The sequence below is a fragment of the Idiomarina loihiensis L2TR genome, assembly GCF_000008465.1.
Taxonomy (GTDB): Bacteria; Pseudomonadota; Gammaproteobacteria; order Enterobacterales; family Alteromonadaceae; genus Idiomarina; species Idiomarina loihiensis.
The window spans coordinates 632,890-690,560 of sequence record NC_006512.1; the positions used below are offsets into that span (position 1 = coordinate 632,890).

Annotated in this window: 46 protein-coding genes (2 of these 46 only partly in view); 27 read left to right on the top strand and 19 right to left on the bottom strand. The window is 48.7% G+C overall.

Annotation, left to right across the window (positions count from 1 at the left end; translation table 11 throughout):
- Window positions 1–289: the 5' portion of a transcriptional activator RfaH gene (locus tag IL_RS02990; RefSeq protein ID WP_011233846.1), read on the bottom strand. 209 nt of this gene lie to the left of the window's left edge; 289 of the gene's 498 nt are visible here — the first part of the coding sequence; the start codon lies at window positions 287–289; its stop codon lies beyond the left edge, outside the window.
- Window positions 290–439: 150 nt separating this feature from the next.
- On the opposite strand from IL_RS02990, the gene IL_RS13735 reads away from it, so the two are divergent.
- Both IL_RS13735 and purL read left to right on the top strand, forming a co-directional pair.
- Complete coding sequence (locus IL_RS13735; RefSeq protein ID WP_155826283.1) at window positions 440–577, top strand: hypothetical protein; 138 nt, start codon at window positions 440–442, stop codon at window positions 575–577.
- Between the two features lie 98 nt (window positions 578–675).
- Complete coding sequence (purL, locus tag IL_RS02995; protein WP_011233847.1) at window positions 676–4,563, top strand: phosphoribosylformylglycinamidine synthase; 3,888 nt, start codon at window positions 676–678, stop codon at window positions 4,561–4,563.
- 232 nt (window positions 4,564–4,795) lie between these two features.
- On the opposite strand, the gene IL_RS03000 is transcribed toward purL, so the two are convergent.
- The 3 genes from IL_RS03000 to IL_RS03010 all read right to left on the bottom strand — a co-directional run bounded on the left by IL_RS03000 (window position 4,796) and on the right by IL_RS03010 (window position 6,332).
- Window positions 4,796–5,077, bottom strand: a complete 282-nt coding sequence (locus tag IL_RS03000) for an addiction module antidote protein (protein WP_011233848.1) — start codon at window positions 5,075–5,077, stop codon at window positions 4,796–4,798.
- Entirely contained in the window at window positions 5,052–5,378 is a 327-nt protein-coding gene (locus IL_RS13850; RefSeq protein WP_016341279.1) for a type II toxin-antitoxin system RelE/ParE family toxin, read from the bottom strand. Before IL_RS13850 ends, IL_RS03000 begins: the two co-directional genes overlap by 26 nt.
- A gap of 204 nt (window positions 5,379–5,582) precedes the next feature.
- The gene (locus tag IL_RS03010; protein ID WP_016341280.1) at window positions 5,583–6,332 is read right to left on the bottom strand and encodes a 3',5'-cyclic-nucleotide phosphodiesterase; all 750 of its coding nucleotides are present in this window, start codon (window positions 6,330–6,332) and stop codon (window positions 5,583–5,585) included.
- A 67-nt stretch (window positions 6,333–6,399) separates the two neighbouring features.
- Between IL_RS03010 and IL_RS03015 the strand changes: the two genes are divergently transcribed.
- From IL_RS03015 to IL_RS03030, 4 genes are all read left to right on the top strand, one after another.
- Window positions 6,400–7,032 carry a DUF998 domain-containing protein gene (locus IL_RS03015; RefSeq protein ID WP_011233851.1) on the top strand — a complete coding sequence of 211 codons (633 nt, stop codon included), beginning with the start codon at window positions 6,400–6,402 and terminating at the stop codon, window positions 7,030–7,032.
- Entirely contained in the window at window positions 7,025–9,274 is a 2,250-nt protein-coding gene (locus tag IL_RS03020; RefSeq protein ID WP_011233852.1) for a heavy metal translocating P-type ATPase, read from the top strand. The genes IL_RS03015 and IL_RS03020 overlap by 8 nt, the downstream gene beginning before the upstream one ends.
- 20 nt (window positions 9,275–9,294) lie before the next feature.
- On the top strand, window positions 9,295–10,041 hold the full coding sequence (gene murI / locus IL_RS03025; RefSeq protein WP_011233853.1) for a glutamate racemase: 747 nt from the start codon (window positions 9,295–9,297) through the stop codon (window positions 10,039–10,041).
- 337 nt (window positions 10,042–10,378) lie between these two features.
- A complete protein-coding gene (locus IL_RS03030) occupies window positions 10,379–12,067 on the top strand; it encodes an NAD-dependent malic enzyme (RefSeq protein WP_011233854.1) in 1,689 nt (562 codons plus the stop codon).
- Here IL_RS03030 and IL_RS03035 read toward each other — a convergent pair.
- The gene (locus tag IL_RS03035; protein ID WP_011233855.1) at window positions 12,064–13,215 is read right to left on the bottom strand and encodes a trans-sulfuration enzyme family protein; all 1,152 of its coding nucleotides are present in this window, start codon (window positions 13,213–13,215) and stop codon (window positions 12,064–12,066) included. The two genes, IL_RS03030 and IL_RS03035, sit on opposite strands and share 4 nt — an antisense overlap.
- An 85-nt stretch (window positions 13,216–13,300) precedes the next feature.
- On the opposite strand from IL_RS03035, the gene azu reads away from it, so the two are divergent.
- The 3 genes from azu to IL_RS03050 all read left to right on the top strand — a co-directional run bounded on the left by azu (window position 13,301) and on the right by IL_RS03050 (window position 17,988).
- Entirely contained in the window at window positions 13,301–13,750 is a 450-nt protein-coding gene (gene azu / locus IL_RS03040) for an azurin (RefSeq protein WP_011233856.1), read from the top strand.
- An 87-nt stretch (window positions 13,751–13,837) separates the two neighbouring features.
- Entirely contained in the window at window positions 13,838–14,881 is a 1,044-nt protein-coding gene (locus IL_RS03045; protein WP_011233857.1) for an efflux RND transporter periplasmic adaptor subunit, read from the top strand.
- Window positions 14,881–17,988 carry an efflux RND transporter permease subunit gene (locus IL_RS03050; RefSeq protein ID WP_011233858.1) on the top strand — a complete coding sequence of 1,036 codons (3,108 nt, stop codon included), beginning with the start codon at window positions 14,881–14,883 and terminating at the stop codon, window positions 17,986–17,988. The genes IL_RS03045 and IL_RS03050 overlap by 1 nt, the downstream gene beginning before the upstream one ends.
- Before the next feature lie 33 nt (window positions 17,989–18,021).
- On the opposite strand, the gene IL_RS03055 is transcribed toward IL_RS03050, so the two are convergent.
- Window positions 18,022–18,477 carry a TerB family tellurite resistance protein gene (locus IL_RS03055; protein ID WP_011233859.1) on the bottom strand — a complete coding sequence of 152 codons (456 nt, stop codon included), beginning with the start codon at window positions 18,475–18,477 and terminating at the stop codon, window positions 18,022–18,024.
- A gap of 8 nt (window positions 18,478–18,485) precedes the next feature.
- On the bottom strand, window positions 18,486–19,853 hold the full coding sequence (locus IL_RS03060; RefSeq protein ID WP_011233860.1) for a GAF domain-containing sensor histidine kinase: 1,368 nt from the start codon (window positions 19,851–19,853) through the stop codon (window positions 18,486–18,488).
- A gap of 149 nt (window positions 19,854–20,002) precedes the next feature.
- Between IL_RS03060 and IL_RS03065 the strand changes: the two genes are divergently transcribed.
- Entirely contained in the window at window positions 20,003–23,179 is a 3,177-nt protein-coding gene (locus tag IL_RS03065) for an amidohydrolase family protein (RefSeq protein WP_011233861.1), read from the top strand.
- Window positions 23,180–23,195: 16 nt separating this feature from the next.
- On the opposite strand, the gene IL_RS03070 is transcribed toward IL_RS03065, so the two are convergent.
- Window positions 23,196–24,131, bottom strand: a complete 936-nt coding sequence (locus IL_RS03070) for a LysR family transcriptional regulator (protein ID WP_011233862.1) — start codon at window positions 24,129–24,131, stop codon at window positions 23,196–23,198.
- Window positions 24,132–24,277: 146 nt separating this feature from the next.
- Here IL_RS03070 and aceK point away from each other — a divergent pair, with 146 nt between their 5' ends.
- Entirely contained in the window at window positions 24,278–25,972 is a 1,695-nt protein-coding gene (gene aceK / locus IL_RS03075) for a bifunctional isocitrate dehydrogenase kinase/phosphatase (protein ID WP_011233863.1), read from the top strand.
- Here the strand turns inward: aceK and aceA are convergent.
- From aceA to argE, 4 genes are all read right to left on the bottom strand, one after another.
- Complete coding sequence (gene aceA / locus IL_RS03080; protein ID WP_011233864.1) at window positions 25,956–27,293, bottom strand: isocitrate lyase; 1,338 nt, start codon at window positions 27,291–27,293, stop codon at window positions 25,956–25,958. The two genes, aceK and aceA, sit on opposite strands and share 17 nt — an antisense overlap.
- A gap of 30 nt (window positions 27,294–27,323) precedes the next feature.
- The gene (gene aceB / locus IL_RS03085; RefSeq protein ID WP_011233865.1) at window positions 27,324–28,907 is read right to left on the bottom strand and encodes a malate synthase A; all 1,584 of its coding nucleotides are present in this window, start codon (window positions 28,905–28,907) and stop codon (window positions 27,324–27,326) included.
- 245 nt (window positions 28,908–29,152) lie between these two features.
- Window positions 29,153–30,778 carry a methyl-accepting chemotaxis protein gene (locus IL_RS03090; protein WP_011233866.1) on the bottom strand — a complete coding sequence of 542 codons (1,626 nt, stop codon included), beginning with the start codon at window positions 30,776–30,778 and terminating at the stop codon, window positions 29,153–29,155.
- A gap of 89 nt (window positions 30,779–30,867) precedes the next feature.
- Window positions 30,868–32,028, bottom strand: coding sequence for an acetylornithine deacetylase (argE, locus tag IL_RS03095; RefSeq protein ID WP_011233867.1), 1,161 nt, complete (start codon window positions 32,026–32,028; stop codon window positions 30,868–30,870).
- 99 nt (window positions 32,029–32,127) lie between these two features.
- Here argE and argC point away from each other — a divergent pair, with 99 nt between their 5' ends.
- From argC to argH, 5 genes are read left to right on the top strand one after another with little or no spacing between them, the layout of a single operon-like run.
- Window positions 32,128–33,153, top strand: coding sequence for an N-acetyl-gamma-glutamyl-phosphate reductase (gene argC, locus IL_RS03100; protein ID WP_011233868.1), 1,026 nt, complete (start codon window positions 32,128–32,130; stop codon window positions 33,151–33,153).
- Window positions 33,150–33,881: an acetylglutamate kinase gene (gene argB, locus IL_RS03105; protein ID WP_011233869.1), complete on the top strand. Its 732-nt coding sequence runs from the start codon at window positions 33,150–33,152 to the stop codon at window positions 33,879–33,881. Before argC ends, argB begins: the two co-directional genes overlap by 4 nt.
- 2 nt (window positions 33,882–33,883) lie before the next feature.
- Window positions 33,884–34,834, top strand: a complete 951-nt coding sequence (locus IL_RS03110; RefSeq protein ID WP_011233870.1) for an ornithine carbamoyltransferase — start codon at window positions 33,884–33,886, stop codon at window positions 34,832–34,834.
- Window positions 34,831–36,042 carry an argininosuccinate synthase gene (locus IL_RS03115; protein ID WP_011233871.1) on the top strand — a complete coding sequence of 404 codons (1,212 nt, stop codon included), beginning with the start codon at window positions 34,831–34,833 and terminating at the stop codon, window positions 36,040–36,042. The genes IL_RS03110 and IL_RS03115 overlap by 4 nt, the downstream gene beginning before the upstream one ends.
- A 3-nt stretch (window positions 36,043–36,045) precedes the next feature.
- Window positions 36,046–37,908 (top strand): argininosuccinate lyase, encoded by a 1,863-nt coding sequence (gene argH / locus IL_RS03120; protein WP_011233872.1) that lies wholly within the window; start codon window positions 36,046–36,048, stop codon window positions 37,906–37,908.
- Here the strand turns inward: argH and IL_RS03125 are convergent.
- Window positions 37,892–38,743 carry an MBL fold metallo-hydrolase gene (locus IL_RS03125; protein ID WP_011233873.1) on the bottom strand — a complete coding sequence of 284 codons (852 nt, stop codon included), beginning with the start codon at window positions 38,741–38,743 and terminating at the stop codon, window positions 37,892–37,894. The genes argH and IL_RS03125 overlap by 17 nt on opposite strands.
- A 199-nt stretch (window positions 38,744–38,942) precedes the next feature.
- On the opposite strand from IL_RS03125, the gene IL_RS03130 reads away from it, so the two are divergent.
- The gene (locus tag IL_RS03130) at window positions 38,943–40,514 is read left to right on the top strand and encodes a hypothetical protein (protein ID WP_011233874.1); all 1,572 of its coding nucleotides are present in this window, start codon (window positions 38,943–38,945) and stop codon (window positions 40,512–40,514) included.
- A gap of 73 nt (window positions 40,515–40,587) precedes the next feature.
- Window positions 40,588–43,293: a TonB-dependent receptor domain-containing protein gene (locus IL_RS03135; RefSeq protein WP_011233875.1), complete on the top strand. Its 2,706-nt coding sequence runs from the start codon at window positions 40,588–40,590 to the stop codon at window positions 43,291–43,293.
- A gap of 27 nt (window positions 43,294–43,320) precedes the next feature.
- Here IL_RS03135 and IL_RS03140 read toward each other — a convergent pair whose 3' ends face one another.
- Together IL_RS03140 and IL_RS03145 are read right to left on the bottom strand one after the other, a co-directional pair.
- Window positions 43,321–44,334 carry an IS110 family transposase gene (locus IL_RS03140; RefSeq protein ID WP_011233769.1) on the bottom strand — a complete coding sequence of 338 codons (1,014 nt, stop codon included), beginning with the start codon at window positions 44,332–44,334 and terminating at the stop codon, window positions 43,321–43,323.
- A 430-nt stretch (window positions 44,335–44,764) separates the two neighbouring features.
- Window positions 44,765–45,652 carry a mechanosensitive ion channel family protein gene (locus IL_RS03145; RefSeq protein WP_011233876.1) on the bottom strand — a complete coding sequence of 296 codons (888 nt, stop codon included), beginning with the start codon at window positions 45,650–45,652 and terminating at the stop codon, window positions 44,765–44,767.
- Between the two features lie 101 nt (window positions 45,653–45,753).
- Here IL_RS03145 and IL_RS03150 point away from each other — a divergent pair, with 101 nt between their 5' ends.
- Window positions 45,754–47,346, top strand: coding sequence for an ABC-F family ATPase (locus IL_RS03150; protein WP_016341283.1), 1,593 nt, complete (start codon window positions 45,754–45,756; stop codon window positions 47,344–47,346).
- On the opposite strand, the gene IL_RS03155 is transcribed toward IL_RS03150, so the two are convergent.
- On the bottom strand, window positions 47,343–48,008 hold the full coding sequence (locus IL_RS03155; RefSeq protein ID WP_011233878.1) for a glutathione S-transferase family protein: 666 nt from the start codon (window positions 48,006–48,008) through the stop codon (window positions 47,343–47,345). The two genes, IL_RS03150 and IL_RS03155, sit on opposite strands and share 4 nt — an antisense overlap.
- 108 nt (window positions 48,009–48,116) lie before the next feature.
- A complete protein-coding gene (locus tag IL_RS03160; RefSeq protein WP_011233879.1) occupies window positions 48,117–48,767 on the bottom strand; it encodes a DUF1707 SHOCT-like domain-containing protein in 651 nt (216 codons plus the stop codon).
- Window positions 48,768–48,998: 231 nt separating this feature from the next.
- Between IL_RS03160 and IL_RS03165 the strand changes: the two genes are divergently transcribed.
- Window positions 48,999–50,579, top strand: coding sequence for an amidohydrolase family protein (locus IL_RS03165; protein ID WP_011233880.1), 1,581 nt, complete (start codon window positions 48,999–49,001; stop codon window positions 50,577–50,579).
- Between the two features lie 68 nt (window positions 50,580–50,647).
- Here IL_RS03165 and IL_RS03170 read toward each other — a convergent pair whose 3' ends face one another.
- Window positions 50,648–51,643: a YeiH family protein gene (locus IL_RS03170; protein ID WP_011233881.1), complete on the bottom strand. Its 996-nt coding sequence runs from the start codon at window positions 51,641–51,643 to the stop codon at window positions 50,648–50,650.
- Between the two features lie 97 nt (window positions 51,644–51,740).
- Between IL_RS03170 and IL_RS03175 the strand changes: the two genes are divergently transcribed.
- The 4 genes from IL_RS03175 (at window position 51,741) to IL_RS03190 (ending at window position 55,160) form a co-directional block, all read left to right on the top strand.
- On the top strand, window positions 51,741–52,613 hold the full coding sequence (locus IL_RS03175) for a LysR family transcriptional regulator (protein ID WP_011233882.1): 873 nt from the start codon (window positions 51,741–51,743) through the stop codon (window positions 52,611–52,613).
- A 218-nt stretch (window positions 52,614–52,831) separates the two neighbouring features.
- Entirely contained in the window at window positions 52,832–53,236 is a 405-nt protein-coding gene (locus IL_RS03180) for a GreA/GreB family elongation factor (protein WP_158511966.1), read from the top strand.
- Between the two features lie 219 nt (window positions 53,237–53,455).
- The gene (locus IL_RS03185; RefSeq protein WP_324186825.1) at window positions 53,456–53,833 is read left to right on the top strand and encodes a GreA/GreB family elongation factor; all 378 of its coding nucleotides are present in this window, start codon (window positions 53,456–53,458) and stop codon (window positions 53,831–53,833) included.
- Between the two features lie 115 nt (window positions 53,834–53,948).
- Window positions 53,949–55,160 (top strand): M24 family metallopeptidase, encoded by a 1,212-nt coding sequence (locus tag IL_RS03190; protein ID WP_011233885.1) that lies wholly within the window; start codon window positions 53,949–53,951, stop codon window positions 55,158–55,160.
- A gap of 456 nt (window positions 55,161–55,616) precedes the next feature.
- On the opposite strand, the gene cadR is transcribed toward IL_RS03190, so the two are convergent.
- Entirely contained in the window at window positions 55,617–56,024 is a 408-nt protein-coding gene (gene cadR / locus IL_RS03195) for a Cd(II)/Pb(II)-responsive transcriptional regulator (RefSeq protein ID WP_004364961.1), read from the bottom strand.
- A gap of 95 nt (window positions 56,025–56,119) precedes the next feature.
- Here cadR and IL_RS03200 point away from each other — a divergent pair, with 95 nt between their 5' ends.
- The 3 genes in view from IL_RS03200 to IL_RS03210 are tightly spaced (at most 21 nt apart) and all read left to right on the top strand, a layout consistent with a single transcriptional unit that may run on beyond the window.
- Window positions 56,120–57,016 carry a cation transporter gene (locus IL_RS03200; protein ID WP_011233886.1) on the top strand — a complete coding sequence of 299 codons (897 nt, stop codon included), beginning with the start codon at window positions 56,120–56,122 and terminating at the stop codon, window positions 57,014–57,016.
- 3 nt (window positions 57,017–57,019) lie between these two features.
- Complete coding sequence (lspA, locus tag IL_RS03205; RefSeq protein ID WP_011233887.1) at window positions 57,020–57,532, top strand: signal peptidase II; 513 nt, start codon at window positions 57,020–57,022, stop codon at window positions 57,530–57,532.
- A gap of 21 nt (window positions 57,533–57,553) precedes the next feature.
- On the top strand, window positions 57,554–57,671 hold the 5' end (the start) of the coding sequence (locus IL_RS03210; RefSeq protein ID WP_004574636.1) for an ISL3-like element ISPpu12 family transposase. Its footprint extends 1,172 nt past the window's final position; the window shows 118 of its 1,290 coding nt (coding positions 1–118); it begins with the start codon at window positions 57,554–57,556; its stop codon lies beyond the right edge, outside the window.

Sequence of the window (57,671 nt, forward strand, 5' to 3'; positions counted from 1 at the left end):
AGCGTTGTGGAACCTTCGGAATGTTGTCGCCAAAACGCAGAACACCAGCGACACCATAAGTACTACGAAGTTTGTAGAACTGTTCAATAATGTCATCGGGTTTTACGAACACATAGCCCGGAAACATACGCTCAACGACTGAGGTACGCACACCCCGACGAACCTTTTTTACGGTTAACTCGGGCGCGAAAACACCGAACCCCTGGTTCTCCAGATTCAGTATGGCGCGTTCTTCCTGCTTAGGCTTGGTTCGTACTATGTACCAAACGTCAGATTCGAGCTCATTCATAACAGGTCCTTTTGTGCGTCGGCCGCTGATCTTTCCACATTAGCCAAAGTTACGCAAATTAGGCTGGTAAGCTAGCATAAAGTCGTTGCAAAAAATGGGTATGGCACGGTAAGCTAATTATGCACTTCAACGCAATAAAGGCCAAAGTCTATGCGAGCCAACCGCCTCAGACGTGAAAATAATTCCCGCCGCCGCGCTGTTATCCGTAAGCGCAGACAACGTATCATCGATAGACGCGAAAAGTGGTTTCGCATAGTGAACCGCGAAGGTACAGCCAAAGTCGAGTAGCCTGATGTTCACGTCAGGTTCGATATTCCACCTGACATAAATGTCAGGCTACTGTATAATCTGCCAGCAAAAATCGCCCAGCTTTGGAGACCTTGCTTGTGGAAATCTACCGCGGTGCACCTGCCTTATCAGCCTTCAAAACAACGAAGCAACTTGAACAACTGAAACAGGCAGGAATTCCTGTCAAAGAGCTTTATGCCGAGTATCAGCACTTTGTTGATTTGCATAATGAACTGAGCGACGAACACCGTTCCGTACTGGTTCAATTACTGAAGTACGGCCCTGAAATGCCGGCACACGAGCCTCAAGGTGCTCTGGTATTGGTTACTCCCCGCATTGGTACTATTTCCCCTTGGGCTTCAAAGGCCACTGACATTGCCCACAACTGTGGCTTGAAAAGTATTCATCGTGTTGAGCGTGGCGTGGCTTTCTATTTGCAGGGCGACTTGTCGGCTGAAGAGCTGAAGCAAGCGGCGTTACTGTTGCATGATCGTATGACCGAAAGTGTATTGTACGATATGAACGACGCGCAGCAGCTATTCCGCTCGCAGGAACCGCAGCCTTTGTCTTCGGTGGACATTCTGGCAGGCGGCCGTGAAGCATTGGCACAGGCCAATATCAGCTTAGGTCTGGCTCTGGCCGATGACGAAATTGATTATCTGGTAGAAAATTTCCGCAAGCTGGATCGTAACCCTAACGACATTGAGCTTTATATGTTTGCCCAGGCAAACTCTGAGCACTGTCGTCACAAGATTTTTAACGCCGACTGGACCATAGACGGCGCGGAACAGCCTAAGTCGCTGTTCAAAATGATTAAAAACACCTTTGAAACCACACCTGACTACGTATTGTCGGCCTACAAAGACAACGCGGCCGTTATGGAAGGCCATGAAGCCGGACGTTTCTATCCTCAACCGGACAGCATGAGCTATGGCTACAGCCACGAGCCGGTGCATATTCTGATGAAAGTGGAAACTCATAACCACCCAACCGCTATTTCTCCTTACCCGGGTGCGGCAACCGGCTCCGGCGGCGAAATTCGCGATGAAGGCGCTACGGGTGTTGGTTCTAAACCTAAAGCTGGCCTGGTGGGCTTCAGCGTTTCTAACCTGAACATTCCGGGCTTTAAGCAGCCGTGGGAAGAGAACTACGGCAAACCAGCGCGTATTGTTTCGGCACTGGATATTATGCTGGAAGGCCCATTAGGCGGTGCCGCCTTTAATAATGAATTTGGTCGTCCGGCGCTGACCGGTTATTTCCGTACCTACGAACAAACGGTCGACAGCCACAATGGACGCGAGACTCGCGGTTACCATAAGCCAATTATGATTGCCGGTGGTTTGGGTAATATTCGTGAAGCCCATGTACAAAAAGGTGATATTCCGGTTGGCGCTAAGCTAGTTGTACTAGGTGGCCCGGCTATGAACATTGGGTTAGGTGGCGGCGCAGCATCGTCTATGGCGTCGGGCGAGTCGACCGAAGATTTAGATTTTGCTTCAGTGCAACGCGAAAACCCGGAAATGGAACGCCGTTGTCAGGAAGTGATTGACCGCTGCTGGCAGCTAGGTGCCGATAACCCTATTGCCTTTATTCACGACGTAGGCGCTGGTGGCCTGTCGAATGCGATGCCGGAACTGGTTAGTGATGGTGGTCGTGGTGGTCGCTTTGAACTGCGCGAAATACCAAACGATGAACCGGGTATGACACCGCTGGAAATTTGGTGCAACGAGTCGCAGGAACGTTACGTTATTGCCATTGCACCGGAAAACCTGGCGCGTTTTGAAGCCTTGTGTGAGCGCGAGCGTGCGGAGTACGCGGTTATTGGTGAAGCGACTGAAGAGCTTACTATTTTACTGAACGACGCCAAGTTCTCGAATCAGCCAATTGATTTGTCGTTGGACGTGCTGTTAGGCAAGCCGCCGAAGATGCACCGCGACGTGGCTCGCTTACAGACTGAGGGTACGCCACTACACCTGGAAGCCGCTGATTTGAATGACGCCGCTGACCGTTTATTGCGCTTACCGGCCATTGCTGAGAAAACCTTCTTAATTACCATTGGTGATCGCAGTGTGACAGGCCTGGTTGCCCGTGACCAGATGGTGGGTCCGTGGCAGATACCGGTGGCGGACGTTGCGGTAACCGCGTCCAGTTATGATAGCTACCACGGTGAAGCGATGGCTATGGGTGAGCGCACACCGCTGGCGTTACTGAACTTTGGTGCTTCGGCCCGCATGGCAGTAGCAGAGTCTTTGACTAATATTGCCGCTGCGGACATTGGCGATTTGAAACGCATTAAATTATCCGCCAACTGGATGTGCGCAGCTGGTCATCCGGGTGAAGACGCAGGTCTGTATGAGGCCGTTAAAGCCGTCGGTGAAGAGCTGTGTCCTGAACTGGGTATTACTATTCCGGTAGGTAAAGATTCGATGTCGATGAAAACTCAGTGGCAGCAAGACGGCGAAGACAAAGCTGTGACCGCGCCAATGAGTCTGGTTATTACGGCGTTTGGCAGGGTGAATGACATTCGCTCGACGTTGACACCGCAGTTGCGCACCGACAAAGGTCAGTCGCATCTGGTGCTGATTGATTTAGGTAAAGGCCAGAACCGTTTAGGCGGCTCTGCACTGGCGCAGGTGTACCAGCAACTGGGGCAACACACGCCAGACTTAGACGACACTGAAACCTTTAAAGCCTTCTTTAACACCACACAGCAATTGGTGACCGAAGGGCGTTTACTGGCCTACCACGACCGTTCGGACGGTGGTTTATTCACTACTGTTGCGGAAATGGCCTTTGCCGGTAACTGTGGTGCTAAAGTGGCACTGGACGAATTAGGCGAGGATAACTTAGCGACTCTGTTCAACGAAGAGCTGGGTGCTGTTATTCAGGTTAGTGACGAGCAGTACCAAAAAGTCATGGACGCCTATAAAACCGCTGGTTTGGGCGACTGTGTGAAACGCATTGGTGAGCCAACGCATGAAGATGCCATTGTCTTTACCCGTGACGAACAGAATGTATTAGCCCAGAGCCGTACGCACTGGCGTACGGTATGGGCAGAAACGACGCACCACATGCAGCGCCTGCGTGACAACCCAGTGTGTGCTGACGAAGAATTCCGTCTGAAACAACGTGCCGATAACCCGGGTTTACTGGCCGACTTAACTTTTGATCCTTCTGAGGATATTGCTGCGCCTTATATTGCTAAAGGTGTTGCGCCGAAAGTGGCGATTCTGCGTGAGCAGGGTGTGAATTCGCATTATGAAATGGCAGCCGCCTTTGACCGTGCTGGTTTTGAAGCTGTTGATGTTCATATGAGCGATATTCTGGCGGGTCGTGTCTCGCTGGAAGACATGCAGGCACTGGCGGCTTGTGGTGGCTTCTCTTACGGTGACGTTTTAGGTGCCGGTGAGGGCTGGGCTAAATCGATTTTATTCAACGACCGTGCGCGCGAGCAGTTTGAAGCTTTCTTTAAGCGCAACGATACGTTGGCTCTGGGTGTGTGTAATGGCTGTCAGATGCTGTCGACACTGAAGCAGTTAATTCCGGGAACCGAGCATTGGCCGCGTTTTGTAACCAACCGCAGTGAGCGTTTTGAAGCGCGCTTTAGCCTGGTGGAAGTGCAGGAGTCTAAGTCGATTTTCCTAGGTGACATGGCGGGTTCGCGTATGCCAATTGCCGTGTCTCACGGCGAAGGCCGTGCTGAATTTGCTAACCCTCAGCAGCAATCGCAGCTGGAGCAAAATAGTCAGGTGGCTCTGCGTTACATTGATAACTGGGGCGAAGTGGCGGAGCAGTACCCGGCCAACCCGAATGGTTCACCCAAAGGCATTACCGCAGTGACCAGTGACGATGGTCGTGTGACTGCAATGATGCCACACCCTGAGCGTGTGTTCCGTACCGTAGCCAACAGCTGGCATCCGGACGAATGGGGCGAAGACAGCCCATGGATGCGCATGTTCCGCAACGCCCGTAAGCACCTCGGTTAGCTGGGCGGCGCTTACGGAGACGCTACGAGTTCATCCCTGAAGGCTTGACGAAGGCCATCCATGGCCTTCGACACTCCTGCAGCAGAAAGCCCACGGGTTTGATGCCTCTTGCAGCTCGCGCTGCACACCTCCTCAATAGTCCCTGCAACCGTTGGGCGCTCGCTATCCTGCTATCCATGGTATCTCACCTGATGTGAACATCTGGTTCGCGACGTGTAGCCAGGCGTTTATGTCAGGTGCTGGCTGTTATTTTTATGCCTAGAGCTTTAGTAACAGCCAGTACACTTTTAAGGGTTGGGTTGCCTTTTTCACTGAATGAACGGTATAGCTGCTCTCTGGATAGCCCAGTTTTTTGGGCTAATTCTGTCATACCTTTTGTTCTTGCCGCTATGCCAATAGCATTGGCAATGTAGCCTGCGTCTTCTGTTTCCAAAGCATCGGCAACGAATGCCGCTACAGACTCGGCGTCGTTCAAATAAGAGGCCGCATCAAACCTTCTGAAAGTCGTTGCCATTGTTGTTGCTCCAATATTCGTAAAGTAAGTGTGCTCTTTTAATGTCCCTGCTTTGGCTTTTTTTATCGCCTCCGGCGAGTAACAAAATGAGCACACCCTGATCTTCATAAAAATAAACTCGGTAGCCGGAACCAAAGTGCATTCTTAATTCGCTTAGCCCATGACCAATAGGCTTCACGTCACAGGAGCTTCCTTCTATTAATCGATTAATATGCGAAATAATTCGGCCTTTGATTGTTTGATCTTTTATACCTGACAACCATTGGTGAAATTTATTTGATTCATATATTGATAAGCTCATTGTAGTTTTTAAAATACACTTTAGCAAATAAGATGGGTAAATTAGCAGAGCGGCGGAAGCTGGTATGTAAGCTGAGGATTTGAAGTAACGTAGGTGTTTAATGTTTCTGTAGCCTGACGTTTACGTCAGGAACGATATCTCACCAGACATAAATGTCAGGCTACGAAATCGCATAGGTCCGGTGACGAAACCGCAAGTATCCGATTACAACACCACCGTATTTTTATGCGGTGGGTTGGCTGCTAAGGTTGCGCGCAGGGCTTTTTCGTTACTGGGTTTTAAGTGGGTAACCCAAAGCTCGGCGGGTTGTTGTTCCAGACTATTCAGGGCGCTTTGTAGTAGGGCCGGGGTCATGTGTTTGGTTTTCTCTGCAACATGCAGTAACTCGTCGGGAAAGGCGCATTCCAGCATGAGAGTATCAATATGGCCTAAGCGGTTAAGCTGTTCGGTCAGCTGCTTGCCGGCAATGGTATCGGCGGCAAAAACAAAGTGTTTGCCCTGATTTTTTACACTGTACCCCACGGTTGGCACGCTATGCTCTACGGCAAAAGCTTTAATTTCCAGACCTTCAAGCTCTATGCACTCACCCGGGTGGATTTTTCTAAATTTTAGTATCGGCTCAGGGCCTTCGGTCATGCTGCTGAGCTCAGGCCAGATATCGCCGTTAAAAATATTGTTTTGCAGCTTTTCCAGAGTGTGAGCCTGTGCGTAAACCGTAACAGGTAAGTGCTCACTTCCGTATTGGTTGCTTAAAAACGTCGGCAAAGCGGCAATGTGATCCATATGCGAATGGGTCAGAAACACATGTCGAACCTGGTGCATTTGCGCCAGGCTGAGTTGATTCAGACCGGTGCCGGCGTCAATCAGAATGTTATGATTGAGCTGGATGCAGGTGGAGCCGCCTTTATTGTCGCCACTGAGTCCGCCGCTGCAGCCAAGCACTTGAATATTCACAATCTGTTCCCATCTTGGTTTACACTGTAGTGAAAGATTATCACATTAATACAGCCGAGGAGGCTACATGGAAAACACACCGACGAAAAGCTCTCCCGTTATGCCGCAACTCATTATTCTGACCTTATTTTGGGTTGGTCTGCAATTGGTTGCCACCTGGGTAAAAGACGACTTTTCTCATGTAAGCCAGTATATAAGCGAAATTAATGCCACTGGCAGTACTGCCGCTGGCGCGTTTGGCTGGGTCGGTTTTATTCCACTGGCGATGGTTTCTTTCGGTGTACTACTAACTGCGCGTCCGCATTTACGCGTTAAAGGCATTAGCCATATTGGCTGGAGTCTTCTATTTTTCTACCCTGTGGCTTACCTCGGTGCGGCACTGGCACCTTGCGATTTAGGCTGTCCGACGGATGGTTCCAGTTCACAGGCATTACATAATGTTATTAGCATGGTCAGTTACTTCGGTTTTGCTCTGGGTGCTCTTTTACTGACTTTTACGCCGAAAACCACCTGGCCGGTGCGCTGTGCTTTTGTTCTTTTGTCGGTGATTATCGCCTTAGGTTTTGTGCTAATGATTAACCCCGAATTGGCAGAAGTACGCGGCGCGATACAGCGTTATATTGGCGTGGCACAACTGGTGGTTTTCTGGCTGCTGTTGTGGCTTAAACCGGCAGAAGCCGACGGAGGCAGTAATGAGTAAATCTGTTCGTTTAAGTGTGGAAGGCATGAGCTGTGGCTCATGCGCGAGTCGTGTCGACAAGGCATTAAATGGCTTAGACGGCGTTGAAGATGCTTCGGTTAACCTGGCGTCGGACAGTGCTGAAGTAACTTATTCTGAAAAGCTGTCGGTGGATGACTTAGTTCAGGCGGTGAAAAATGCGGGCTACGAGGCGCATGAGGTTGTTGATCGCGACAAGCAAATGCGTGAGCAGCGTGAGCAACAGGCAAAGGAAATGCGTACGTTAAAAGGCCAGTTATGGCTTTCGACTTTGCTGACGTTGCCGGTGTTCATACTGGCCATGGGTAACCATATGGTGCCGGTGTTTTCCGAGTGGGTACATAACTCACTGGGTTTACAAACCAGCTGGTGGATACAGTTAGTGCTTACTACCCTGGTATTGGCGGTTCCCGGCGCTCGCTTTTATAAATTGGGAGTTCCTGCGCTATTCCGGGGCGCACCGGATATGAACTCTTTGGTTGCACTGGGCGCTACGGCGGCCTGGGGCTATTCGGTGGTGGCAACGGTTTTCCCAACCTGGTTACCAAGTGAGTCAGTGAACGTTTACTTTGAAGCTTCAGCCGTTATTGTCACGCTGATTCTGGCTGGACGTTTCATGGAAGCACGGGCTAAAAGCCACACCTCGGACGCGATTCAGCGACTGATGAGTCTGCAAAGCAAAACCGCACGTGTGGTGCGGGACGGTGATGTGACCGAAGTCGATATTGCTGAACTGGGTAAAGGCGATGAAATTGAAGTACGTCCGGGTGAACGTATTGCCCTGGATGGCGAAGTGTCTTCCGGCGACAGTTATGTCAATGAGGCTATGATAACCGGCGAAGCCGAGTCGGTGCATAAGCAAAAAGAAGACAAAGTTGTTGGAGGAACGCTGAACGAAAAAGGCACTCTGCGTTTTAAAGTGACGGCAACCGGCGAGGGAACCGTGCTGGCGCAGATCATCCGTATGGTTGAGCAGGCGCAGGGCAGTAAGTTACCGATTCAGGACACGGTGAACCGCATTACCTTGTGGTTTGTTCCTGCAGTTATGCTGGTGGCCTTGCTGACCTTTGTGGTGTGGTACTTTGCGGCGAGTGAGTCAGCACTTACTTTTGCGTTGGTTAATGCCGTCGCGGTTTTGATTATTGCCTGCCCTTGTGCCATGGGACTGGCGACGCCAACCTCAATTATGGTGGGTACCGGCCGCGGTGCGGAAATGGGCGTGTTATTCCGTCAGGGCAGTGCTTTGCAGGCGTTACAGCAGTCTAAAGGCGTTATCTTTGATAAAACAGGTACGCTGACCGAAGGCAAACCGACTATTACCGAGTGGATGACCCTAAGCGAGTTTGACGAAAAAGAGGTGCTGACATTAGCGGCTTCGATTGAAGCTAAATCCGAGCATCCTACAGCAGAAGCTTTGGTGAATTACGCCAAAGAACAGGACATTAAAGTCAGCGAGCCTGAGAGCTTTGAGGCTATTTCAGGTTTGGGTGCCACGGGTAAAGTAGACAGTAAAACACTATACATTGGTACTAGCGAGCTAATGCGGGACAACGATATTGGACTGGATGCTGAGCCTGCGGATGCTAAAACATGGTCAGAGGGTGGACGCACCCCGATTTATGTCGCAATCGACGGTAAGCTGGCGGCTGTATTTACTCAGGATGACCCGATAAAAGCCAGTGCCAAAGAATTGATTAAGCGCCTGCACGCCGACGGCCTCAAAACCGCCATGGTAACCGGTGACGCTGAGTCTACCGCAAAACGCATTGCCAAGGAGTTGGGTATTGACGAAGTGGTTGCCAATGTAAAACCCGATGGCAAAGTGGATGCCGTTAAGCGCCTGAAAAAACAATGGGGGCAGGTCATATTTGTGGGTGACGGTATAAACGACGCACCGGCACTGGCCTCTGCAGACGTAGGTTTTGCTATTGGCACCGGTACGGATGTGGCTATTGAATCTGCCGATGTGGTGCTGATGTCGGACAACCTGACTGTTGTGCAACAGGCTTTTGCGTTGTCTGAAGCCACCATGCGCAACATTCGCCAGAATTTATTCTGGGCTTTTGCTTATAATACCGCGCTAATTCCTGTTGCCGCAGGCGTACTGTATCCGTTTTTCGGTATTTTGCTGTCGCCAATGCTGGCCGCGGGTGCCATGGCATTGTCCAGTGTGTTCGTGATAACTAACGCGCTGCGCCTTAAAACTGTAAATTTGGAAAAGTAAACTGCAAGGAATAGACGGGCATGAAAGTCGGAGTTTTTGATAGCGGTGTCGGTGGTTTAACTGTGGCGCGGTCACTACAACAAAGTGGTTGTTTCAGCGAGCTGCTGTATTACGGAGACACAGCCCGGGTGCCTTACGGTAGCAAGGACAGCAATACCGTTACGCGCTATGCGCTGGAGGCGGTAGAGTTTTTTAACGGTGCCGATGTGGATTGTCTGGTAGTGGCCTGCAATACCGTCAGTGTGACCGCTCTGGAGCAAATGCAGAAGTTTTCCAATAAACCGGTGTACGGCGTGCTGGAACCCGGTGTCATGGCGTTGGAACAACTGCAGGGTATTGATACCAGCGCCCAGGTGTTAGTTATAGCCACTCGCTCGACGATAAACTCCGGTGCTTATCAGCAGCAGATACAGGCTTTAGGTTACAACCAGGTAAACGCTATGGCCACGCCGTTGTTTGTGCCTATTGTCGAAGAAGAGTTGTACGACGGCCCGATACTGCAGGAAACCTTTAAGCATTATTTTGGCAAGCTTGAAAAGCCCGACGTGGTGCTGCTGGGTTGTACGCATTTTCCGCTAATTGCCGAGAGCATTTCTGCGTATTTCAATGGTGCAAAAACCATTCATTCCGGCGAAGCCATGCTGGCCTGGCTAAAACAACATCTGGACTTAAGCGCCCAGTTTGACCGCACACCACTGCACATCATAGCCACCGAAAATGTCGACGCCGTCAAACGCACCGCCACCCGCTGGGGCCTGAAGCTCTAGCGTCACCGAACGAGTGCTGAGGTTACTAAGGCTCTTACGGAGGCCGCCCGCAAGTACGTCCCTGTAGGGCTTGAGCAGCGCCATCCATGGCGCTGCACACCTCCGTAAGAGCCTTAGTAACCGTCGGTGCACTCATCCGGCGAGTTTTATCAGTTCCATGGCCTTCGTCAAGCGTTCATGGATGAACTTGCAGCGTCTCCTGAAGCCCGGGTTCTGTTATCTCAGCCGAATTACCTACCAGCCCTGCTTCCCCTGCTCTGAGCCAGCTGGAATAGCAACTAGCGTGATGTTGATGTTATGATATTCGTATTACTTTTGCTTTCAGGAGTTTGTACTTATGCCGCAGACGCAGCGTCCGCTTTATATTCCGTATTCTGGCCCTAATTTGTTGGAAACCCCTTTATTGAATAAGGGCAGTGCCTTCAGTAAGGAAGAGCGTGCCGCGTTTAACCTGACGGGTTTGTTGCCGCCTCGTTATGAGAGCATTGAAGAGCAGGCAGAACGGGCTTACATGCAATACCGGAGCTTTGAAACGCCCATTAACAAGCATATTTATCTGCGCGCTATTCAGGACAACAACGAAACTCTGTTCTATCGCTTGCTGACGGATCATCTGGAAGAGATGATGCCGATTATCTACACCCCGACTGTGGGTGATGCCTGTGAGAAATTCTCAGACATTTACCGCAGCTCACGTGGTTTGTTTATTTCCTATTCTGAACGTGATCAGATAGACGATATTCTGCGCAATGCCACTAAGCAAAAAGTGAAAGTGATTGTCGTGACCGACGGCGAACGTATTCTGGGCTTGGGTGATCAGGGTATTGGTGGCATGGGTATTCCTATCGGAAAACTGTCGCTGTACACCGCTTGCGGCGGCATTAGTCCTGCCTATACGCTGCCAGTAATGCTGGATGTTGGTACCAATAACGAAAAGCTTCTGGAAGACCCAATGTATATGGGAGCTCGCCATAAGCGCATTGAGCAGGACGAGTATGATGAATTCCTCGACAAATTTATAAAAGCGGTGACCAGACGCTGGCCGGGCGTGATGCTGCAGTTTGAGGACTTTGCTCAACCTAACGCCATGCCTTTATTGCGTCGTTACCGTGATGAAGTTTGCTGTTTTAATGACGACATTCAGGGCACCGCGTCTGTGACGGTGGGCACCTTACTGGCAGCTTGTCGCCAGAAAGGCAAAAAGCTTAGTGAACAGAAGGTGGTGTTTGTTGGTGCTGGGTCTGCGGGCTGCGGTATTGCAGAACAGATTATGATTCAGATGACCGCCGAAGGTTTAACGGAAGAGCAGGCGAAGAGACAAATCTTTATGGTCGATCGCTTTGGTCTGGTTATGGATACCATGGATGGCCTGCGTGACTTCCAGCAGGCGCTGGCGCAGAAAACCAGCGATTTAAACGCCTGGGAATACAGTGGTGAGTACCCGTCGCTGCTGGATGTGATGCATTGTGCTGAGCCTGACATTTTAATTGGTGTGTCTGGTCAGGCGGGGCTCTTTACCGAGCAAGTTATTTCGACCATGGCAAAAAATGTCGAGCGTCCCATTATTTTCCCATTGAGTAACCCCTCTAAACATGTGGAAGCGCACCCAGCGGATGTACTGAAGTGGAGTGAAGGTAAAGCCATTGTCGCAACCGGAAGCCCTTTTGGTGAAGTAGAATATGATGGTCGTATATACCCAATAGCGCAGTGTAACAACAGTTATATCTTCCCGGGCATTGGTCTTGGGGTGTTATCGGTTAAATCCGAACGCGTTAGTGATGAAATGCTGCGTGTAGCAAGTAAGACACTGGCGAATGCGTCACCCAGCGCTAATGGTAAAGGTGAAGCCTTGTTGCCAGCCTTTAATGACTTAACTCAGTTAAGCAAAGATATTGCTTTTGCTGTGGGCAAAGTGGCTCAACAGGAAGGTTTAGCACTGGAAATTGATGACGACACGCTGCGTGAGCGCATCGACAACAATTTCTGGAAACCCGAATACCGCTTCTACAAACGCGTAAGTATTTAAGAATGCGCTAAATCGATGGCCTGCTGTAAATCGTTCAGCAGGTCATCGGCGTTTTCAATGCCTACCGATAAACGCAATAAATCCAACGGTACCGGTGTGTCTGGTCCTTCAATGCTGGCGCGATGCTCAATCAGACTTTCTACGCCGCCTAATGATGTAGCGCGGTGCCAGAGCTGAGTTTTTGCGGCAACGGCAATTGCAGCTTTTTCGCCACCGGCTAAGCGAATAGACAGCATACCGCCGAAACCGCCCTGCATTTGCTTAACGGCTATCTCGTGGCCGACAAAACTTTTCAGGCCGGGATACAATACTTCAATAACCTGTGGGTGCTGCTCCAGTTGCTCGGCAATATATAAGGCACTTTGGCAACTTTCCCGTACCCTTAAAAATAACGTGCGCATGCCACGCAAGAGTTGTGCTGCGTCTTGTGGCCCCGGTACGGCTCCGGACTGGGCTCGAATAGCCACTAAGCGTTGCCAGAACGCGTTATCTTCACGAGCCGCCAGTGCGCCTGAAATGACATCGGAGTGGCCGTTAAGGTATTTGGTGGCGGAGTGCATAACAATATCGGCGCCAAGATCCAGTGGCTTGGTCAGCAGGGGGGTTGCCACTGTGGAATCTATTGCAAGCAGAGATCCGCAATTGCGAGCCATATCAGCTACGGCGGCAATATCAGTTACTGTCCACAGAGGGTTACCCGGCGTTTCCAGCCAAATAAGCGTAGGTTGTCTTTCAGCAATAGCGTCGCGTAATTCATTTAAATTGGTGGTATCCACAAACCGAACATCCAGCCCGCTATCGACGCCAAAAGTTTGCAGCCATTTGCGCAAAGCCCAGTACATCACTTTTGGCGCAATGACCTTATCGCCGGGTTTTAATGCCTGAAAAACGGCGGTAGCGGCAGCCATGCCCGAGGCGAACAGGCGTGCATCTGCCGCATTTTCTAACTCTGCTAATAGCTTTTCGGCAGGACGATAAGTGGGATTGTCAGCCCTTGAATACACCCGTCCGCTGCGATATTGATTGTCGTCATCACGCAGATAAGTCGTTGATGTGTATACTGGAGGGATAATTACTCCATTTTCGTTGTCAGAGTGACTACCACCCTGAGCAAGGAGTGATTGCGGCGAAAAAGGACGTTTCGTCATATAAATTCTCGTTAAAGTAATCTCAATGCGAGATATCACGTATATAAGAAAGGAATCATTTCATACTAACCGAAGAGGTATTGCAATGCGTTACATAATTTCCGCACTACTAGGCTCTATGTTGTTTGTCGCAAACGCCGCGCAGGCTAACGAATGTGAGCTATCCATAGATGGCAATGACAACATGAGATTTGATACAAAAGAGATGTCCGTACCGGCTAGCTGTGACGAAGTAACAGTAACCTTACATCACACAGGTAAACTGGATAAAAAAGTCATGGGTCACAACTGGGTACTGAGTGAAGCTGGTGATATGCAGTCTGTTGTACAACAAGGTATGTCAGCGGGTATGGATAACAACTATGTACCAGATTCTGATGCTGTAATTGCTGCAACTGACGTTATTGGTGGTGGTGAAGAAACGTCAGTGACGTTTTCTACAGAAGGCATGAGTGCAGATACAGATTATAAATTCTTCTGCACCTTCCCTGGCCACTCAGCAATTATGCAAGGCAGCTTTGCGATTAAAGAGTAATTTTCGCAACATTGCTTAACCGCAAATTGACTAGTAATAACTGCAGCCTACGTGGCTGCAGTTTTTTTGGAGCTCCATTTGACCGTTATGAAGTTTTTACTCATTACCTTAGTGTTTTTGTTCTCGCTACAAAGTGAAACGAGCCGGGCACAACAATTTGGCTCACGCGAAGCGCTGGTTTTAGCGCAACAAGTGACTTTTGAGCGTGAACGTAACCGGGTAGAAGCAGTTGGTACGGCCGAAGCTGTGCGCTCCATTACCATTTACCCTGCTGTTGGCGACAGAGTCGTCGCGGTAAATTTTAATCCTGGCGACAAAGTTGAGAAAGACGAACTATTGGTCGAGCTGGATGCCCGTCGTCAGCAAGTGGCAGTAGAACAGGCACAAATTAACTTACGCGATGCAGAACGTACGGTAGAACGTTTACGGACTAGTCGCGAACAGGGGGCTGTGCCCCAGTCTGAGCTAGACAACGCTATTTTATTAAGAGATTTAGCACGAGTAGAACTGGATAACGCCAAAATTGAACTGGAAGACCGTTTTATCCGTGCGCCTTTTACCGGAATTATTGGTATTACTGACGTTGAAGTTGGTGACCGAATTGATCAACAAACCGCGATTGCGACCTTAGATGATCGCTCTACTTTATTAATTGATTTTCGTATTCCTGAAGCGGCCGTTTCTTTGCTGCAAGACGGTGCTGAATTAAAAGTACAACCCTGGCGGTATTCCGGGAAACCAGTTATTGCTGAAATTATTGAACTCGATTCACGAATTAATGCCACCAGCCGCATGTACCGGGCGCGCGCTAAAATTAATAACGACAGCGACGACTTTTTGCCTGGAACCAGCTTTAGAACGGCTATAGAGCTTGCCGGTGAAGAGTTCGCTTCAATACCCGAAGCGGCATTGTCCTGGGGGGTTAATAATCCTTTCGTCTGGGTTGTTGAAGACGGCAAAGCACACCGTATTGATGTCCAGATAGAGCAGCGCTTAGCAGGCCGTGTTTTAGTTTCAGGAGACATTCAACGCGATGATTTACTGATAGTTGAAGGGGTACAAAGTTTGCGTGAGGGTCAGCCTGTGACTTTTGATCGGGCAACGCTCGATACGCAAGAGGCCGTTGAATAATGTCAGATCAACAACTGAATAATCATCCGGATTCTAACGATTTACCTTCGGTATCAATTCGCCGCCCGGTACTGATTGTTGTCCTGAATGTTCTTATCGCCATTGCCGGTTTGGCCGCGTTAATGGGCGTAGAAGTACGGGAGTTACCGGATGTCGACCGGCCTGTTGTCGGCGTTAGCGCAACACTTCCAGGCGGTGCACCAGAAACGGTGGACGCAGAAGTAACCAGTATTCTGGAAGGTGCGGCGGCTCGTGTTTCTGGCGTGGAATCTATCCAGTCTTCGAGTGAAGAAAATAGCGCGCGTATTTCAATTGAATTCCGTCCCGGAGTTGACTTAGATGTGGTGGCCGCGGAGGTTCGTGAGGCGGTTAATCAGGTGCGTCGGGAATTACCCGATGACGTCGAACAAATTAACGTGCAAAAAGCTGACAGCGATGCGCGTTCGGTGTTGGATATTGCCGTTAGCAGCGACAGTTTGACTCAGGAAGAGCTGACTCGCCGACTGGAAACTGATTTGTCGCCTGAATTTCTGGCAATTAACGGAGTAGCGGATGTCCGGTTAAATGGTGACCGGGAACGAGTATTACGCGTTGACCTGGACCCTCTTAAATTGGTGAGCTTTGGCTTATCTGTAACGGACGTAGCTGACGCGCTGCGTTTAGCGCCTTTTGATGTGCCTGCCGGTAGTTTGCGTTCAACCGATCAGCGGCTAATTGTCCGGGCCGATGCCACTGCGATTACCGAAGATCAGGTTGAGAATATTATAGTCAGTGGCGATACCCGTATTGGAGATGTTGCACAAGCTTATTTTGCGCCTGCAGACGCAAACAGCTTTGTTCGCCTGGACGGCAAACCGGTTGTTGGTCTTGGTGTTATACGCCAGGCTGGTTCCAATACTATAGAGATTTCTGATCAGGCGTTAGCGGTACTTGAACGCCTGCGTGAGCGTTTTCCTGATATGGAAATGCGTATTACCAATGACGATGCGCAGTTTATTCGCAAGTCAGTAGCTGAAGTGGTGACGACCCTTGCCATTACCATTGTTTTGGTTGTCGCAACCTTGTGGGTATTCATTGGTTCATTCCGTGCGACTATTATTCCGGCATTCTCTATTCCTGTTGCATTGTTCGGTGCTATTGCTGCTATTTGGTTGATGGGCTTTTCCATTAATATTCTGACCTTGCTGGCTCTGGTGTTGGCAACAGGCCTGATAGTTGATGATGCCATTGTGGTTACCGAGAATATTCAACGACGCCGTAGCATGGGGCTTGGTAGCCGTGCTGCTGCCGTATTAGCCACCCGCGAAGTGTTTTTTGCGGTAGTGGCAACGACGGCCGTGTTGGTTGCAGTGTTTGTACCAATTGCGTTTTTACCTTCAACAGCCGGGCGTTTATTCCGCGAGTTTGGCGGTGTGCTTGCGGCTGCAGTGGTCATTTCTTCTTTTGTTGCTTTGTCTCTGGTACCGGCTTTTACTGCTCGTCTGCCGAAATCAGCCGGGCAGAATAACCGATTTGCGGGAATCGGCAACGCCTTTAAGCGGTTCTATAAACGAACGTTGCACAAAGCCCTCGATTTTAGCTGGGTTGTGGTGGTTTTGTCTTTGTTATCTGCTGGCGGCGGCGCGCTGCTTTACAATGAAATTGACAGCGAGCTTATGCCCAATGAAGACCGTGGGGCGGTCCGGGTATTTTCGCGCGGGCCTGACGGGGTTGGCCTTAAATTTATGGATCGTCAGGCTCGTAAGCTTGAAGAAGTGCTGCTGGAGTATAAAGAAAGCGGTGACATAGAGTCGATTTATACTGTTGTTGGTCAGTGGGACCCGAACCTGGTTTTCATTACGGCAAACCTCAAACCCTGGGAAGAACGAGATATTAGCCAACAGGAAATTATTAATAATATTCGGGAACCGTTGAGTCAGGTTCCAGGCGCACCGGGACAGGCCTTTGGTGACAACAGCCTGAACTTGCGAGGCCAGGGGGGCGGCCTGGAAATGGCTATTACCGGCGAAAATTATGACGAGATCTTTAAGGTTGCTCGTGAATTTACCGCCATTATTAAAGAACGTATGCCTGATTTGGGTAACATTAATGTCTCCTATCAACCGACGCAGCCGCAGTTGAGGGTCAAAATTGACCGTCGTCGAGCCGCGGAGCTGGGGGTATCATTAAATGATATATCCGCAACTTTACGTGCTGCCATTAACGGCGATGACGTAGCCGACTTAAACGTGGGAGACCAGCAAATTCCGGTTATGCTGCGCACCCGTAATAATTTAATTCAGTCGCCGCAGGACATGCAGAACCTTTATGTATCGTCAAGCAGCGGTGATCTGGTTCCTATTTCCAGTGTTTCCGAAATTATTGAAGAAGGCGTGTCAGCAGAGCTTGAGCGTCAAGCACAGCGGCGAGCGATAGAAGTAGATGTACAATTGCCTGATGACATGCCTATGTCAGACGTTGTTGACCAGTTGCGTACTATAGCCGGAGAAGTTTTGCCTGATAGTATGGGGTTGGTCTTTTTAGGGGAAGCCGCAACATTTGAAGACACCTCGCAGGAAATTGCTATGACTTATATTCTGGCGTTCCTGATTGTTCTGCTGGTCCTCGCCGCTCAGTTTGAGTCATTAAACAGTGCAGTGGTCGTTATGCTGACCGTGCCTTTTGGCATTGCCGCAGCTATTTACGCCTTATTCCTGACCGGCACTTCACTGAACATTTATTCTCAAATTGGATTGGTGATGCTGATAGGTCTGCTGGCGAAAAACTCTGTATTGCTGGTTGAATTTGCTGACCAGTTGCGGGACCGGGGATTAGAGGTTCGTGAGGCGATAGAAGAGGCGTCATTGATACGTTTACGGCCTATTATGATGACACTGGTATCCACGGTTCTGGGTGGCTTACCGCTTATTCTGTCTTCTGGTGCGGGCGCTGAAGCACGTAATTCAATTGGTTGGGTTGTATTTGGTGGTCTAGGACTGGCAACTCTGTTTACGCTTTACCTGACCCCAGTACTCTATTTGTGGTTAGCGCGTTTCACCAAGCCGCGTGCCGATGAAGCCGCTCGTCTTGAAAGTGAAATGGAAGCGGCGAGAGAAAGCGGCCATTAAAATGGCCGCTGACCGAGCTTTTAATCGTCGACCTTAGGAATCCATGACTTTTAATTTGGTTCGAATATAGTCAGCGTGACTAATGTAGAGTAAGTCTGCCAGCTTGCGCAACATGCTTTCCTCATAAGGGTCAAGCTCGCCATCAGCGTAGGCAACTACCCATAAACTTTCCAATAGCTCAACGCGCTTTTCGTAAGCGAGAGCTTTTAGCTGAGCGGTAAACTCGTACAGCGAAGCGGCTTCTTTTACTGTTTTTACGGCTTTTCTAATAGCGTTTTCTGCTTGTTCATCCGTAATGTCATATTCGTGCTCAAGCTCATGTAAGAGGTGCTGGCGTTCCTCGTCCGACAACGTACCGTCGGCAAGACTTATTTCAGTCATTAATACCAGTGAAAGGAATGCATCGTCTGTCATACCTTCTGCCTTATTCAGGCTGGCCTGTTCAGCGGCAGTATTGTTTTGAAAAAAGTTTTGCAGAGCTTTAAGCATACAACATCCTATTTAGGTAAATTAGGTAAGAAAAAAGAAAATTCAGTGCCTTCGCCAGGCGTTGATTGGACAGATATCTGACCTTTGAGTTTCCGTGTTACTAAATTATAAACAATGGATAAGCCCAGTCCGGACCCGCCAGTCTGGCGAGATGTGGTGAAAAAGGGTTCAAAAATATCTTTTATGGTTTCGCTGTCCATACCTTTGCCGTTGTCACGAAAAGAAAAACGTACACCGCTATCTTCTTCTGTGGCTATAATTTCAATTTGATGATTTTCGTCGGGTTCGGCAAAGGCGTGGTCGTTGGTGTTACTGACCAGATTAGTCACAATTTGTGCTAGTGCGCCCTGGTAGGTTTTCAAGACAATATCTTCATTGCAGTGAATAGTAATGGTGACTTTTTTCTTTTTCACCATAGGGTTGAGGCTTAAGACTAATGCGTGTAAATAGTCGTTGAGCTGGCATTTCACCAGCTCAAAACTGGACTGATCGACCGCCGTTTTCTTAAAGTTCTGAATCAGTGTTGCGGCGCGTTCAAGGTTGCTGCTTAGTAGCTGGTAAGCTTCAAACGTATTGTCGATAAAGGTCTGCAGATGTTTTCGTGAAATGGAACCATCAGTAAAACTCTGATTCAGTTTTTTCAGGCGATGTTCGCAATGAGTTACGGCGGTTACTGAAACGCCCAGCGGGGTATTCACTTCGTGAGCAACACCGGCAACTAACTTACCCAATGCGGCCATTTTTTCCGTTTCAATTAACCTCTCCTGAGCTTGTTTAAAGTTATCCAGTGCCTTGGTCAGAGATTGAGTACGTTCCTCTACCATGCTTTCCAATTGCTCATTTTGTTGAATGAGCAGGGCCTCAAACCGTTCTCGTTCAGCGGCACTAACAGCACGACCGTAAATGTCCGCCAGCATACCGACAAAAGCAACTTCAGCCGGTGTCCAGATGCGGTTTTCCCTTCGACTTTCGCTGCACATAACGCCTATCATCTCGCCTTTATGGCGTAAGGGAACGTCAAGTAAGCCGTAAACGCCGGTTTCCTCAAGATAGCCGTTAGTTAGCTCTATAGTTGCAGGATGACAGCGGGCATCGTTGGCAATAATGGTGCGTTCGGATTCTAACGCCTGAAAGTAAGAAGGTAACTGGTTTTTGTAAAGTACCGGGACTTCAGCGTTTGGCGATTTCTCGTCAATGAGTTTAGCCGCTCTCATGGCTTGTTTGTCCGATTGCAGTAACCAGATACTAACCCTGGTAATATCCAACCCCTTCAGAGCAGAGGCTAATATAAGCTCGGACGCTTTCTCTAAGTCGCCACCGTCAATATCTGGCGATTTAGATACGTCGAGGAGGATGTTCTCTAAAGCATCGTTCATATTCAATCCGGTTGTCTGAATATTTTCTCACTATAACTTACTGACCTCTAAAGTCCATTAATCGACCTTTCCTCACCATTTAACGTTAGCTACTGGACATTTGGATCTTAACTCCTTACAAAGGTAAGACATTTTTAAGAGGCTATACCATGAAAAGAACAACACTAACCCTAGCGGTTGCATCGCTTTTAAGCTTTGCGCCGGTGAGCATGGCACAGGAGCAAACCCAGGGCTGGGATGTGAGCGACCCCCAAGGGGAGTTTAAAACCATTGATATATCGGTCAACTCCGGCACCTGGATGAATGTGGATGTCAGCCCGGACGGTGAATACATTGTGTTTGATTTATTGGGGGACATTTACCGTATGCCGTTTGGCGGCGGTGAAGCTGAAAAACTGATAGGCGGTATTGCGTGGCATATGCAGCCGGTTTATTCACCAAATGGCCGCTACATTGCTTTTACCTCTGATCAGGGCGGTGGCGATAACATTTGGGTAATGGATGCCGATGGCAACAACGTGCGCGCCGTTACCGAAGAAACTTTCCGATTACTGAACAGCCCGGCCTGGAGTCCGGACAGCGAGTTTTTGGTTGCTCGTAAACACTTCACTGCCAGCCGTTCATTAGGCGCGGGGGAAGTGTGGATGTACCACCGCAGCGGCGGCTCGGGTGTGCAACTGACCGAACGCCCCAATGATCAGAAGGATTTAGGCGAGCCGGCGTTTTCGCCGGACGGCAAATACATCTATTTTTCCCAGGATGACACGCCGGGCAAAACCTTTCACTACAGTAAAGATTCGCTGGAAGGTATTTACGACATAAAACGTTTTGAGCGTGAAACTGGTGAGATTGAAACGCTGATAAGCGGTGCCGGCGGGGCTATTCGCCCAACACCGTCACCCGACGGACGTTACCTGGCTTACATTAAGCGTGAAGACTTTGACAGCGTGCTGTACGTGCTGGATCTGAAAACCGGTGAACACAAGCGGGTTTACGGGAAAATGGAACGCGACATGCAGGAAACCTGGGCCATTCATGGGGTTTACCCCACTATGGACTGGACACCAGATTCGAAGCAATTAGTGTTCTGGGCCGGTGGTCATATTCAGAAGCTGAACATTGATGACGGCAGCGCCCGTATTATTCCGTTTAAAGTTGAAACCGAGAAGAAAGTACAGCATGCGTTGGGCTTTAAACAAAACGTTGAAGCTGACCAGTTTGACGTGAAAATGTTGCGTATGGCGCAAGTATCTCCTCAGGGTGATGCGGTGATTTACGAAGCTTTGGGCAGCTTATATCAACGTTCGTTGCCAGATGGTGAGCCGCAGCGTTTAACCAATAGCGAAGATTTTGAACTCTATCCGCAGTATTCACGTGACGGCGAAAAAGTCGTATTCGTCCGCTGGAATGACGAAGCGCAGGCAAAGGTTATTGTTCGCGATATCAGTTCTGGTGATGAGCAAGTGCTGAATACTGGACAGGGCAACTTTGTTGAACCCACATTCTCTCCAAACGGCAAGCATGTGGTTTACCGCAAGGTGCGTGGAGGTTATTTAATTTCCGATAAGTTTGGTCTGGAAAACGGTATTTATCGCGTAGCGGTGTCTGCCAATGCAGAACCGGAGCAAATTGCTGAAAGTGGGCATTTACCGCAATATGGCGCACGTAACGACCGGGTTTATTTGATGACACCGGGAGATAAACCAACCTTAAGTGCTATTGATTTACGCACGCTGGAGCAGCGCGACTTGTATCAGTCGGAACTAGCAACTGAGTTCCGTGTGTCTCCGGACGGCAAGCAATTGGCTTTTGCTGAACGTTTTAAAGTATTTGTGACGCCTTTAGTCGAGCGTGGCAGTGTTATTAATGTTGGTCCGGGTGATAAACAAATGCCGGTGCATCAGTTGTCCGTTCGCGCTGGTGAAAACTTATCCTGGACGGCAAACAGTGACCAGCTTTACTGGACATTAGGGCCGGAGCTTTACCATACATCGGTGGCTGAAGCCTTTAATGCTGACACTGAAAGCGACACCCTGAAAGTAGAAAATGGCCAGAACATTGGTTTTGAACATGACGCTATGATACCGGATACGACGGTTGCTTTTGTTGGTGGTCAGGTTATTACCATGAACGGCGACACAGTTTACAAGCAGGGTACTGTGGTGGTGCGCAATAATAAAATTGTGGCGGTTGGCCCTGAAGCTGAAGTTAATGTGCCTTCCGGCGCTGAAGTTATTGATACCAGCGGCAAGACTGTTATGCCGGGTTTATTTGACGCACATGCGCACGGTAGTCAGGGGCAGGCGGAAATTATCCCGCAGCAGAACTGGGGACAGTACGCGAACCTGGCATTTGGTGTGACCTCAATTCACGATCCGTCTAACGACACAACCGAATTCTTTGCGGCTTCAGAGCTGCAGAAAGCGGGAAGAATTGCCGCGCCAAGACTGTTTTCAACCGGCACCATTTTATACGGTGCTAATGGCCCGGGTTACACCTCGCATGTGGATAGCCTGGAAGACGCGAAGTTTCATTTAGAGCGTCTGAAGAAAGTGGGCGCGTTTTCTGTCAAGAGTTACAACCAGCCACGCCGTAACCAGCGTCAGCAAGTGGTTGAAGCCGGGCGAGAGCTGGAAATGATGGTGGTGCCGGAAGGAGGCTCTTTGTTGCAGCACAACTTAACCATGATCATGGACGGGCACACCACGGTTGAGCACTCGCTACCAGTTGCCAATATCTATGATGATATTCGTCAGTTATGGCAGCAAAGCGACGTAGCTTATACACCAACCCTGGGTGTGGCTTATGGTGGTATTTGGGGTGAGAACTATTGGTATGCGGAAACCGATGTGTGGAAGCATCCCAAGCTGACTCAGTATGTACCCATGGAATTTTTAGTGGGTAAGGCAATGCGTCGTGAAAAAGCACCTCATAACCACTACAACCACTTTAATAATGCCGAAGTGGCAACTGAGTTGCAGGACCTGGGGGTTGAAGTACTTGCCGGTGCCCATGGTCAGCGTGAAGGTTTAGCGCAGCACTGGGAAATCTGGATGATGGCTCAGGGCGGCATGGAACCTTTGGAAGCCTTACGTACGGCGACCATTGATCCGGCGCGGGTTTTCGGTATGGACCACGCGTTAGGCTCACTGCAAGAAGGTAAACTGGCGGATATTATCGTTATTGATGGCAACCCGCTGGAGAACATCCGTGATACCGATAAAGTGACTCACACCATGGTTAATGGCGTACTCTATGACGCGACCACCATGGATCGCTTGTTGCCGGAGCCACTCAAACGTAAGGACTTTTTCTGGGAAGAATAAGCCCTTATTAAGGAAGCTAGGAAGCTGCCGCTGTTTCGGCGACGACTTGTCGGAACCAGCGGTGGCCTGCATCGTGCTGCAGTAGCGGTGACCAGATCATGGTCAGAGTTAAACCCGGTATCTCAAACGGCGGAGCTTTCATAACTAACTGACTGTCTTGTGAATACAGTTCCGCTGCTCGGGTTGGCAAGGTAGCAACCAGCCCCTGACGTGCCAGATACATAGCCACATGATAATTACGGGTAAACACTTTAATTTTCCGGCGTTTGCCCAGTTTATCTAAAGCGTCATCTACCCAGCCGAGTTTTTGTACGTCGTGCGGGTCCATCCCTACGCCCACTCCAAAACCGGTTTTACTCACCCACACATGCTGAGCTTTTAAGTAGTTGTCTAAGGTGTAGTCCTGCAACAACGGATGATCTTTGCGGATTAGGCAGGAAAACTCGTCGCTCCATAAATTCTTTTGATGAAACGACTGTGGTAACTGTTCAAAGCGGTTAATGGCTAAATCCACCTTGCCGTTCTCAACGTCGTGAAAGCTGATATCGCTGGGAGTCATAATATCCAGTGATACGTGAGGTGCCTGCTCATCGAGTTTTTCCAGCAGCTTTGGCATGAGTGTCGAGGCGGCATAGTCGGACGCCATAATACGAAAGACCTGGTCACTGGTGGGCGCATCAAACTCACGCACCGGCTGAATCATCTCCTCAACCGAATATAATACGCCGCGCAGGGCTTCCTGCATGTCTAACGCGCGTTGAGTTGGTACCATACCTTCGCTGGTGCGAACTAAAATAGGGTCATTCAGCAGGTTGCGTAGACGCTTTAGACCGTTACTCATGGCCGGCTGGGTAATATTAAGCTGAGCTGCGGCACGGGTTACGTTCTTCTCCCGCAGCAGCACATCTAAGTAAACCAGCAGGTTCAGATCAATGTCTTTGATGGTGTTCATAACTATCCAGAATAAGTGGAATATAAAAAATCTATCGGGATTATAAATAGGGTGAATGTATAACGCCAGTCTTGTTTCTGTCATTATTGATGATTAACTTGATTCAAGTAGAGAGTCGTTGTGACCGGTTTAGCGGATGAAAGACCATGACAATTAGCCCCGAGACCCTGGCAAAAAGTATTCTGGATGGCTTCCATAGTCATTACCGGCGTTTTCAGGTGCTGACTCAGGGCGCGCGTGAACGTTTCTTAAAGCGCGACTGGACCGCGGTTGTGTCGGCAGCTTCAGAGCGTATTCATTATTACGACCATCAGGTGGGTACAACGGCTAAGAAAGTCGAGCGCCGCGTCGGTACAGAACTGGATGAAGGCCTCTGGCTAGCTACCCGGCAGCGTTACCAACAACTGCTGAAGTTTCACCCTCAGGCGGAGCTTGCCGAAACCTTTTACAACTCGGTGTTTTGTCGGGTGTTCGACCGGGCCTACTTTAATAACGACTATATTTTTGTGGAAACCGTGCTGGCGAACCACATTCCGGTGCCGGTAGAGAACGAATGCCACTCTTATTTCCCGGTGGTTGACGGGCTGGAGGGAACACTGACCCGGGTGTTTGAGGATATTGGCTTAGGTGGTGAGTTTGAAAACTTTGAAAATGATATTGAACAGCTGCGCGATAAGTTCTTTGAACGCGCAACAGAAACCGATATTGAAGCCCACAACCTGCGCATAGATGTTTTGAAGTCGCCGTTTTATCGCAACAAAGCCGCGTATATTGTCGGGCGAGTGGTGACTGAAAATAACCATTACCCTTTTATTGTACCGGTGCTGATTAATTCGCAGGGCAAGCTTTATGTGGATGCTTTTATTACCCGGTCGGACCGCATGGCGACCATTTTTGGCTTTGCCCGTTCGTATTTTATGGTCGAAACAGAGGCGCCTTCTGCCTTGGTGCGGTTTTTAAAGGATTTAATGCCGCACAAAACTCTGGCAGAGCTTTACTCTTCAGTGGGGTTTCATAAACAGGGAAAAACTGAGTTCTACCGGGAGTTTTTGCATCATTTGCGCCGTACAGACGACCAGCTGTCTGCTGCCCCCGGTGTTAAAGGCATGGTTATGACGGTGTTTACGCTGCCGTCCTTTCCTTATGTGTTTAAAGTCATTAAAGACCGGTTGGGCGGTACTAAGGAGTTTGGTCGGCAGACGGTTATCGACCGTTACCGCATGGTTAAGCGGCACGACCGGGTTGGGCGTATGGCCGATACGTTAGAGTTTGTCGACGTGGCACTGCCGCTGAAACGTATCTCTGCCGACTTACTGGACGAATTTAAGCAAACCATTGCCAACTCTATTTCGATAGAGGGTGATACTTTGGTTATTCACCAGTTGTTTGTTGAGCGCCGAATGACGCCACTGAATTTGTACTTAGAATACGCCAATGACGAAGAAGTGGATGCGGCGATGGACGACTACGGCCGGGCGTTAAAAGAAATGATGGCGGCGAATATTTTCCCCGGCGACATGCTGCTGAAAAACTTTGGTGTCACCCGGCATAAAAGGGTGGTGTTCTACGATTACGACGAAGTGCGCTACTTAACGGATATGAGTTTCAGACGTTTGCCGGAAAACGACTGGGAGGTTTCCTACGCACCGGACGATGTATTTCCGCAGCAGTTGGCGCAATTTGCGGTGCCACAAGCAAAATATCGCAACAAGCTATTGAAGCGTCACCCAGAGTTAATTGATTCGGCTTACTGGTGCCGCGTACAAAAAAACATCCGCAAGGGTGAGCTTACGGATGTCTTTCCTTATGATGCCGACTTGCGCTTTACGCGGAGGTTTTAAACTGGTCTTCCTCGGTCGAGCCTTTCAGTGCAGTGACTGAGGATAGCCCGCCCTGAATGACGTTGGTCAGCTCGTCGAAGTAGCCTGTGCCGACTTCCTGCTGGTGCGCGACAAAGGTGTATCCTTTGTCTGCCGCTTCAAACTCTTGTTGCTGAAGTTTAACGTAGGCTGACATGTCGTTGCGGGCATAGTCATGTGCCAGTTCAAACATGTGGTACCACATGTTGTGCACACCGGCCAAGGTAATAAACTGGAATTTGTAGCCCATTGCGGCAAGCTCGCGCTGGAACTTAGCAATGGTGTCGTCGTCCAGGTTGCGTTTCCAGTTAAACGACGGTGAACAGTTATAGGCCAGCAGTTTGCCGGGGTATTTGGCATGAACGGCTTCAGCAAACTGACGCGCTTCGTCTAAGTCTGGTTTGGCGGTTTCACACCAGATAAGATCCGCAAACGGAGCATATGCTAAGCCGCGTGAAATGGCTTGTTCAATGCCCGGCTTCACGCGATAGAAACCTTCGGCAGTGCGTTCACCAGTAATGAACGGCTTGTCGTTCGGGTCAAAGTCAGAAGTTAGTAGATCGGCGGCGTTAGCGTCAGTACGGGCGACAATCAGTGTCGGTGTACCGGCAACATCGGCAGCTAAACGTGCGGCTGAAAGTTTCTGCACCGCTTCTTGTGTGGGTACCAGTACTTTACCGCCCATGTGTCCGCATTTTTTCACTGAAGCCAGTTGATCCTCAAAATGCACTCCGGCAGCACCGGACTGGATCATGCGCTTCATCAGCTCGTAGGCATTGAGAACGCCACCAAAACCGGCTTCCGCGTCGGCAACAATAGGTGCGAAGTAGTCTACGTAATTGTCGTCTTCCGGCGTAACGCCTTTTGACCACTGTATCTGATCAGCACGGGCGAATGAGTTGTTAATGCGCTCGACAACCGTAGGTACTGAGTCGACCGGATATAACGACTGATCCGGGTACATGCTGCAGGCCGAGTTGTTATCGGCCGCCACCTGCCAGCCGGAAAGGTAAATGGCCTGCAGACCCGCTTTAACTTGCTGAACCGCCTGACCGCCGGTTAAAGCACCCAATGCGTTGACATAGTCTTTGCCAAACTTTTCCTGTGCTTTGCCGTGAATCAGCTGCCATAGCTTATCGGCACCGTTGCGGGCGTAGGTGTATTCTGGCTGCACGCTACCACGCAGGCGCACAACGTCTTCGGCACTGTAGGGGCGCTCAACACCTTTCCAGCGTGGGTCGGTGTCCCATTGCTTTTGCAATTCTTTAACCTGTTGTGCGAATGAAAGATTCTGGGTTGTCATAAATAATTCCTTGTTGTTCTTTAATTGTAATTACTTGAGTTGTTGGTAGCCGGGCAGGGTCAGAAAGTCGACCAGCTCGTCGGCTGTGGTAATTTCTTCTAAAAGCTTTAATGCCTGTTCAAAAGGTTCGTCGTTCCAGCGTTGTTTACCCACTTCGTTTTTCACTACCTCAGCTTCTTCCTGCAGATACTGCCGGAACAGCTCTTTGGTGACCGGGGTGTTGTCGGACAGGGTTTTGCCGTGGCGGATCCACTGCCAGATTGAGGTACGTGAAATTTCAGCGGTGGCGGCGTCTTCCATCAAGCCGTAGATAGGCACGCAGCCTTTGCCGTTCAGCCAAGAGGAAATGTATTGCAGCGATACCCGAATGTTGGTGCGCATACCGGCTTCAGTACGCTCGCCCTCACAGGGTTGCAGCAGTAAGGTCTGATCAATCGAGGTGTCGTTTTCACGCAGTACGTGAAGCTGGTTGTCGCCTTCAATACCGTCGACAAAAATTGCGCGTACGGTGTCAGCTAAGCCCGGGTGGGCAATCCAGGTGCCGTCGTGGCCATTGTCGCGCTCCATGGTTTTGTCGGCGTGAACTTTAGCGAGGATCTTCTCATTCTTGGCTGGATCTTTGCTGGGAATAAAGGCTGCCATGCCGCCCATAGCTAAAGCCCCGCGCTGGTGACAGGTTTTCACTAACAAGCGCGAATAGGCGTTAAGAAAGGGCTTGTCCATACTAACCACCTGACGGTCGGGCAGAACCCGTTCAGGATGTTCTTTCAGGGTTTTTATGTAACTGAAAATGTAATCCCAGCGGCCGCAGTTAAGTGCAGCAATGTGGTCTTTCATGGCGTGTAGTATTTCATGCATCTGAAACACTGCCGGCAGGGTTTCTATGAGTATGGTGGCGCGAATGGTGCTGGTTTTTAAGCTGAATTTTTTCTCGGTAAAGTGAAAAACATCGGCCCACCATTTGGCTTCGTCGCTGTGCTCCAGCTTGGGCAGGTAGTAATACACACCTGAACCTTGTTGTAGTCGCTGCTGGTAATTCAGTAAAAAGTACAAAGCAAAGTCCATTAGCGCGCCGGGAATAGCTTGGCCATTACGCTGCACGTGCTTTTCCGGTAAGTGCAGGCCGCGAACTCGTGCAATTAGGAGTGCAGGATCAGGGCCAACTTCGTAGTGCTTGCCACTGTCTGGGTCGGTATAGGTCATGCCGCCAATGTTGGCGTCACGCAGGTTAATTTGACCGTTAACCATGCCCTCCCAGGTAGGAGATTGTGAATCCTCAAAGTCGGCCATGTAACAATCGACATTGGCATTCAGAGCGTTGATGACCATTTTGCGATCCACCGGTCCGGTAATTTCTAAGCGGCGTTTTTTCAAATCTGCTGGCAGTTCGGCAATGCGCCAGTTTCCTTCACGGATGTTTTGAGTTGCAGAGTCAAAATCAGGTAACTGACCCTGGTCAAATTGAGCCTGACGTTGCTGACGCTTCTTTAACAGCGACTCTAACCGTGGTTGAAAGGTATCGACTAACTCAGCGAGAAAAGACTGATTCTCGTCGTTGAACAGCGCTTTTGCATCGTCATCAAGGGGTTGACTGAAGTTAAATAGATTGTTCATTTTTGAATCCGTTGTTACTAGTTTGTTAACACGGATTAAGAGTAGATGCTGGTCGCACCATTAGTCTAATTTATGCTGTTAATTAGCAGTATTCAGGAGGGTTATTATGATGGCCTGACGTTTACGTCAGAAACGGCATTAGACCTGACATAAATGTCAGGCTATGTGCACCCTGTAGCCTGATGTTCACATCAGGTGAGATGCCCCACCTGGCATAAATATCAGGCTACATAAGTGTCAGGCATTTAAATTCTAAAACGCTTAACCAATTCATTAAGGTCAACGGCCAGGCGCGAGAGTTCGCGGCTCGAGGCATTGGTTTGCTCTGCACCGGAGGCTGTTGAATTAGACAGGTCACGAATGCTGACCAGGTTTTTGTCCACATCGCGCGACACGTTTGCCTGTTCTTCTGCGGCACTGGCTATGGATGTGTTGTGATTGTTTATTTCACTGACAGCAGCAGTAATCAGCTGCAATGCTTCACCGGCTTCACGTGCCACGTCCAGAGTCTTAGTGGCGCGCTCTAAGCTTTTATCCATGGTGGCGACAGAGCGGTCGCTGGACTCATTGATAGCTTTAACCATGTCTTCAATTTCAACGGTGGACTGCTGTGTCTTGTGAGCTAACGAGCGAACTTCATCCGCAACAACGGCAAACCCGCGACCTGATTCACCAGCACGAGCCGCTTCTATTGCTGCGTTTAGTGCCAGCAGGTTCGTTTGTTCGGCAATACCGCTAATAACTTCAAGCACTTTAGTAATGCTCTTAACTTTTTCCGCAAGCTCGGTCACGTTACCTGAAGAATCTCCAATTTCCTGAGACAACTCTTCAATAGCACGGACCGTTTTACGTACGCGGTCATTACCTTGTTGCGCTTGTTGATTTGCTTCGTCGGAAGCTTCAGAAGCGTTTTGAGCATCCTGAGCAACGGTTTCAACGGCGGTGGTCAGCTCGTTTACGGCCGTTGCTGCCTGTTCTAATTCTTCCGACTGCTGCTGAATAGTCCGGGTAGACTCTTCAGTCACTGAGCTTAGTTCTTCAGAGGTTGACGCTAATTGCTCCGACGATTCCGATATGGTGGTAATAGAATTGCGCAGTTCTGTTTGCGTTCGTTCTAATTGACGAAGTAGCTGTGCAGGCTCATCCTTGCCGACAATTTCAATACGTTGCGTTAAGTCGCGCTTAGCAATGCTTTCGGCAAAATCAACGGCTGCTCCGATAGGTTTGACAATGCTGCGGGTCAGTACAACGGCGAACAGAACTAATAACGCAATGACAACGACTAGTACTACTATAACGGCAAGAATCGAGTTTTCGGCGACATTGTGAGCGTTGTCCGCTGCCTGATTAATTAGAGATCTTTCAGCGCCATACATTTTATCCAGTTGCTGTGTGATTTTATCCGTTAACGGAAGTATGCTGTTTTCACGAATAGATGCGATAGCGTCTACCAGACCTGCGTCGACAAGCTTGTTAAACTGTTCATTGAGCTTCCAGTATTCTTTGTCAAGTTCTTCATATTCGCTTAAGAGCTTTTGAGCCTGAGGGTCTTGAACCATGCTCTTGTATTGGCGCTGACTTTCCTTCAATTGAGTTATTGCGTCTGATAACTTCTGTTTGTATGTAGCAAGACGCTGTGGATCGTTTACGTAACTTGATACATTGGCAGAATGAATTCGCACCAGAAGAAACTCTTGGTTCAGCTCGCTCATTTCTTCAAGCACAGGTAACTGCTTTTCGCTAACGGTGGTTATTCCGTTATCAATAATTTCAATACGGTTTAACGCGAAAATACCCAAAATGAGAGTGAGTAACCCTATCAGTCCAAACGCGATACTGGCGCGAATACCTATGGAAATTTGACGTAGCATGATTTATTTCCTCGTTATGCAGTTGCTGATAACTAAGTGTAGCAAATTTGTATACATTTAAAATTTGAACGCTCATTTGCTATCGGCAGCTAACCCGAGAAACAATAACTTTTTAGTAAACTTTTTAGTTTTTCCTGAGTTGGTTTTATGCTTTCAGTTAACAGATATTCGTCGGGCTGATGTGCCTGGCGTATCGATCCAGGCCCCATAACCAGTGTTTCACAGCCGAGTTCCTGAAGAAAGGGCGCTTCAGTGCAGTAGTTAACCGCATGCGCCTGAGTTTTCGAAATTTTCTCGGCTAATTGTACCAATGCGGAGTCGGTACTTTGCTGAAAAGCCGGTATGGGGTGGTGCAGTGAAATGAGCTCAATTGACCCCGGATAGCGAGCCTGAATATTTTCCGTTGCCTGGTGCAGGTGAACGTAAAGCTCATCGACAGACAAGCCCGGCAGCGGCCGAATGTCCAGATGCAGCTCGCAACAACCACAAATACGGTTGGCGTTGTCGCCGCCATGAATGTGACCAAAGTTCATGGTGGGGTGTGGCACAGAAAAGCTTGAATCTGAATATTTATGCTTGAACTCTTCTTTTAATTTCATAAGTGCTGAAATGACTTCGTGCATCAGTTCTATGGCGTTAATACCCAATGCCGGATCTGAGCTGTGGCCGGAGCGTCCAGTAATGCGAATAACTTCGCTCATGTGGCCTTTGTGCGCGTATACCGGGCGCATATCTGTGGGTTCGCCTATTACGCAGTAGTCGGGTTTGAGGTTAACAAAACGACTAACCTCACGGGCACCGTCCATAGTGGTTTCTTCGTCAGCGGTGGCCAGTATCATCACGGGCTTGGTTTGCTGAGCCGCGTCCAGCTCGCTCAGAGCCTGAATAACAAAAGCAAAAAAACCTTTCATATCAATGCTGCCAAGGCCGTACCAGCGGTTGTCCTGTTCAGTGAGTTTAAAAGGGTCGAAGTTCCAGCGGCTGGCGTCGTAAGGCACTGTGTCAGTATGTCCTGACAGCAGTAAACCGCCACTTCCTCCTCCCCGGCGAGCCAGTAAATTGAACTTTCCCGGCTGACTTTGCAGTTCATTGATTTCGCACTCAAACCCTAATATCTCCAGCCATTCAGCCAGTAAATTCACAACTTTCTGATTGCTGTGATCCCACTTCGAGTCGATAGAGCTGATGGAAGGCTGTGCAATGAGTTGCTGATACATTGAGAAGAATGATGGTAAGGCTGGGGTGCTCATGATAGTAATCCTTAATATAATTATTCACTATTATTGCATAAGTATATTTATTCGGTTATTCTGCATTTTTACTCAGAAACAGCAACAGGTTTTTGTCGCATGCAGTATACAGCAGCGCAGTCTCAGTCAGTCGCAATAATCGGAGCCAGCGGTTACGTCGGCGTCGAACTAACCCGCTTGGTGCAACAACATCCGGCGCTTAGTCTTTTGGGTTGTTATGTTTCTGAGCATAGCAGTGATGCAGGCTCGTTGTTGAGTGATTTACACCCACAATATGCACATTTAGTGAAACTCTCGTTGCAGGGCTTATCCAGCCAAAAAAAAGAGCTCATTAAAAGCTCGGCTGACACAGTGTTCCTCTGCACGGATCATGGCGTGAGTGTGGAGCTTGCGCCCGAGTTTCTGGCTGCTGGCTTGAAAGTCATAGACCTGTCCGGTGGCTTTCGGTTAAACGCAACTGAAGATTATCCCTCATTTTACGGCTTTGAGCATCAGCAGGACTCGTGGCTACAACAAGCGGTTTATGGGTTGGCGGAATGGTACCCGCAAGAAATAGCTGCCGCACAGTTAGTTGCTGTGCCCGGTTGTTACCCTACAGCGGCGTTAATGGCATTGCTTCCGGTAAAACAGGCAGGCTTACTCAGCTGCAACAAAATTATTATTAATGCGGTATCCGGTGTGACCGGTGCCGGGCGGAAGGCCGCGCTGACGAGTCATGGTGCGGAACTTTCTTTGCAAGCGTATGGGCTGTTTGAGCATCGGCATACTCCGGAAATTGCTCAACAGTTACAGCATGAGGTGTTGTTCACTCCGCATTTAGCGCAGTTTCCGCGCGGCATTCTGGCGACTGTATATGCCGAGCTTAACGATGATGTTAGCGACGCCGATTTAGATAAAGCCTATCAATGTTATGCAGATCAGCCTTTGGTTCGTTTTGAAAAACAAGCACGACCAGCCATTAAGAATGTGGTGCAGCAACCCTTTGTGGATATTGGCTGGCACCGGCAGGGCAACCAGCTTATTGCTTTTTCGGCCATTGATAACTTGCTAAAAGGTGCTGCCAGCCAGGCCATTCAGTGTGTGAACCTGCAGCTTGGCTTAGCACTTGAAGAGGGGCTGTTATGAGAGTGATAAAGCTGGGCGGCAGCCTGCTTGAACAGCCCGATGAGATGAGAGCTCTGTTCGCGTCCCTGTCAGACACTGAAAACAATACCGTTATTGTGCACGGCGGCGGCGCTCTGGCTCAGCAATGGCTGTCCACCGCTGGCCTAAAGAGTGAAAAGCATGAAGGGCTGCGTGTCAGCCCTGAGCAACATATGCCTTACATAGTGGGTGCTTTGGCGGGGTGTGCGAATAAACAGCTGATGTCCTGGGCGATTGCTGCAGGAGCATGGCCTATTGGTTTAACGCTGCATGAGGCGGGTATTTCTTGTCGGCGGCAATCTGCCGAGCTTGGGCAGGTAGGTACTTGCGAGCTGTTTGAGTCCGGGTTAATTACTAATTTGCTCAAATGCGGTTACCTGCCATTAATAAGCTCTATTGGCTTCGGTAAACAGGGCGAATGGTTCAATGTTAACGCCGATGACGCCGCGGTTGCGGTTGCCGCAAACTTAGACGCCGATTTACTGTTTCTAACCGATGTCGATGGCGTGCTCGACAGCGAAGGCCGCTTGATAGAGCAGCTGGACAGCAGGAGTATTGACGAACTGACAAAAAGCGGTGTGATTAGATATGGCATGCTGGTTAAAGTTCGCAGCGCACTTAACGCAGCAAAACGCTTACGACGATGTGTGCGAATAGGCAGTTGGAATTTGATAAGTAAAACCCATTCAGGCACACAGATTAGTGAGTAAGTATGATGAAACATTGTCTATCCGGGCTGGAGTTAACTCCGGCTAACACATTGCAATTATTGGCGTTAGCGCAAGAGCAAAAAGCACACCCCGAAAAATACCGCCAGACTCTGGCAGGCCGTAGCGTTGTGACTCTGTTTGAAAAGCCGAGTCTGCGTACGCGTTTGTCTTTTGATATTGGCCTGCAAAAACTGGGCGGTCATGCAGTTTATTTGAATGAGCAAGGAAAGGGCATGGGCGTGCGCGAAAGTGTTGCTGATTATGCCCGCAATTTATCGTGCTGGGCCGATGCCATTGTTGCACGGGTTATGTCGCACCATACATTACAAGAACTGGCTCAGCACGCCTCAGTGCCGGTAGTGAACAGCTTGTGTGACCGGTTTCACCCCTGTCAGGCGTTGGCCGATTTTTTAACCCTGCAGGAGCACTACGGCAAGGTGAAAGGTCTGAAGCTGGTGTATCTGGGCGACGGTAATAATGTTTCGCATTCTTTGATGTTGACTGCGGCCGCACTGGGCACAGATTGCACCATTATTTGCCCCCGGGGATATGAACCTGATGCAGAACTTGTCAAAAAGGCGAAAAAACAAGCTGAAGAAAGTGGTGCTGACATTGTGGTTACCCACGATATTGCCGCTGTGGCAGGTGCTGATGCGCTCTATACCGACACTTGGGTGTCGATGGGCGATGATAAACCGCTGAGTGAAGTGCGCGACACCTTCCAGCCCTACCAAATCAATTCGCAGCTGGTCGAGCACAGCGGCGCCACTTCGGTGTTGCACTGTCAGCCAGCGCATCGGGGCTACGAAATTACCTCCGATGTAATGGACGGCCCGCTGTCGCGCTGTTTTCAGCAGGCTGAGAACCGCCTGTATGCGCAAAATGCCTTATTAACTTTATTATTAAACCCCACGGCAGCCGCACTGCCAGAATTTATGGAGAAAGCCTCATGAGCAATGTAAAAAAAGTGGTACTGGCCTATTCTGGTGGCCTGGATACCTCGGCGATTGTGCCCTGGTTAAAAGAAAACTATGGCTGTGAAGTGGTGGCCTTTGTGGCCGACGTTGGGCAGGGAGCAGAAGAGCTGGAAGGCGTTGAGGAAAAGGCCAAAGCTTCAGGTGCTTCTGAATGCCATGTGGTGGACTTAAAGGACGAATTCGTTAAAAACTATGTGTACCCGACCCTGAAAACCGGCGCAATTTATGAAGGCACTTACTTATTGGGCACCGCTATGGCGCGGCCGATAATTGCCAAAGCTCAGGTTGAAGTGGCGCGTAAAGTCGGTGCTGACGCACTGTCTCACGGTTGTACTGGTAAAGGTAACGATCAGGTGCGGTTTGAGTCTTGTTATGCGGCCTTAGCACCAGACTTACAAGTGATTGCGCCCTGGCGGGAATGGGAGTTAAGCAGCCGGGAGTCTTTGCTAGGTTATCTGGCGGAACGTAATATTCCCTGTTCAGCTTCAGCGACCAAAATCTACAGCCGCGACGCTAACGCCTGGCATATTTCGCACGAAGGTGGCGAACTTGAAGACCCCTGGTGCGAGCCTACCGAGAAGGTCTGGACTATGACGGCATCGCCGGAGCAGGCACCGGACAAACCCGAATACCTTTGTGTTACGGTGGAAAACGGTGAAATTGTGGCGGTGAATAACCAGGCGCTGTCGCCTTTTGAATGCTTGAGTGTTTTAAATGACGTTGCTGCTAAGCACGGTGTTGGCCGCGTGGATATTGTGGAGAACCGTCTGGTGGGAATGAAAAGCCGCGGTTGTTATGAAACCCCGGGCGGTACCGTGATGATGGCAGCGTTGCAGGCTATTGATGAACTGGTGCTGGACAAAGTCAGTCGTAGCTGGAAAACTCAGTTGAGCGAGCAGTTTGCGCAATTATTGTACGATGGTCGCTGGTTTACCCCTTTGCAGCAATCGGTTATGGCTGCGGCACAGTCGTTATGCGCAACAGCCAGTGGAGAGGTGGTTCTGAAGCTTTATAAAGGCTCGGTAACCGCGGTACAGAAACGTTCGCCGCACAGCTTGTACAGCGAGGATTTTGCTACCTTTGGTGCCGATGAGGTTTACAACCAGGCACATGCCGAAGGCTTTATCCGGTTGTTCTCTCTTCCGAGCCGGATTGCGGCGCTGCAAAAACAACAAAAGGGATAGGTTATGGCGTTATGGGGCGGACGTTTTGCGGCAGGACCCGATGCCGCGTTTCAGCAGTTTAATGACTCGTTACCCTTTGACTATGTGCTGGCGGAGCAGGATATTACCGGGTCTAAAGCCTGGGCCAACGCGCTGCAAAAGGTTGGAGTACTCAGTGCTGAAGAGTGCGAACAGTTACAACAGGCACTGGAGGAACTATTAGGTGAAGTGCGTTCTGATCCTGCGGCTGTTGCTGTCGGCGGTGATGAAGACATTCACTCGTTTGTTGAGGCGGCACTGATAGCCAAGGTCGGTGACTTAGCCAAAAAACTGCATACCGGGCGTAGCCGTAACGATCAGGTCGCGACCGACTTGCGGTTATGGTGTCGTCAGCAGTCAGAAGTTTTGCAACAGGCGTTGCAGCAAACCCAGCAGGCATTGCTGGGTTTAGCTGAGCGCGAACAGGGCACGGTTATACCCGGCTATACCCACTTGCAACGAGCCCAGCCGGTATTGCTGGCGCATTGGTGTTTAGCTTATGTAGAAATGCTGCAGCGCGACAGCGAACGTTTAGAGGATGCCGTAACGCGCCTAAATAAAAGTCCGCTGGGTTGCGGGGCTTTGGCGGGAACGGCGTATCCGGTGGACCGTGAAGCCATTGCCAGTGAGCTGGGCTTTAGCCAGGCGACGCGCAACAGTTTAGATTCCGTTTCCGACCGTGACTTTGTGGTGGAACTTTTGAGCACGGCATCGTTATCTATGCTGCATTTGTCGCGTCTGGCGGAAGATCTCATCTTCTATAATTCCGGCGAGGCTGGCTTTATTGAGCTGGCAGACAACGTGACCTCGGGTTCTTCGTTAATGCCGCAAAAGAAAAACCCCGATGCGCTGGAACTGGTACGTGGCAAAAGCGGCCGCGTGGTGGGCTCGCTAACTGGGTTGATGATGACCTTAAAGTCTCTGCCGCTGGCTTACAACAAAGACATGCAGGAAGACAAAGAAGGTTTATTTGACGCCTTTACCACCTGGCAGGCCTCGCTGGCTATGGTGACTTCCAGTCTGCATGGGTTAACCGTGAACCATGATGTTTGCCGTAAAGCAGCGCAGGGCGGTTATGCGAATGCTACCGAGCTTGCGGACTATCTGGTGTCCAAAGGCGTTCCTTTCCGTCAGGCACACCATAATGTGGGCGAGTTAGTGCAGCAGGCTATTCAGGCTCAAAAACCGCTGGAAGATATGCCGCTGGAGGCGTTTCAGGCGGTTGTTCCGGTAATTGAGCCGGATGTTTATGAATGGCTGACGCTGGATGCCTTACTGGAAAAGCGCTGTGCACTGGGCGGTACCTCACCGCAGCGCGTAAACGAAGCATTAAAGAGCGCTCAACAGCAGCAGAAAATTCGCATTAGGGATGCTAACCTCGGTGACATTGGAGCAATTCTGGATTTAGTTCAGCACTGGGCCGGAGCAGGGGAAAATTTACCGCGGGCCAAGGACGACATCGTACATTCAATTAATGAGTTTGCGGTGACCGAAGTGGACGGCAAAGTGATGGGTTGTGCGTCGCTTTACATCTATACCACTGGCCTTGCCGAAATCCGCTCGCTGGGTGTCCATCCGCATACGGAAGTTCGCGGGCAGGGTCGCATGCTGGTGTCTTATTTATTGAAAAAGGCGCGGTTACTGCAATTGAACCGGGTCATTGTGCTGACCCGGGTACCGGACTTTTTTGAGCAGCAAGGTTTTAGTCATTGTTCTAAAGACAGCTTGCCGGAAAAAGTCATGAAGGACTGCGAATTATGCCCAAGGCTGGCCAACTGCGATGAGCTGGCCATGGACTTTCACCTTCAACCACCGGACGAACGGCTAATCTTTAGTACAGCGTTGTGATCCAGCGTTCTTCGTTAATAAAGGACCAGCTCCAGCCGTCCCATTTATCGCTAAGACCCTTGGTTTTTGCTTCATCAAGGGTCATTCCCTGTTGTTTCATGGTATCAACTTCGGCTTTGGTCTCTTTAAGCATGGTTAGAAAGCCTTGGTAATCTTGTTTGTTAGCTAACGGACCGTGGCCCGGAATGATCACCGTGTCGTCATTAATGCGATTTAATAATTCTTCAACGTTGGCGATGTAGCCGTCAACGTCACCACCGCTCTTCAGGTCAATAAAAGGGAAGCGTTCATTAAAAAATAAGTCACCGGGGTGCAGAACATTAGCGTCTTCAAACCATACTGCGCTGTCACCGTCGGTGTGGCCTGCAGGCAAATAAAACACACGAACGGTGTCATTGTTTAAGTGGAAGGTAAGGGTTGAATCAAAGGTAATGGCTGGAAGGCCGGCTGCGTTGAAATCGCTATCCTGACTCAAGCGTTCTCGCACATGGTCATGAGCATAAATAGTTGAGTTCTGATTATTGGCAAACCAACTATTAGAACCTACATGGTCGCCGTGGAAGTGAGTGTTCAGAATATAACGAACCTCTTCACCACTCAGCTCCTTAATTTTGGCGGCAATTTTTTCTGCTACCTGAGTGTATTGATCATCCACCAGAAATACGCCGTCATCGCCGGATGACATCAGCATGTTGCCGCCAGCGCCTGTGAGCATATAAATATTATCGGCGACTTCGTTGTGCTCGACGATAACCTCTTCGGATTGATAGGCCGCTGCTGGTAAAGCAAGTACAGACAAAGTCGTCAGTACACAACTGAGTAATAATTTACGCATGGGGTTTCCTTTTTAGGTTTTTCATTATTGATATAGGTTACTTATTCAACAAGCGCAAAGATCAACAGCACGACCTCAAGTGAGTTAAATGTGAATATATTGTTACATTCTTATGTTGTCACAATATTGTCATGCAAGCGTTTTACTCTTCATCCCGACTTAAATCATAACTGGATAAAATCCAAGTCGGGAGAACCCAATGAAATTTAATACCTTATTCAAAATCTCTGCAGTATCGACAGCTTTATTTTTGGCCGGTTGCGGCGGCGACATTAATGTTACACCAACGGTTAATAATGGCGGCGGCGCTGACGGTGGTAATGGTGGCGATGGCGGTAACGCTGTTGCCTGCGCAAGCTACGGTGATGTGGAAGGTACCTACGACGGTCAAGACTGTACCTATGATGAAAACTTCGCCAGTGCGACCATCGAAATTGATGAAGATATTACTTTTGAAGAGTTGCCTGACGGTGGTGTGCACGTATTTGAAGGCGCGCTGCAAGTTGGTGTCGATTGCGACACGACGACAAGCTGTGAAATTAACCAGAATGGCCCGGTTATGACCGTTGAACCAGGTGCTACATTGGCCTTCACCTCTGGTGAAGCCATTATTCAGATTGCTCGTGGCGCGCAGTTAAATGCTGTTGGTACTTTCGACAAGCCAATTACATTTACCTCAGCTAACGCATTTGACCGTCTGAATGTTTCTGGCGACGCGCCACGTTATGCAGACTGGGGCGGCATCATTATTAACGGTAACGGTATTACCAACCAGTGTACTGATGCACAGCGCGATGGCGGTACTTGTAACGTAGAGTCTGAAGGTATTGTGAGCTATTACGGTGGTAATGATAACACTGATAGCAGCGGCTCAATGAAATATGCAAAAATTTGGTACGCCGGTTCAGGCCCTCGCGATGGTGGTGATGGCGATGACCTTAACTCATTAACTTTAAACGCTGTTGGTTCTGGATCATCTTATGAATTTATCCATATTCATCAAGGCTATGATGACGGTATTGAGTTCTTCGGGGGGAAAGCGGATGTTAAAAATGTGGTTTTCACCGATACTCAGGATGACTCAATGGACATCGATGCTGGTTGGCAAGGCCGTGCACAGTTCCTGTTTATTAAACACGGTACAGTGACGGTAGATGGCAATACTAACTACATGGGTAACGGCGGATTTGAAGCCGACGGTGAGAAAAATAACGGTCCAGACTACAGCCAGGCACCAACGTCAGCACCGACCATTGCTAACGTAACTATTATCACCACTGATGGTAAATCTGTACGTGATAACGATCCATCTATTGCCACTAAGTTTGATGATAACTTCCAGGGTCAAATGTATAACGTCCTGAAAGTTAAAGAGAATGGTACTGCTGACGACGGTTGTATCTTCTTTACTTCAGACGGTGAAGCAGGCGTAGATAACGGCGAGCTGGACTTCTACAGCTCAGTTTTAGCCTGTACTAACAACTTCGTAAATACCGGTGATAACACCTTTGCAGATGGCGAAACTTACTCAGCCTGGTATCCGAACGGCGGCGTAAACGAAATTCTTGATGGCTCCGCTACTGTTCTGAATGACGACGGTATCTCTACAGATATGACTTCTTCTATCACTATCTCGGCGAATGACTTAACGTCACTAAACGATGACTTCTTTACTCCGGTTGATTTCATCGGCGCATTGTCTGACGACGATACAAGCTCTGAGTGGTACCAGTGGGTTGAAACTGCTGTAGCTGCTGCTGACGCAGACTAATTTGAGTTGGAATGCGAATGAATAGGCGCAACGGTGTTGCGCCTATTTTCCGATTTTATTGCAGGAGTTGGTTATGAAAAATCAATACAAACTCAAGCCTGTTGCTTTAGCGGTTGGATTAGGGTTGTTTGCCTCTGCGCCAGCAGCTTTGGCTCAGCAAGCCGATGAAGCAGACGTTGAACGCGAATCGACCATTGAAGAAGTGGTTACCACCGGCAGTCGTTTGCAGGGTAGTGCCGCGGCTGTTGTTCAGGAACGTAAAAATCAGGCTTTTGTGGCTGATATTCTGGGTGCCGAGCAGTTGTCTCGTTCTGGCGACAGCGACGCGGCCTCGGCTTTACGGCGGGTGACCGGTTTAACCCTAGTCGATGGTAAATTTATTTATGTGCGCGGTTTAGGCGAGCGTTATTCAAGTGCCCGTATTAATGGTGCCAGCATTCCCAGCCCGGATTTAACCCGTAACGTGATTCCGCTGGATATTATTCCATCGACCATTATTGAGAGTATGGCAGTACAAAAGGTGTTTTCACCTTCTATGCCGGCGGCTTTTGGTGGTGGTAATATTGATATTCGTACGCGTTCTTTGCCTGACGACTTTGTTTTTAGTGTTGAAGCGGGCGTTGGTATGAACAGCAACGCAGACGAAGGTTATACCTATAACCGGGACGACAGCGGTATTCCGGCAGGCATAAAAGACGCAATTGGCCGCTACCAGGGTGACTTTAGTCTACGTAATATTGTTAATACCGACGGTCTGACGGGTTCTGGAAATAGTGCGGGTAATCAGGCAAGAGCAATTAATGCCTCGCTGGCAAAGCAATTGCCACGAGACATGGTGCTGAAGAAAGAATCTTTAGACCCTAACATGGACTTTAAAGCCACCTTAGGTAATAGCTTTGACGAGTCATTTTTCGGTGGAACTATAGGCGTGTTAGCCGCGGCTTCCTACGATAATGACTGGGATGTTTCTGAACGCAAGAATGCGGTTATCAGTAACAACGCAACAGCTGATTGTTCAACGTCTCTGGCGACGGTCGAAGACATCTCTAAGTCTTGTTACAACACCTTTGAAGAAACCACAGTAACGACAGAAACTGAGCGTCTGAACGGCTTTTTCACTGCGGGTTATGAATTAGATACACACAGTGTCAGTTATACCAAAATTTATCTAGAAGACTCGGAAGATGAATCGGAGTTTGGTATCAAGCAAAGCCCGAACGGTAGTAACCTGAAAACCATAGTTGGAACCGGTATAGCTAACCGCGAGCACGAATTCAAATACGAAGAGCGTGTCTTAAACGTTGATCAGTTCCGCGGCCAACATACTCTTATGGACTATTGGGGCATTGGTTTCGACTGGCAGTATACGGAATCAAAAGCGGAAACGGATATCCCTACCGAAGTTTCGTATCGTTTTGACGATATTTATGACACCGAGGGTAACTTCTCTGAAACTCGCGTAACGGGCGATGACAACCGTGCTATTTTCCAGTTTGTTGATATGGAAGATAACGTTAAGTCTTACGGCGGTAACCTGTCATTACCACTTGCATTTTCTGGAATAGAGCTTGAGCTAAAAGCAGGCTATGACTTTGTTGATAAAGCGCGTTATTACAGTACCAGTCGCTTTAGTCTGGACAATGCATCGGGTTCGCGTTTGTCAGTGCTGGACGACTTAGATGACGTGTTAGGTGTCACGGGTTATTTGACGGATGATGTTATTGATGACAACGATTTCCGTATTTCTTTCCGTGAACCCGGTGCGCCAAATGCGGATGACTATCTGGCCGCTCAGAAAATTGATGCCTATTACGGTGAGTTCGATGCAATATTCGATAACACCTGGCGTGTAAGTGGTGGTGTTCGTTATGAAGACTTTAAACAGGTTTCTCTGGCAACATCGAGCTTAATTTTTAGTGAGCAGGATTTAAATAATTATTTCAATCCTGAGCGTGTGCTTGAAAGCACCATTGCTGAAGACGACCTCTACACGGCTTTATCGTTGACTTATATGGCCAGTGATAATTACCAGCTGCGTTTTGGTTACGGCGAAACCGTTGTGCGTCCGGATTTACGTGAAACAGTGCCGGTGGCTTACTACGACCCAATTACGGACATTCGTACGTTCGGTAGAGCTGGCTTAGAGAGCAGTGATTTACGTAACTACGATGCACGCTTTGAGTACTATGCCGATAATGGCGACAATTACACCATTGCGGCTTTCTATAAGGACATAGAGAACCCCATTGAGTCAGTGCTTCAGGTGGGCGATGAAGATTACACCTTAAGTTACGTTAATGGTGAATCAGCTGAAGTCTATGGCGTTGAGCTTGAGTGGCTGCACGATTTAGGTTACCTGGCGAACGGGTTTTTTACCTCTGGTAACTTAACCTGGAGTGACTCTGAAGCGTCGATTGATCCGGCATTGGCGGGTAACTTAACCAACCGGACTAAGCGTATGACGGGACACTCTGAGTACGTTGCCAACTTCCAGTTGAACTACGACTCAGCTAACGGAGAACATGCGACCTCACTGGTGTATAACGTGTTTGGTGAGCGTATCTTAGCGGCTGGTATCGGTGGACGTGAGGACGCTTATGAGCAACCCTTCCATTCACTGGACTTGGTTTATAACTATTATCCGAGCTTTAATTCTAAAATCGGCTTAAAAGTTAAGAACCTGCTGGGCGAAGATCAGGAAGTGACTCAGTCGGATATTCTGGTTCGTAGTAAAGAAGTAGGAACTGTCGTTAGCTTAAGTTACAGCTACGAGTTCTAAGTAGATACCATCTTGTACCAATCGACTTCAAACACTCAATGATGTTTGAGGTCGATATTCTTCCTGGTGCTTGATAACGCCGAAGCAGATTTGTACCAGTTTCCTCATGGCGGCACCAAGCGCCTGCATTTTCGTCTTACCCTGAGCTAACAACCTTTGTTTCTGATAAGCGATGTCCGGGTTACAACGGCTGGCAACTACGGCCGGCAGGTACAGTAAAGCTCGTATGGCCGAAGGCCCGATTTTGCTTAACCGGGTCATCCCTTTATGTGAGCCGGACTCCTGTAGCCTGGGTATCAACCCCAGATAGGCCGCCGCCTCTTTGGCGCTGCTGAAGCGTTTTACGCTGAACAAGCTGGTCAGCTCTCGGGAAACCGTCGGTCCCACACCATCAATACTCTCAAGCAACTCACGGTTTTTCTTTAACTGCGGGTGCCCGTCAATATGGTCATCAATTTCTTTTAGCAGTGCTTTAATTTCCTCATTGAGAACGGCGATCATGTCTTCAATCGATTTCACCACCCGTGGTGAAGTGTCGGTATTCGCGCAGGCTTCCAGCCGATTCCTCTCGCGCAAAACGTCCTTTTGCAAAGCATTCAGGCGTCTGAGTAACAGTTTCAGGTGCCGGGCTTCCGGCGATTCAGGCTCCCACCAGGTAATGTCACCTTTATGGGCTTTATCTTCCGTAAAACGAGCCAGCAGGAGGCTGTCGGATTTGTCCGTTTTATGGGTAACGCCAAGCGACTCGAAGTATTTCTTTGCCCGTCCCGGGTTAGCAATAAAGAGCTTAAATCCCTGCTCGTGCAGCGTATAAATCAAAGCTTCGTGATAAATCCCGGTCGCTTCAATCCCTATCGCGATGTTCTGTGCTTTATGCTGAGTCTGCTGTTTTAACCAGCTCTCAAGCTGAGAGAACGCCTGACGGTCGTTCTTAAAGACCTTCGTTTTCTTCTTCCTCTGTCCGTTTTTACCCAGCTTGTCGGAATAAAAACCAACGTCTAATTTCTTTTTACTTACATCAATGCCAACGTATGCTGTCATCTCTCTTTTTACTCCGCTTGTTCATACGGCCTCACCATTTATAATGGGGACCTGGATACCATTCAGTGTCTAAGAGAAATGGGGCTGGGGTCTGAATCTACGGCGCAGCATTAAATGCTTGCCTGACGTACTGACTCACCAGCCCCTATTGTGACATTCGGTAGCTAATCAAATGCCACTGACAGATACAAGCCTGATGTTTACATCAGGTGAGATGCTTGAAGTCATTATCTGATGTTGAACATTCGGCTACGGAGAGGAATAGTGGTAGAGGGCGCGCCTGACGGTTGCAGCGGACTATTGAGGAGGTGTGCAGCGCCATGGATGGCGCTGCCCAAGCCCTACAGGGATGTATTTACGGGCGTCCTCCTCAATAGTCCCTGCGGCCTCAGCGCCCGCTACATCCACCTCACCTGAGGTGAACCTCAGGCTACTTCATCTTTATCTCTAGCGGCTTTAACGTATCCAAATGCACGTCGCGTTGAGGGAAGGCGATAACAATATCGTTCTCGGCGAAAAGCTTATCGAGCTTAAAACGAATATCAGACTGTACCCGGCGAATATCCATAGGGGCTTCTACCTCGGTCCAGAACAGTAAGTTGAAGGTTAAACTGTTATCACCAAAGTCGTCGAAGAAAACCTCAAAAGGTAAGCGTTGAACAATTTTCTCGTGTTGGCTGGCGGCTTCCATCATCAATTCGCGGACTCTGTCTATCGGCGAGCCATAAGCAACGCCCACGGTGACTGTGCTGCGTATTTCAGTGGATATCAGCGTCCAGTTCACTACGCGCTGTTCCAGAAAGTAGCTGTTTGGTACCAGCACATGCACACCGTCGAAACGTTTGATGCGAACGCAGCGGTTACCAATTTCTTCAATACGACCGCGTTCGTTCTCCAGCTCTACAATGTCACCAATGCGGATAGGGCGCTCGGCAATTAATATCATGCCGGAAATAAGGTTATTGAGCAGGTTCTGGGCACCAAAACCGACACCAATGGCTAATGCACCACCCAGAACCGCGAATATGGTAATAGGGATGCCAGCGACCGGTAGGGCAATGAGCACAATAAGTACATAAGCCAGAAAAGAGAATAACTTACGAAAAGCATAAATGGTGTTCTGAGAGGCGTGGCCGGATTTTAAGGCACGCTTAACCAGACTAGAGCCTATCCAGCGTATGACGATTACGCCAACAATAATCAGCGTAATAGCAATAATGACCTGGCTTAGGTATATCTGCGCGTCTCCGGTTTTCCATAACTCGACATTCCAGATTCTATTTAAACCAGAAGAGATGTCTGTCCAGGACATTTGCATAATCTATTTACCTATTATAGTGAATCTTTCTTTGTAATTTACGCGAAAAACACGTACATTGCGCGCTCAATTTTTACCCTATGATCCTGGATGTTGACTACGTGATTTCTGCTGCAAATATCACCATGCAATTTGGTGCAAAGCCTCTTTTTGAAAATATTTCTGTTAAATTCGGCAATGGTAACCGTTATGGCCTGATAGGCGCTAATGGCTGCGGTAAGTCGACCTTTATGCGTATATTAAGTGGTGAGCAGGAGCCTTCGGCTGGCAATGTGTCGCTGGAACCCAATATTCGCATCGGTAAGTTGCGTCAGGATCAATTTGCTTACGAAGACTACAGTGTCGTTGATGCCGTTATTATGGGCCACGAAGAGCTGTGGGCGGTAAAAGAAGAACGGGACCGCATTTACAGCAGCGGCGAAATGAGCGAAGAAGACGGCATGCGTGTGGCCGATCTGGAAACCGAATTTGCTGAAATGGACGGTTATACTGCGGAGTCACGCGCCGGTGAGTTATTGCTGGGGCTGGGCATACCGGTAGAGCAGCACTTTGGACTGATGTCGGCGCTGGCGCCGGGTGTAAAAATTCGGGTGTTACTGGCGCAGGTACTGTTTTCCGAGCCGGATATTATGTTGCTGGACGAGCCGACCAACAACCTCGATATTAACACTATTCGCTGGCTGGAAGGCGTATTAGCCGAAAAGCAAAGTACCATGATTATTATTTCGCACGACCGTCACTTTCTGAACACGGTTTGTACGCATATGGCCGATATTGACTATGGCGAGCTGCGCGTCTACCCGGGTAACTATGACGAATACATGTTTGCCGCCACTCAGGCGCGCGAGCAGTTAATGAGCGATAACGCCAAGAAAAAAGAGAAAATTGCCGAGCTGCAGAGCTTTGTTAGCCGCTTCTCAGCGAACGCGTCAAAAGCTAAACAGGCAACGTCGCGTCAGAAACAAATGGAGAAAATTCAGCTGGACGAGGTTAAAGCCTCCAGTCGTGTTAATCCGTACATTCGTTTTACTCAGGAAAAGAAACTCTACCGGTTAGCGCTTGAAACCGAGAACGTGCGTAAGAGCTTCGAAGACGAAGCGGTCTTAAAAGGCTTGAGTACCTCGATAGAAGTGGGTGAAAAAGTCGCTATTATTGGTGCCAACGGTATTGGTAAAACGACCTTGCTGAAATGTTTGATGGGCGAGTACACGCCGGACTCAGGCAGCATCAAATGGTCTGAAAATGCGGCGATAGGTTACTACGCGCAGGATCACGCCCACTGGTTTAAACAGGATATGACCGTTTACGAGTGGATGTATCAGTGGAAAAAACCGGGTGACGACGAGCAGGCTATTCGGGGTGTGTTGGGCCGTATGCTGTTCTCTTCTGATGACATTCAAAAGCCGGTATCGATTTTGTCTGGTGGTGAAAAAGGCCGGATGATTTTCGGTAAACTGATTTTGCAGCGCCCGAATATTCTGGTGATGGACGAACCGACTAACCATTTGGATATGGAATCGATAGAGTCGCTGAACCTGGCACTGGAGCAGTTTGAAGGCACTTTGTTGTTTGTCAGCCATGACCGCGAGTTCGTCTCGACTCTGGCTACTCGTATTATCGAAATTACCGACAAAGGCTTACGTGACTTTGCCGGCAGTTACGATGAATATCTGGCGCAGTTGGCTGCGGCTTAACGCTGCACCATTTTCTGGGCGCTCTTGACCAGTTCGTCAGGATCGCCCATTCGCTCCGGCTTTGTTACGCCGCGTTGGCAGGCTGGGCGCTCACTGATGGTGTTCATCCAGCGCTTCAGGTTTTCTAAGCCATCAAGGCTAACACCAGACCAGTCGTGGGTACGCACCCAACACCAGTTGGCAATATCCGCTAACGAGAAGTTATCACCTGCTAAGTATTCAGACTCGCCTAACCGTGTGTTCAGCACTTCAAACAGCCGACGGCTTTCATTCTGATAGCGCTCAATGGCTGAGGGCAGCTTCTCCGGGAAATACCGATAGAAGACATTAGCTTGTCCCATCATAGGACCAATGCCACCCATCTGAAACATCAGCCACTGGATCATACGTGAACGTTCTTTCGGGTCTTTAGGATTAAGCTTGTCGTAGGTCTCAGCCAGATACAGCATAATGGCACCGGACTCAAACACCGCGAAATCATCGTTATTTTTATCGACAATCACCGGAATACGACCGTTAGGGTTCATTTTCAGAAACTCCGGGCGTTTTTGCTCATTTTCCTGCAACTGCACATGGTGCAGGTTATAGTCCAGCCCCATTTCTTCTAAGGTTACCGTGGCTTTATAACCATTGGGGGTTGCTGAGGTGTAGAGTTCAATCATGTTTATTCCTTAAACCTTTGATGAGTCGCGCTGTTTCATACGCTCGTACCAGGCTTTTAGATTAGGCCAGCGGTCATCGACTCGCAACTGAATTCACCTATCCCGACTTTAGCGAGATTGAAAGGTGCCCTTTAAGCTATTAGCAAAGGCTACAAACTTCTCTTTTATGGTTCGTTTGACTTTCACTTCAACTGAGCCAAGCAACTGGAAGCCTTCAATTCGTATATGCGGAGCTTGTTTCAGGTTGCCCATTGAGGGCGCTTTATTTTCGGTGGAGCCAAGAACACTAAAGACGTTGGTGCTAATGGTAATTTCTTCAGGGACAAAAACTTCAAGACTTGAAAGCCCGCCAATAATTTTGATAGTGACGTCCGGGTGTTGAAAAACGGCATCGGTAAAGTCCAGTTCTACAGAGCCTAGCAGAGAGTAGATGGTGATTTCACGCGGCACTGTCCACACGCCACAGCGCTCATTAGAAGACAGTATGGATATCACCTTTTCGGTTGGTTGAATGCGTCCTTCGCCATAATGTGGTGAGAATTTCTGCTCTTTCATGCTGTCGTATGAGGTGTCGGGCTTCAGCTCCAGGTCTTCTACCAAATCGGAAAGCTGGCTATGTTCAGTTGCATCCATGGCTTGATCAAGCCGGCGTTCAAAAGCTTCTTCAGATAATTCACCGTGGCCGTAGTTCATTACCAACTGATCAATCGTCTCTTCGCGGACTTTTTCCAGTGGACGGTCTTCAAATTTTACACTCATGATGTTTCCTTGTTGATCTTATCTTCTTATTATGGACAACAAAGCAATTCTTAGGCCAGAAATAAATCATTTTAAAATCAATGGCTTAATATTTTTGTTTTTATTTGGTTTTGTGTGTCTGACCAAAAATTAGGAAAAGTTACCAATTATCGGGAGTCCGGTTGATCTTCTACGAGTTATTAACTTAACTAAAACCTAGAAAAAATCAGGTTACTTCAAACGGATACGGCCATGAGTAAACTACCTTTCGTTGTTGATGCCCATACCCACCTTTTTAACGCTCGTTATGTGCCTTTGCAGGGGATTCTTGAGAGTTGGGGAATTTGGAAAATACCGGCAAAGTTGATTAGCAAACTGGCCTATTCCCTAACCGCCAGTTCTACGCTAAAAGAGCGGCTAGAGTCGTTTTCAGTGACATCGAAAAAAGGCGCGACTGAAAAAATCTGCAATGAGTTTGCCCATCTGGTTTGTATTGAGATAGAGCACTATTTACTGGAAGAAGGCAATAGCGACCCGGAGTTAGCCGAAGCCTATCAGGAGCAATTCATTAACAGCGAGCTTTATTCGGTTCTGAAGGAAATACACCAGTATTACGGTGACAGTGAATCGGCTCAGGAACTTGAGTTAGATTACATAAAAACGAAATGGACTTTCAAAGCAGAGACTCAGGTTCAGGATAAAATATCAGGTTGGTTCTCTGGCATTCACAAAATGATTGAACGAATGCTGCGTAAGTCACTGGAGTTTCTGGAAGACGCTGCGGACAAAATAGACTTTGTCTTGAATATGCTACGCAGCGAAGTCGGGATATTTAAGCGGTTAGAAGGCTATTACGACAACTTCTCAGAACGTTATGTGTTTTTTCATTACATGATGGATATGGCTTACCCATTTGACGACAACCCCAAATACGATTTTTATGATCAGCAGTTGGAGCGTATGACGGCGTTGGAGAATTTTTCGGAAGGGATAGTTCTTGGCTTCTCCGCTTTTGACCCTTTACGTTTTGTTTCTCAATCTTCCTCTGACCGCGTGCTTCGTGATGCTATAGAAAGATCATTGGAACATGGCAAGGCAGGGTTCAAGTTTTATCCTCCTATGGGTTACAAGCCTGCAGACAACGAAGCTAACGTGGAACGAGTTGTTGATTATTTTCTGGATTTTTGTGTGGAGTATTCAATTCCAGTTTTCACTCACTGCACCCCGGAAGGCTTTCAGGCCTATAAAGGCTCGGGCCTGAATTCAGACCCGGATTATTGGGAGCAAGCGCTGAAAAAGAACAAGCAGCGAGAAACCATGAGACTCTGCTTTGGTCATGCCGGTGGTGGGAAACGGAAGATGAACGGGCGCTGGGTTAAGGGTTGGCTGTCGGATACGGAAGACGAATGGAATGATCAGAATAACTACGCTCGTAAAGTTGTAGAGCTGTGTCGGCGCTACGAGCATGTCTATTGTGATTTGTCCTACCTGCACGAAATTGTCGAAAGCAAGAAAGCCCAGGAGAGCCTGGCTAAACGACTTGAAATAGAGCTAACGCGTGAAGCCACTGCCGACAAACCTTTTAAACTTGCCGATAAAATAATGTACGGTAGCGACTGGCATATGGTGTCTATGGTTAATGATATTGAAAGGTACTTCGGGCAGATAAAAGCGATTTTTGAAATGCAAAAAATGCAGCTTTTTGCCGATAGGTTTTATTTCAAAAATGCGCTTAAGTACGTTGATTTAGAGGCTTACATTGCACGTGCGGAGAATGTCTTTAGTCAGGATTACATTGCACGGCTTAAAGAGATTAGAACGCACTTGATGTAGCCTGACGCTAATGCGTCAGGTGAGATAGTTAATTAGCTATAGAAAGTCTATGAGAAAAGACGTGATTACTAGGCGAACTGAGCTAACAGGTAACCGGTAATGAACAGACTCACAAAAAGCAGGGCGGCGAGTGCAAATGCTTTTGCGCCGCCTTGTTTGATGACGCTGATGTGTGTGAGCATGCCTAAAGCGGTCATTGCAATACACAGTAAATAAGTGGCAGCTGCTGTGAATGCTGTCGTCACGTCGTCCGGTATCCAGTTCAGTGAGTTGATGATAATAGCGCCAATGAATAGAAAAGCGAACCAAGGAACGGAGACTTTATTATCACCACTTTCTTTGTCTGAACCTTTTGACTTTTGTCTCATCCATACTGCAAATGTTAATAACACAGGTACTAATAAAACCACTCTAAGCATTTTTTCCAATACCGCCATGTGTGCCGCGTTTGAGCTAACTGAGTCGCCGGCGACAACTACTTGTGCAACTTCATGGACGGAAACGCCCACCCATAAGCCATACTGGGCCTCGTTGATATCGAAAAATTGAAACACTAATGGCATAAGCAGCATAGAAAGCGTGCCAAATACAACTACGGTGCTGATAGCGGTTATTACTTTGTGAGGTTTGGCTTTAATGATTGGTTCCATCGCAGCAACGGCTGCTGCACCGCAAATAGCGCTGCCCACGGCAACTAAAATCGCTTGCTCTTTATCAAGCTTAAACAGCTTGGTTCCGGCCCAAATACCGACAAACAGAATAACTGATACCATGGTAACCGCGCTGAATAGACCGTAAATACCAACCTGAGATAAGGCTTGTAAAGTAATATTGAAACCGTATAAGACAATGGCAACTCGTAATATTGATCCTTTAGCGATATTTAATCCAGGAGCGAGCGGTTCTTTGCAACGTGCCGGTAATATATGGCTGACCAGAATCCCAACGCCAATGCTGATTAATAGCGGAGAAACAGACTGAATAGCTGGAAGCCATAGATGGAGCTCCACAACACCTATTGCTAATACAACCGCTGCAATGAGCCCTACGATAGGATGGTTCATGGTTATGCCTTGTATTGATTCTTGTATTTAGGCTGGAGTATAGTGCAATCAATATTAATTAAAATTTAATAAAACTTTATAAAGTTAAAATATATTTATGATTAATTTGCGCCAACTTCAAGTGTTTAAAACCATTGCGGAAACCAGCGGTTTCACTGCGGCCAGTGTGCAGCTAAATATGACCACATCTGCGGTATCTATTAACCTAAAGGATATTGAACAGCAGCTGGGCACTCGGTTGGTGATGCGGGAAAGAGGACGAAAGCATCGTTCACACAAGGTTGAACTCACTGTTGCTGGTATGTGGCTGTACGAGCGAGCCCAAAAAATGCTATCGCTTAGTGACAGCACCGAACGATACTTTGAACAGTTACACAGTAATCGACGGGAAACGTTAAACATAGGTGCCAGTCAGACTGTCGGTAATTATTGGTTGCCGGCTTATATCAATGTGCTAAAACAACAACGTTCCGAGCTCAAAATTAATGTTTATATTGGTAATACCGATGAAATACTCAGCCGAGTTGAGTCGTTTCAGGACGAGATAGGGCTGGTTGAAGGTCCAAGTTCACGCGACGACTTACTCACTAAGCCGTTTAAGGAAGACAGCATGACGCTAGTTGCGCCGCCCGATGACAATGGTAAAGCGTTGGAAGTACAGCCTTGGCTTATTCGGGAAAAAGGCTCTGCCACTCGCCGGCTTACTGAAAAACTTTGGGCTAAGCTTGGCATTAAGCCAGCGAACGTTATTGAATTGAATACCAATGAAAGCATTATTCATTCGGTGGCATCAGGTATTGGAGTTGCCTACGTTCCTAGTATCACAACACCACTTATGTTGGAAGCTGGGTTAGTTAGAGCTTTGCCGACAGAAGGCACGCATCATCGCACCTTATATTATGTGACTCATCGAGACTTGTCCTTTTCAATGGCGTGGATAGAGCGGGTCATAGCTGAGAAAGCCTTATAAGTCATTTATTCCTGGACGAATATTCCGGGAGCTTGCTTTAAATTTTTAACGGGCTATGATGGATTCAGTTGTTAAGAGGACATCATGTTTAAGTCTAACTATTCTATACAGAGTACCGCTCTCACCTTTCCAAATTAAGCCGGACGCGCTTTAAGCGTTCGGCCTGTCTGTTATTCCCTTTAGATAATTTAATGTTCAGTTCGGTTGGAGATAAAGCCGTGCTTAAGCGTGCATTCAGGTTTTGTAAAACCTCGGTTTGTCCGTCAAACCCAATTTTTCAGGAAGCGGGGCAGCAAATGCTGATTGATCCCGTGGAGCTTAGTATTTTACTGAATAGGCTTGAATTCAGTGAGTCAAAAGAAGCGTTAATTGAAAAACGAATTCGAGTTGGAGCATCCGCCGTTCTACGTAATGTGAAAACAATGGAGCAGGTAAAGGTTAGGTTGGTTCCACCAGAGCTGGCGGATACCGACAACTATCTAGTGTCTTTTATTTCTCCCTTAGGCTCGACATTGCTTGGGCTTCGCGTAGGAGATATTGCAACAGTTATCGTTAAAGATATATCAATAAAGTGGGAAGTCCTGACGGTAAATCAAAATCGTCCCGCATCTGATAATGCTTAGAAATGAATTTAACGGAGGGTAGTGCCTTGGAGTAACTTAGTTGTGCAAAGTGCGGATTAATTTAAACATTTGAACAGATAAGGTGAATCCAATGAGTAAAGAAAAACAAAAGAAAAAACCACAATTAACATTGAAAGAAAAACGAAAAGAAAAGAAGAAAAAGAAACTTGATGAGTAGACTTAAAGGGCTCTCCGGAGCCCTTTTTTATGGGAGAGAATATGAATACTAGACCTAACATCGTTATTTCATGTGTCGATATGGCAGTTATTGAGCATCATTTAGATGAGACGCGTTTGCCTCGGGAGTTTTTGGATGAGTTAGAAGTTGAGCTGGCTCGCGCCAAAATTGTTGAGCCGAATGTTATGCCGGCCAATGTTGCTTGTCTGAATCGGCAGGTGACCTTTAAGGTTTTAGAAACAGGGAAAGTGTTTACTAAAACTCTGACTGCACCTGATCAGGTAGATAAATATGATGACAGCTTATCGGTTTTTGCTCCTTTAGGGGCGGCGCTTATTGGTCTTTCCGTAGGGCAATCTATTCAATGGAAAACAAATCGTGGTTTACAGTCAGTTGAGATTGTTCATGTCGCGAGTTAGATTACTCGCTTATAGAGTAATGTTCGACCTAGCGGCTTTAATCAAGTGAGTTTGAACATAATTGACCGTTCGATATCCACTATTGTCTGTTGGCAGACTTAATAAGGAGAGTTTTATGGCGCATGGCGTAGGAATTGCGAAGTTAGACGAGGCGCTCGGGGCGTTGGAAGATATGACTGAAGGTGTTAAGCCTATTACACTGGAAGAGTACCAGCAGCGCGTTGCTAAGGCACAGCAATTGATGCAGGAAAAAGGCATCAGCGCTATGTATTTAAACGCAGGTACTAACCTGGAATATTTTACCGGCTTGAAGTGGTACCCCAGTGAACGTTTGGTCGGCGCCGTTATCCCGGTTAAGGGAAATGTCACCTTAATAGCGCCCGCGTTTGAAGTCGGTTCATTAACCCAGGCTATGATACTGCCCATGGATACGGTTTTGTGGGACGAACATGAATCACCTTATGAACGGTTGCTGAACTTTTTAGCGGAGCATTTTTCTGATGGCTATAAATTGGCGTTGGATGAGTCCACACCATACAGCGTTGTAGCGAAGCTGGAAGAGCGCAAGCCAGCTGAAACAATGTGTGACGCAAAAGTCATTACCGCTGCCTGTCGTATGCATAAGTCGCCCGCAGAGCTGGCGTTAATTCAGACGGCTATGGATATGACCATGGCCGTGCACAGAGCCACCGGTGCCATGCTGCACGAGGGCGTAACCGCTTCTGAAGTTAGAGGTTTTATTAATGAAGCACACCGAAAGGTGGGCGCGTCTGGGTCGTTTTTCTGTATTGTGCTGTTTGGTAAAGGAACCAGCTACCCGCACGGTGTTAATTACGAGCAGAAGCTGGAGAAAAACGACTGGGTGCTTATTGATACCGGTTGCAAGCTGCACGGGTATCACTCTGATATCACCCGTACTTACCCCTTTGGCAACGCGACTGAAGAGCAACAGACGTTCTGGCAGTATGAACGAGACTTACAGCAGGCTGTTTTTGATGCGGCTCATATAGGTAAAACCTGCGAATCGGTTGATGACGCAGTTCGGGTTAAATTGAGCGAACTGGGTTTAAAAGCCGATTATCAATTACCCGGTGTACCGCACAGAACAGGCCATGGTATCGGTATGGACTTGCATGAATGGCCGTATTTAGTCGGTGGGGACAAGACCGAATTGGCACCGGGAATGTGCTTCAGTAATGAACCTATGGTAATTAACCCGGAAAAGTTTGGCGTGCGCCTGGAAGACCACTTTTATATGAGCGAAGAGGGGGCTTTTTGGTTTACCGAACCATCCCGCTCTGTGGATGACCCGTTTAACCTTCTGTGAGCGCATGTAGCCTGACATTTATGTCAGGTGAGATATCGCACCTGATGTGAACATCAGGCTACTGGTACAAAACTGGCACAATGGCTAAAATGCAAAAAGCCCCGCACTTGCGTGCAGGGCTTGAGAATGCTTGGTGCCGGAGGCGGAATCGATAAGATCTAATAACTTATTGTTTTATAGTGGATAAAAAATATTAAGATTCAAGCGTGTTACTTACCTTGTTACTAAAACTTCAGCTTTAGTTTTTTGATTGAAAGCTTTTTCACAAATGAATCTTTTAACTTTTTGGCTATGCCCAATACTCGCTTAACACGTTGAACATAGCTATAGTGGTCTGCAACTTGTGAACGTGTAGTGGCAAATAAATTCGGGTAAGCGGATTAAATGGTTGATCTTACCTTTGCATGAGAGTGAGACAGACCGGCATCTCATCGGATTATCTGGTTGATGCTTCACCTACTGCTGGTGCATGTTTCCTTCGCTAATTCCAGCAAGAACCCCACACGCCTCAACTTCCCGGTCATCGTTGCAACTCGCTCTCAGTGAAACGAGTTGTTTCTCAAGCGCTTGCAGAGCGGTTATCTGCGACCGCACATGAGAGATGTGATCATCGAGCAAGGCGTTGACGGCGGTACAAGGCTGATGAGGGTCGTCCTGATAGCTCTGTAGTTCGTGAATCTCAGCCAGTGACAGGCCCAGGATTCTGCAGCGACGGATGAAGGCCAGCCCCTCACCATGCTTCTCGGTATAGACACGGTAACCGTTGTCCTGCCGATCAGGCGGCGGCAACAAGCCCTGCTGTTCATAGAAGCGGATCGTCTGTGTTTCGACCCCTACCAACTGCGCCAACTGACCAATGCGCATCAGCCTCCTCCCCAACGGATTCTTTACTCTATTGACCTTATAGTAGCTTTATAGTTTAAAATGGTACCACAACATTGTTCAAGTGGAGTCGTATCATGAGCAAATCCTGTGGTGGCGCCTGTGGCGGTGATGCAACGTCCGCAGCGGATACCGATATACAGGCCTCCTCCGAGGCGCCAGGGAGATGGGTCAGTGTTTATGCCGTGCCGAAGATGGACTGTCCATCAGAAGAACGAATGATTCGCCTAGCCCTGAACGGCTTTGAGGAGATTCGGGCGCTGTCCTTCGACTTGTCGAACCGCCGGCTGAAGGTCGTGCATGACGGCGAGGTCGAGCCCGTCACCTCGAAACTGAAGACCTTGGGGCTAGGCGCCTCGCTTCAGGAAACCGTCGCTGCAAATCCGGAGACCACCAAGGCCGCCGAGTTTTCGGCAGCTTCTGCTAAGCAAGAATCCGGGACCCTGCGCTGGTTGCTCGGCATCAATGCACTTCTGTTCGTGGTGGAAATGACTGCCGGTCTGATCGCCCAGTCCACCGGCCTGATTGGAGAATCCCTGGACAATTTTGCCGATGCGGCGGTGTACGGGCTTGCCCTTTATGCGGTTGGACATAGCGTGAAAATGCAGGTACGTGCCGCGCATCTTGCTGGTGTACTGCAACTGATCTTGGCTGTGGGCGTGCTCGTAGAGGTGGTGAGACGCTTTGTATTCGGTAGTGAGCCTGAATCGCTGGTGATGATGGCTATCGCATTCGTCGCATTGATTGCCAATACCAGTTGTCTGCTGCTCATATCCAAACATCGGGAAGGCGGGGCGCACATGAAGGCAAGCTGGATATTCTCGGCCAACGACGTGGTGATCAACCTGGGGGTCATCACCGCCGGCGCCCTGGTCGCGTGGACCGGTTCCAATTATCCGGATCTGATTATCGGCACCATCGCGGGGGGCATTGTACTTAACGGTGCCAGACGCATTTTGGCGTTGAAGGGTTAAATAATGCTCATTATTGGCAAAAAGCTCTCGCCGTATGCCCTATTGTCCATATCGGGCCTGCTGGCAACGTCTGATCAGGCTGTAAAGTGGCTGGTGCAGCAATCAATGGCCTATGGCGAGTATGTTTCGGTGACCCCGTTCTTTAACTGGGTGCACCTATGGAACACCGGTGCCGCATTCAGTCTTTTTGCGAATGGTGGAGGCTGGCAGCGCTACTTTTTTATCGGAATCGCGGTAGTGGTCTCGATTTTTTTGATCAAGCTGATCCTTGAAAATCGTCATAAAGGAGAAGCCATCGCTTACAGTCTTATCCTCGGTGGCGCCATGGGCAACCTGATTGACCGGGTCTTTCGCGGCTATGTTGTGGATTCCTTTGATTTCTATTGGCGAGACTGGCATTGGCCGGCCTTCAACCTGGCTGATATTGCAATTGTCCTCGGTGCCTTACTTTTCGTTTCCAGCAGCTTGTTGGGTAAAAAAGCAAACACCAATGCCGAGTCGGATGGATCTGACTGACACCTACGCCTATACAACACCATGACCGAACTTCCCGACAACATCCTTCACCTGCCGCAATACCAAGTACTGGGCTGCAAATCAACCGACGACGAAATGCACTTCCAGGTGGACGTGCCCGATCCCATCGCCTGCGAGG

Bases quoted from the DNA above. Each gene is read 5' to 3' on its own strand.
- IL_RS13735 (WP_155826283.1), top strand. From the start codon at position 440: ATGCGAGCCAACCGCCTCAGACGTGAAAATAATTCCCGCCGCCGCGCT.
- IL_RS03000 (WP_011233848.1), bottom strand. From the start codon at position 5,077: ATGGCAACGACTTTCAGAAGGTTTGATGCGGCCTCTTATTTGAACGAC.
- IL_RS13850 (WP_016341279.1), bottom strand. From the start codon at position 5,378: ATGAGCTTATCAATATATGAATCAAATAAATTTCACCAATGGTTGTCA.
- IL_RS03015 (WP_011233851.1), top strand. From the start codon at position 6,400: ATGGAAAACACACCGACGAAAAGCTCTCCCGTTATGCCGCAACTCATT.
- IL_RS03020 (WP_011233852.1), top strand. From the start codon at position 7,025: ATGAGTAAATCTGTTCGTTTAAGTGTGGAAGGCATGAGCTGTGGCTCA.
- murI (WP_011233853.1), top strand. From the start codon at position 9,295: ATGAAAGTCGGAGTTTTTGATAGCGGTGTCGGTGGTTTAACTGTGGCG.
- IL_RS03030 (WP_011233854.1), top strand. From the start codon at position 10,379: ATGCCGCAGACGCAGCGTCCGCTTTATATTCCGTATTCTGGCCCTAAT.
- IL_RS03035 (WP_011233855.1), bottom strand. From the start codon at position 13,215: ATGACGAAACGTCCTTTTTCGCCGCAATCACTCCTTGCTCAGGGTGGT.
- azu (WP_011233856.1), top strand. From the start codon at position 13,301: ATGCGTTACATAATTTCCGCACTACTAGGCTCTATGTTGTTTGTCGCA.
- IL_RS03045 (WP_011233857.1), top strand. From the start codon at position 13,838: ATGAAGTTTTTACTCATTACCTTAGTGTTTTTGTTCTCGCTACAAAGT.
- IL_RS03050 (WP_011233858.1), top strand. From the start codon at position 14,881: ATGTCAGATCAACAACTGAATAATCATCCGGATTCTAACGATTTACCT.
- IL_RS03055 (WP_011233859.1), bottom strand. From the start codon at position 18,477: ATGCTTAAAGCTCTGCAAAACTTTTTTCAAAACAATACTGCCGCTGAA.
- IL_RS03060 (WP_011233860.1), bottom strand. From the start codon at position 19,853: ATGAACGATGCTTTAGAGAACATCCTCCTCGACGTATCTAAATCGCCA.
- IL_RS03065 (WP_011233861.1), top strand. From the start codon at position 20,003: ATGAAAAGAACAACACTAACCCTAGCGGTTGCATCGCTTTTAAGCTTT.
- IL_RS03070 (WP_011233862.1), bottom strand. From the start codon at position 24,131: ATGAACACCATCAAAGACATTGATCTGAACCTGCTGGTTTACTTAGAT.
- aceK (WP_011233863.1), top strand. From the start codon at position 24,278: ATGACAATTAGCCCCGAGACCCTGGCAAAAAGTATTCTGGATGGCTTC.
- aceA (WP_011233864.1), bottom strand. From the start codon at position 27,293: ATGACAACCCAGAATCTTTCATTCGCACAACAGGTTAAAGAATTGCAA.
- aceB (WP_011233865.1), bottom strand. From the start codon at position 28,907: ATGAACAATCTATTTAACTTCAGTCAACCCCTTGATGACGATGCAAAA.
- IL_RS03090 (WP_011233866.1), bottom strand. From the start codon at position 30,778: ATGCTACGTCAAATTTCCATAGGTATTCGCGCCAGTATCGCGTTTGGA.
- argE (WP_011233867.1), bottom strand. From the start codon at position 32,028: ATGAGCACCCCAGCCTTACCATCATTCTTCTCAATGTATCAGCAACTC.
- argC (WP_011233868.1), top strand. From the start codon at position 32,128: ATGCAGTATACAGCAGCGCAGTCTCAGTCAGTCGCAATAATCGGAGCC.
- argB (WP_011233869.1), top strand. From the start codon at position 33,150: ATGAGAGTGATAAAGCTGGGCGGCAGCCTGCTTGAACAGCCCGATGAG.
- IL_RS03110 (WP_011233870.1), top strand. From the start codon at position 33,884: ATGATGAAACATTGTCTATCCGGGCTGGAGTTAACTCCGGCTAACACA.
- IL_RS03115 (WP_011233871.1), top strand. From the start codon at position 34,831: ATGAGCAATGTAAAAAAAGTGGTACTGGCCTATTCTGGTGGCCTGGAT.
- argH (WP_011233872.1), top strand. From the start codon at position 36,046: ATGGCGTTATGGGGCGGACGTTTTGCGGCAGGACCCGATGCCGCGTTT.
- IL_RS03125 (WP_011233873.1), bottom strand. From the start codon at position 38,743: ATGCGTAAATTATTACTCAGTTGTGTACTGACGACTTTGTCTGTACTT.
- IL_RS03130 (WP_011233874.1), top strand. From the start codon at position 38,943: ATGAAATTTAATACCTTATTCAAAATCTCTGCAGTATCGACAGCTTTA.
- IL_RS03135 (WP_011233875.1), top strand. From the start codon at position 40,588: ATGAAAAATCAATACAAACTCAAGCCTGTTGCTTTAGCGGTTGGATTA.
- IL_RS03140 (WP_011233769.1), bottom strand. From the start codon at position 44,334: ATGACAGCATACGTTGGCATTGATGTAAGTAAAAAGAAATTAGACGTT.
- IL_RS03145 (WP_011233876.1), bottom strand. From the start codon at position 45,652: ATGCAAATGTCCTGGACAGACATCTCTTCTGGTTTAAATAGAATCTGG.
- IL_RS03155 (WP_011233878.1), bottom strand. From the start codon at position 48,008: ATGATTGAACTCTACACCTCAGCAACCCCCAATGGTTATAAAGCCACG.
- IL_RS03160 (WP_011233879.1), bottom strand. From the start codon at position 48,767: ATGAGTGTAAAATTTGAAGACCGTCCACTGGAAAAAGTCCGCGAAGAG.
- IL_RS03165 (WP_011233880.1), top strand. From the start codon at position 48,999: ATGAGTAAACTACCTTTCGTTGTTGATGCCCATACCCACCTTTTTAAC.
- IL_RS03170 (WP_011233881.1), bottom strand. From the start codon at position 51,643: ATGAACCATCCTATCGTAGGGCTCATTGCAGCGGTTGTATTAGCAATA.
- IL_RS03175 (WP_011233882.1), top strand. From the start codon at position 51,741: ATGATTAATTTGCGCCAACTTCAAGTGTTTAAAACCATTGCGGAAACC.
- IL_RS03185 (WP_324186825.1), top strand. From the start codon at position 53,456: ATGAATACTAGACCTAACATCGTTATTTCATGTGTCGATATGGCAGTT.
- IL_RS03190 (WP_011233885.1), top strand. From the start codon at position 53,949: ATGGCGCATGGCGTAGGAATTGCGAAGTTAGACGAGGCGCTCGGGGCG.
- cadR (WP_004364961.1), bottom strand. From the start codon at position 56,024: ATGCGCATTGGTCAGTTGGCGCAGTTGGTAGGGGTCGAAACACAGACG.
- IL_RS03200 (WP_011233886.1), top strand. From the start codon at position 56,120: ATGAGCAAATCCTGTGGTGGCGCCTGTGGCGGTGATGCAACGTCCGCA.
- lspA (WP_011233887.1), top strand. From the start codon at position 57,020: ATGCTCATTATTGGCAAAAAGCTCTCGCCGTATGCCCTATTGTCCATA.